This is a genomic window from Devosia sp., assembly GCF_017744655.1.
In the GTDB taxonomy this organism is placed as follows: Bacteria; Pseudomonadota; Alphaproteobacteria; order Rhizobiales; family Devosiaceae; genus Devosia.
In genome coordinates this window covers 284,725-340,690 of the sequence record NZ_JAGIAW010000002.1, presented here as the reverse complement: position 1 = coordinate 340,690, position 55,966 = coordinate 284,725, and the positions used below count along the sequence as shown (strand labels likewise).

Sequence of the window (55,966 nt, the reverse complement as noted above, 5' to 3'; positions counted from 1 at the left end):
TGTGCCGGAGCGAAGGTCGTCGGCGCGGCCGGACTGCTCGATGGAAAACGCGCTACGACGCACTGGTTCTATCTTAGAGACCTGCTCCGGCGCAGCCCGACCATCGACTATGTCGCTGACCGCCGCATGGTGATCGACGGCAACATCGCGACGACCACGGGCATTACAGCCTCCATGCCGATGATGCTGACGCTGATCGAGGCCATCGCCGGACGCGAAAAAGCCCAGGGGGTAGCCGCCGAGCTCGGGGTCGAGCACTGGGATGCGCGGCACGCGAGCGGGGCATTCACGCTTACGCGGCCCTTCGTCACGACCATCATGGCTAACACGCTCGCTTTCTGGAACCGCGAAGAGTTCGAGATGGCCCTTGAAGAAGGTATGGACGAGGCCTCGCTCGCCCTGGTGGCTGATGCGTGGTCGCGGACTTACCGCTCCAAGGTGGTCTCGTTCGCCCAGGCGCCTGTCATCGTATCGGCAAATGGCATCCGCATCCTGCCCGACCGCAACTCCCAAGAAGGGTCTACGGAAAGCATGGTTTCGAACTTTTCCGATCAGAAACCCGCGGCGGCACTGGACCAGGGTCTGCAGGCGATCAACGAACGATATGGCCTAGGCACGGCAGATGTCGTGGCGATGCAGCTCGAATATCCAACGTCAAACACGGCGCGATAGCGGAATTCCGCATCCTCGCTCCAGCCAGCTCATGGAGAGACTTCAATGATCAGCACAATCGCAATCCTGGCTGCACGACTGATTTTCGGTGGCGCGTTTCTCGTGGCCTTAGTCATGAAGTTCATGGGTATCGGAGACACCGCGGCCGCTATCGCATCGATCGGTTTTCCCTTTCCGCTGTTTTTTGCCTGGGCGGCGGCCTTTTTCGAACTTGGCCTGGTCCTGGCGTTTTTTACCGGGGCCCTCTTCACCGAGGCTGCGGCGCTGGCTGCGGTCTATGTGCTGTTCCTCGGCTTTGCCTTCTACGGTCCGGCCTCCTGGCCGGGCAATCCGATGCAGATGGGGCTCTTCATCAATCATCTCACCTTCGTCGCCGGGCTGTTATTCGCCGCCGTGCATGGCCCCGGCAGGACCCTGGTCCTGGCTCGGGCGGTTCCCTGGCTGGCCGTCCGCCGATCCTAGTTCGATACGACCAAATCCAGTGCGAGGAGATTATCGGCCATGTCACGCGTTTACGTTCAGAACTTCTCGATTTCGCTCGACGGTTTCGGAACCGGCGAGGGCACAAGCCGGGACACGCCATTCGGCCATGCCGGCGAACGGCTGCACGAATGGATGTTCGAAACCCGGTGGTGGCGGAAAGCCTCCGGCCAGTCGGACGGCAGCGGCGGCATCGACGACGCCTTTGTCCGCCAACATGACGCTGGCATTGGTATCGAGATCATGGGAGCCGGTAAATTCGGCTATCCCGGATGGCATGAGGACCCCGATTGGAAAGGCTGGTGGGGCGCCAACCCGCCCTTTCACACGCCGGTATTCGTGCTCACCCATCACCTTCGATCGCCGATTGAGATGGAGGGTGGCACGACCTACCACTTCATCGACGCCTCGCCCGCCCGAGCGCTTGAGATGGCTCGCGAGGCTGCAAATGGCCAGGGCATACGCATCGGAGGGGGCGCGATCGTGGTTCGAGACTTTCTCGCCGCCGGGCTTGTCGACCATGCGCACATCGTGGTGACGCCGATTTTGCTCGGCCGGGGCGTAAGGCTCTGGGATGGCCTGGAGTCTCTGGAGCAGCGCTATGAGATCGAAGCCGTCTCATCACCCAGCGGCGTCACACATTTGACCTTCAGCCGACGCGGTGCATGACGCGGGCATCCAACGCCGCCGTCCGTGGCCATGAACTATCGGGGGCAGAGCATGGTCGGCACACAAACGGTTTCATTTTCAGGAAGCAATATACGATGACCTTCGCCAGGCTGCTCAGCCTCGTCCTGCTGTTTTCGCCAAACGCCATCATTGGCTCTGCGACCGCACAGGACCTGCCAGACGCGCTGGAGCGCTTCGCTGGAGAAACCCGGATCGAAACGCAGCCACCCCTGCCTACCCATCTTGAGCTGCATCGGGATGGCGCCGCGATCAAGGGCACCATTTCCATGCCCATCGGCGCGTTCGAGATGACGGCGACGCAGCAGCAGATTGGCTCGATCACCGGCAGTTTCGAAGGCCCCGGTGGCACTGGAGACATGACCCTGGCCGTCGACGGGGACATGTTGACCGGTACCTTCTCCCTTGGCGAGGCTCGGGGCACGATCAGCGCCCAGCGTACCGTTCTCGACGCCCGGACGTTCTTCCTGCCCCCTCCGGAGATGGTGGACTTGACGACAGCCCAGTGGTTTGAGGATCTCGACCGGCTGACGGAGATCCTCACGCAGGAACATGCCGCGCCCTTTCATAGAATTGCGCGCGAAGAGTTCGAGCGGGAGGTGACGCGTGTTCGCGCCGCGATACCCGATCTCGACGGCATTGGCGTCGCGCTGGAATTGCGAAAACTCGGCGCGTTAATCGGCGACGGCCATACCCAAGTGGCACTTCCCCATAACCCACGCCTGCCTGTCGAGTTCTTCTGGTTCCAAGACGGACTACGCGTCGTCGGGATTTCCGTCGATCATCAGGCCGCGCTAGGGGCAAAACTGGTGGCGGTGAATGCCGTGCCGGTCGATGAGGTGGTGGCGCGCCTGCGCCCTTTTATTCCCGCTGGCGAAACCGAAGGGTTCTTTCGGGCTGGCGTGCCCGGCCTGCTGTCCAATCCAGACGTCCTCGCGGCAATCGGTGTTGTTGACGGCTCGCCGGTTCCCCTCACATTCGAAGCGCAAGATGGCGGGCTCGCACCGGTCGAATTGACCGCGTCATCCGACGCCGGCGAATGGGCCACCCTTAACGGCGGCGCGCCGTTGTGGCAGCAGGAAGGCAACCAGAGCTTCTGGAGCCAGACGCTTGCCGATGGCAGCTTGTATGTGAACTGGCGCTCCTATGACCACCTAGCCGACAAAGTAGCCGCCCTGTTGCGAGATCTCGACGCGCAGCGCCCTCCCCGCCTCATTATCGACCTGCGCGACAATACCGGCGGGGACTACAATGCCGGCCGGGCCTTCATCGAAGCGATTGGCAGCCGTCCCTGGCTTAATAGAGCTGGTGGCCTCTACGTCCTCATCGGTCGCACCACCTTCTCTGCCGCGATGACGAACGCTGTCGACTTCAAGACCATGACCAACGCCATCCTGGTCGGCGAACCGGCCGGCGCGGCACCCAACAACTGGCAGGAAGTGCGACGCTTCAACTTGCCAAATTCGGGGCTCCTCGTTGGTGTCTCGACCCTCCACTACGAGTTTCTGCCCGGCGAAGCCGAAGTTCGCCCCGATCTCCATGTCTGGTCCGAGCCGGGCGACTGGGGCGCCAGCCAGGACGCGAGCGTGCGCCTGATCCTGGCACAGCCCTAGATCCCGGGCGCGCAATAGGCGCCTCAGGAAGATGAGAAACGGATGCGAAAGGAGAACGTCATGCTGGTGAAAATACCCTACGTGGCGCTGTTGGTCAGCGATCAGGACAAAGCCCTCGATTTCTACACGACCATCATCGGTTTCGAGAGGCGGGTTGACGCTGCAACGCCGAACGGGCCGCGGTTCCTGACCATAGGCGTTCCGGGGCAAGACTTCGAATTGCTTCTCTGGCCAGGCACGCCAGCCAGGGCCGAACTCGGTTCCGCCGTCTACACCATCGAAGTGGACGATTGCCGGGCAACGTTCGAAACGTTTGCCTCTCGCGGCGTGACATTTGAGCCGCCAGAGTTACTGGAGTTTCCGTGGGGCTATGCCGCAAGGTTTAGAGATCCCGACGGGAATCTGCTTCAGTTGCGCGAAGGGCGCGGCACCGCCCGTGTTTAAGTGAACGCGTAACCCGAAGCGAATCTGGAGAGATAACCAAGGAAGGCGAAGCCATGCGCGCATCCGATCTTCAGGACGCGGCGGCGGAACTTCGGGCCGCCGCGCCTCCGCCGCACACCAGGGGCTGATGACCCGTGATAAGCACCAGGCCGTGGTCGGCGAGCCTTTGACGCTCGGAAGACCTACCACCACCGATTCACACTTCAGGCTGGCCAGTTTTGGTGGTCGTCCTGGCCCCGTTCGGATAGCCGAAATGTAGTCGCAACGGCTCATCTGCAACGCGCCACATTCCGGACGTCCAGACCTCTATCTCGAATTCCCGAAAGCTGCCGTTCGCGCTTCGCCTCAATCATGCCGGCGCGGGGGTGGAAAGACGACTGGCAGCTTTTCGGGCGTTGATGCACGAAAGTAGCCTTAGGTTCGCCCAAACACTGCATCGAACCAATAGCCACGCTAATCTGCGAACCAGCCTCCATTCGTTCGCAGGATCGCCAGCGTCATGTTCAACCTAAAGGAGAAGGCTGGTGGACGGGGCACAACCTAAAGCTGCGCATGGACACTCTTGGAAGCATAGGTCGGAGATCCAGAGTAGCGGCACCTGCGCCTGCTTCTTCTGTCTCAGTATTTTGCGCCAAGCGAAATTTCGGAGTGGATCGATGACGCACAGGCTGCGATGTGTCCGCGATGTGGCATTGACTCGGCAATCGGCGGTGCCTCTGGACTACCGATCTCAGAAGCCAGTTTCATGGACGAAGTGGCCAACCACTTCTTTGGCGGCCCGGTCAATTTTCCTGGGGCCTAGTCCTTCGCGGACAATTTCTGAACGTTTGGGTACTGGAATATGAAAAGCGGCTTTCGTGTCATATACTTTGTGAAGGCGCGCGACTGGATCCGGAACTAAAGGACTTCCCACTCTTGTCCTTCCAGGAAACCACCAGAGTTGTCGATGTCTGGGCAGATGGTCACACTGGGATAGGCCGAAGTAGCGATATGTTAGAGTTGGGAGGCACTCGCCTTCCAGACCAACTAGACCCGGAAGTCCCTACGCCAAGAACTGCCAATGTTGAGGTCGAAATTTCACGCGAGCAGTTTGAGACTAGTTGGCGAAACGCGGTCAAGCGAGTGCAGTGGGAGCTTACCGTGACGGTTTTCTCCAGGCTAAATTGGAAGAGCGAGAAGTCGTCTGGAACGCCCCCCAGTACGACGATCGAGACCAACGGGTGTGCGCTGGAAAAGGTCGCGCGCTTCAGTCGCGTTGCCCCTTCAGTTCAGCGATACGCATCTTGAGGTATTCTCCCTTCTAAGGAAGTCGTACCTATTGGCCACTCGCGTCGGCCACAGGGTCGCATTTTAGTCGGTCCTGGCCCGGGAAGGTTCCTGAGCACAACTGGCGCAGCAGCCCGGTGAGGACGGGATCGGCACCATCCAGTTCGATGGCATGGTTGAGTGCCTGCACCCCAGTTTTTGTTTCGCCGAACAGTTGCAGTCGAACCGCCCCCTCTATGGCAAACGGCACAGGATCGAATGGTGTAAATTGCTGCGCTCGAGCCAGGTGGGCAACGGCCTCCTCAAGGTTGTCGGCGGCCTCCGCCGCCTGGACTAAGCTGAGAGCGGCCATTTGGTGAGCGATGGACAGAGCGACATTGTCTTCGGGCTTCGCTTGATCGGTGAATGCACGAAAAGCGCGCACAGCGCCGCGGAAATTGCCCAGCCCGAAGCGGGTGAAGCCGTTGACGAGATGAATGGCCGGATGGGAATAATGCGGTATCCAGCCCTCGTCGGTGATCCAGCCGCTCCCGGTGGCCGATCGCAGTTCCAGCCACAACCGTCCGCCCAGGCGCTGCGCACCCACGACATCGAGTACCTCCCCCGCGCGCACGTCGGTCGAGCGTTCCGCCCCGCCATCGGGTGACACCCAGAGTTGGCCCGCGCGCGATGTGGTCACAGTCTGGGGGATCATCTCGGTGTGATAGAGGTTCAGATAAGACTGGCGCTCGGCGTGTGTCAGCAGGAACCATTGCTCGGTGATGTCTTCGACCGCAATGGCGGCGCCAACCGGCAGCTTGCCAACGATCTCGGCCTTATTCGAGGGCCCCGCGCGGACATCGACCCCATCCGGGCACTGGCTGGAGAGGCCGCATCGCGTCAGCAGTGGCCGGGCGAACAGTGCCGCACGCTCATGCAGATCGGGCTGGAAGTCGATGCGCCAAGCCGGAATGTCGAGGGTGAGTTCGGAGATTACACCATTCTCTCCAGAAAGTGACAGGTCCAGCCAGTCAGAGTCGCCAGGAAACACCGACAATGACGGCTGAAAGAGGATGTCCCCCTTGTCCTCGAGCACTGAGCCCCAGAGCGCGATATGAGCGCCTTGGGCCCCGGCAATCGCCACCGCCTCGCGGTGATAGCCATTGGCAATGAATTCCTCCATCACCGCTTGGTCGTCGGTCCCCAGCATGCCGGTCAGTTCGTCGTTTCGGTCCAGCGCGTAGATTACGCCCGCTCCGGCTTGATCATAGATCGCGCTAAAGGCTTCCCGCCAGTTGAGGCGGCTCAGCGAGTGCCCGGCTCCCGTGCCAGTAATGTCGACATATTCTATGATTGTCGTGCGGAATTTTACATTAGGCAGGATCTGCCGCGCGCAGAACTCGACGAGCAGGCATTCCGCGCCGATGGCTGGAGCGGCCACCAAGGCCATCGCACATCCCACCAGCCAGCTCTTGTTCAAGTTGCGGCCCGCCGCAGCTTAGCGATGTAGTTGAGAAGAGCGTTCACATCGACTAGGATATGGTCGTCTTCCGTCAGCTGTTTCCTGAGAGCCAGCAGCAATTGCTCGGATCGATCAATGGCGGCCTGGTCGCTGCCGCGATTGTAGATTTCCTCGACGGCTAACGACAGGACCGCCCGCCGTGACCACTCCGGGTTCAGGCGCGCGCTCATGCGTGCGGCGCTGACGTCATCGCGGATGGGCAGAGCATCCACGATGGTTGCGAGGTGAAAGGGCCGCCCGTTCTGCGGATTGGGCCTTATCGGGAAGAAATAGGAGGTCAGAATTAGTTCGCCTTCGACCAGATCGCCTTCTCCAGTGACGATTGCCAGGGCGCCCATGTCGCTGCCCGCGTCGAGTAGTTCGTCGGGCATGTTCGGGTCTATGTCGATCGTGTCGGCGATGACGCCAATCGCCACCTGCTCAAATTCCCCGTCAATGCTCCTATCCAGGGTCGATTGCAGGCCCCTTATCGATCGGACCAGCAGATTTACGATCTTCTCATTCAACGCGTCACTGTCATCCACCACCTGCGAGGGGAAAATCTGCATGGGCGTGACGACAATGCTGTTCCGATGAAAGCCGATCCTCGTGTCCGTCCGGCCTTGTTGGCAGTCTTCATAGGCCTTGCTTGCGGCATCGAGGCTCTCGTTCGCGTTCGGGTACAATTCGTCCTGGTGCCATCGGATCTTCCTCAGCAGTTCCTCCATCGCCTCCCATTCGCCATTGGCGCGGCCGAGGACGCAGGCGGCGAATTCATCGGCACTTCGCTCAATTTCGCGCACGAACGTACCATCGGCCTCGCGATAGGTATCTTCGTTGACAATATGGGCAAGCTCGTGGGCAAACAGGGCAAAGGCGAGGTGGGCGTCGTGCCCAATGACCAAGTTGACCCAATAGTCCTTATAGATGATGTAGTCACCTCTCGGCACGCCGGGCACGCTCCCGTCCGCCGTGTAGGCCCGGACATTGGTCACACGGTCGCAGGCGATGATCGTAACCTTGGTCTGCAGGTGATAGGTGCGCAGCACCTCGCCAAGAACCTGCTCGACCTCGTTCGGGTCCCAGTGACGAACTGGCGGCCCGAGGTCGTTTGGAGCGAAGTGATCCTTAACGCACTGCGTCGGGTTCGCCCAGGCGGTACCACACATCAACAGCACCGCACACAGCAGGGCGACACTGCCGCGCGACATCGCCGCCACCTATTCCTCTTCGCCCAATTCGATATCGATGAGTTCGCCGACATCGGACGCGGCCCCCTGGGAGACGCACTTCGAGCGGTCGAACCGACCGCTGGGCCCCAGGGCCAAGCCGCCATCGAACAGCGTCGCCTCGCATGAGCGGCGAATGACGAGCCCGGGCATGACCTCGCCGCCGGCCCGCACCCAGCGCGCGAACTGCAGGGAGGCATCGTCATATTCTCCCCTATTCAGCATTTTTAGCAGCGTGGACGAGGCAAAATTGGTCTTGCCGACATTGAAGACGAAAGACGACAGCGCCCCGTACTGGTCATCGTTCAGGTCGACCCGCACCAGTTCCTCGACCGCCACCTGGGCCCAACCCAAATCCTTGCGCAAGAGGTCTTCGCCCTGCGCCTCGGTCAGCGGCGTGGCGAATTGCCCCAAGTTAATGTCGGCGCACTTCTTCAACGCGATCAGGTGGCCGTAGCCGATCGTGCAATAGTCGGCGGGGTCGTCATAGGCAGCCGGTATCCAGCCCTCGAAGTGTTTCACAAGGGACATGGTCAGCGCGTTCAACTCACCCGACGGGCGGTCAGACGAGGCGCCGAAGCCATCTTCGAGCATCTCAATCTGCAATTGTGACGGAAATCGATCAACGGCACTCTCCTGTGCCCACACGCCACCGCAAAGAACAAAGACCCCGACCAAGCCAGCAATTCTCATCTGCCCCTCCTGCCATTCCCCAGAGGGCCATCTCTGCCGCGGACAGCTTGGAAATCAACTGAAATCAGAAAGTACGGGTCGAAATATTAATCTAAGCAAATCTGATTTTCCCTGAATGGACTCGGAATTTTACTTATCATTCAACTATATAGATTGCGCTTTGCTGATTGGCGCGTGTGTCTGGGCCAAGGCCAAATCGACGACCGCGACACGTCGCGCCATTCTTCGATTGTCTAATTTGTATTGATTGTCTAATTTTGGACTATGCCAACGATCAATTCTGATGACCGGTTGCGATGGCAGATTACACGCGCCAGCGGTCAATCCTGAAATACTACCGCCGCTTTCATCGACGCATCCTGACATGTATGAAGGCCGGAAAGAGAAAGGATGCGGCTTGGCAGCGACGCGCCCTTTTCATACCTCCAAAACCGCACTTTCGCTTCGAGAAAGCGGCCATCGCCGCTGTCCACCTCCGGGAACCACATTGGGGTGGGCCGCCGCCCTCAAGTCAGTGTGCGTGTGGAGTTTGCCCCTAAATGCGCCCACTCACTTGGTTCGATCGGATCGGGCAACTGCTGCGTCACGCCGGCCAAATCCCATTGGCGGTCTCGTCCCTTACGACAATCTGCACTTCGAATCGTGAGTGTCGAAAGGCCTCGTCTAGCAGCACGTCCAGCATCACCCTCGGAAACGCCGTCGGGCGCCTGCTTGGCCGGCATTCCTGAAATAGTCCTCCGCCAGAAAGCGCAGCTTATTAACGACTGGTGCCGATGTGATCGGGGATGGCCTTTCCGGGCCGGTTGCAGCGTTTGCGGCGTCGGTGCTGATGTTGTGTTGATAGCAGAGGTATAAGAGGAGGGCGCCGGACCTGACTGAGGACGCGTGGCCCCGAGCGCATCGAGAACGGCATCGAAGCGCGACAGATCGATCGTCGCGGCTTGGGCGGTGCGACGTGACCGTACCTCCGGCGGCATCCGGTCATGGATGTTCTCACCTTCGAGCGTAGCTCGGTGGAAATGCACCAGTTCCCCATAGATGGAATCGAGGTTGTCACCCAGTTGAAGCTCCTCGCGGGCACGACGGGTGATCTTGGCGCCGACATTGCTGAGTGCCCTTCGCCGGACCAGATCGGCGCCGGTCATGTCCTTGGGCTTGCGCAATTGCTCGTCAATAAGCTGCCCGTCAGATGCATGAGCGCGTCCTTGGGCTCCGTGCTCAGCAATTCCTCGAACACCGCAAGCGCCTCTAGACCCCATTTGAGCGCTGTCACCCGGTCCTTGGTCCTGAGCGACATCCGCACCGCGTCTCCTTCCGCCTGCCTCTTACAGGCATGTGGGATTCGTTTGCGAACATAATAGACCGCACCGATCTTTTCGACATAGGCGCACTTGGCGGCCATGCTCATCTCCGACTCCAGAACCAACTAGGCCGAAGAGCGAAACGACACATGCATGATGCGTGTGTATGAGGCCCAAAGATTTTCCGGGAGCCTAATTCACTGAAATCACTGACTTTTATGGGGTGGCGGAGAGGAAGGGATTCGAACCCTCGAGGCCCTTCCGGACCTGCACCCTTAGCAGGGGTGTGCCTTCGACCACTCGGCCACCTCTCCAACGCGGTCGGGTCTAGCGGGAGGGGCCTTTTATGGCAAGAGGTTTTTGGGTGGAGGCCGAGATTGTCGGGCAAATCAGGGTTCGCGCAGTTTCGGCTGGCTTCGTGGCGATTTGTTTGACCTTCGCGTGGAGGCAAAGATAGGTTTCTCGGCGGCGATTGGAAACGAATCGCGGCTCAAGGCGGCTGAGGCGGACATGACGATTTGTGGCAGAGCGATGAGCCTGGTGCAGTGGACCATCGCGTGCTGGTTGGGCGTTGCTAGCGGGGCGCTGGCACAGACGGAAGCACCGCAATATCCGTTTCCGCCCTCGCCGGTGGAAGGCGTCTGGCGGGCGCAGCTTTTGTCCGAGGTGACAATCCAGGTCTGCGAACTGGGCTATTGCGGTTTTCTGACGACGATCGTGGTGCCCTCCGAGGGTTTGAGCCCCGAGGAGGCCGCGGCGGCGGCTACCATGTCGCCCGACCAGTTTTTCGACTATCGCAATGAAGACCCGACACTGCGCAACCGGCCAATGCAGGATCTTCATATGCTGACGCTGCGCCCCGGGGACAAGCCGACGATCTTCGACGGCGAAATCTACAACCCGCAGGATGGCAAAACCTATTCGGGCTATGTGGAACTGACCGGGCCGGACACGATGCGGCTCAATGGCTGCGTGCTCTATAATGTCATCTGCCGCGGCGAAGACTGGGTTCGCGTGCCGCAGGCGGAGCTCGATGCGCGGCTGGCGGAAGAACAGGCGGCCCAATAGAGGCCTTTTCTCGCATTTCGGGATGGGCCCCGGCTTTCGCCGGGGTGACATCCGTTGATTTGCCTAGCGAGCGCGCTGGTTGAAAAGAACCTTCTGCGCTTCCTTGTCGTCGGCGAGGCTTTTGGCCGGGACGTCCTTGCCCCAATTGAGGCCGCGGGTGACGGCGGGACGGGCGGCCATGCGTTCGAGCCAGGCATGGACGTGGGGGAATTCTTCCTTGGTGATGCCATAGCGCTCCCAGGCCTGGGCCCAGCCGATAGAGGCGATGTCGGCAATGGTATATTCGCCGGTGATGTATTCCTTGCCGGCAAGCTGCTTGTTCAGCACGCCGAACAGCCGGTGCGTTTCGTCATTGTAGCGCTTGATGGCGTAGGGAATCTTTTCGGGCGCATAGACCGAGAAGTGATTGTTCTGGCCGAGCATGGGGCCAAAGCCACCGACCTGCCAGAAGAGCCATTCGTCGACCTTCACCTGGGCGCGCGGATCGGTCGGGTAGAGCTTGCCGAATTTCAGGCCGAGATATTTGAGGATCGCGCCGGATTCGAAGATCGAGATCGGCTCGCCGCCCGGACCTTCGGGGTCGACGATTGCGGGAATCTTGTTATTGGGCGAAATGGCCAGGAATTCGGGCGTGAACTGCTCGCCCTTGCCGATGTCGATGCGATGATAGTTCCACGGCACGCCCAGCTCTTCGAGCATGATGTGCACCTTCTGCCCGTTGGGCGTGGGGAGGGAATAGGCTTCGATCGGCTTGGTCTGGGTGGTCATGAGCACCGTCCTCGTTTGGATGAAACAGGTATATCGGTGTTTTACGATGAAGAGCAAGGTCGGGCGCGAGGAGCATCGGTCGTTTGGGGTTGGGGGGTAGGGAGGAGAGTGGTTGGGGGAGGTTTGGTCAAGGGGTAGCGGTCGGGAGGGCTTGTGCGAGGGTTTGGCCGGAACCAGCCTAGCCTGGCACCGGTCTGTGCACTCTCGGGCGCCATTGCCGAAAGAGCTGGAAGCTCTTGCCATGAAACAGAGGTTCCCGCTTTCGCGGGAATGACACCGCGGGTTGGGGAGGAACACGGGCAAGTTGGAACGGGACGTCACCATGGAGGCGTGTGCTGAGTTGAAAAAGCATTGTTGGTGACAAGACCTTCCTGAACCATTGGAGGCCTAGTTTAGTCGCTTTGGGAGCAACGGGGATAAGTTGCCTGGCCAACGGTACGGCCATAGAAGGTTCGAGACCGCCTCTAGGAGCGCCTTGGTCTCTAAATGCAGCGCCACCCACCGGCTGTCATCCCGGCCTGCGCCGGGGTGACATCGGAGCGTGTGGTTGCTTCAGTGCGCAGGCGGGAGGTCCTACTCCCGCATCAGCCGCATTTGCGGTTGGCCATTGCCGCGCAAAGCGGGTGAGAGGCCGTGGATGTCGACCGTGGCGGTGACGCGCTGGCGGTGCGCCGCGAACATGAAGGTTGGGGTGACGTTGACCGGTTCGTCGAACTGGATGGTCACCTTGTGGTGCTGCATGTCGGTGGACAATTGCAGGCCGATAAGCAGGCCGCGGAAAGGCTGTTCCAAATAGAAGCCTTTGACGCGCATGCCGACCTGGAAGGGCACGGCGACGCGATCGGGCAAGGCCGCGCGGGCCGTGTTCCAATCGCGATAACCGTGACTGCGGGCGACCTCTTCGAGGGCGGCGCTATGGGTGATCGGCTGGCCGGATCTGGCGCGGGTTTCGCGCAGGTTCTTGGCCTCGGATTTGAGGGTCTGGGCCGAAGGGGTATCGAGAGAGAAAGACATGAAAGGTCATCTCCTGAAAGGAGGCGACTGGTCCATGGGTGCCCGCTTTGCCATGATGCGCCTCGGAGAAAACCGAAGTGTCACGTTCTTTCGGCTGAGCTTCACCATGGACAGATGTCCGCGAGCGGCAGGCGCCAGCAACCGAAGGCGTAAATGCGCTTCATGGGCTGGGAAGTCAAGATCGGCCGATCAATCGGGGTGATGGCGGCGATCAGACAATTGTGTTGGGCTGACAGCGCAGGGCGGTCTAGGAACATGTGTCTGTCTCTGGTGTTTTCATGACCGAAATTCTGCTGCTCCTTGCCGGCCTTCTTGGCGGCGCCGTCAATTCGCTGGCCGGTGGCGGCTCGTTCATTGTTTTCCCGGCGCTGCTCTTTGCCGGCGTGCCGCCGGTGCTCGCCAATGCGTCGAATACCTATGCAGCCCTGCCCGGCTATGTGAGCGGCGCGGTGGGCTATTGGAAATCGGTGGCGCCCTACAAGGATCGGCTCGTCATCTATGGGCTGATCGCGGCTGTATTCGGCTATGTCGGGGCGGAACTGCTGCTGGTGGTTTCGGACGAGCAGTTCTCCAAGGTTGTGCCCTGGCTGATGGCCTTTGCGGTGCTGTCCTTCATCTTCGGCAATCGCATCAACGCGACGCTGCGGGCGCGCGGCGGTGGGCGGAGCGGGATGAAGCTGCTGGGGACGGTGTTAATCCTCTCATTGCTGGCGGCCGTGTCGGTCTATGGCGGGTTCTTCAATGCCGGGCTCGGCATTCTGCTGCTCGCTTTCCTCGCCATGGCGGGGATGAGTGACATGCATGCGATGAACGGGCTGAAGCTCTTCATCTCCTCGACCATCGCCGTCGTGGCTGTGGCGCGGTTCGTGCTCAATGGCACGATTGACTGGTATCATGGCTCGATTGCGCTGGTGGGGGTGACGGCCGGTGGCTATGTGGCGGCGCGGCTGGCGCGGTACATTCCGACGCAGTGGATCAGGATCGGCGTGATCGTCTATGGGATCGCGATGACGCTCTACTTCTTCTGGACGGCTTACGGCGCCCAGGGCTGAGCGCCGGATGGCGATCTTCGCCTCCGGTTTGGCTGGTGGACGGAACCTCGGAGCGGCAGGCGCTTCGTGGATAGTAAAAGTATGAAGCGTCGCCGCTCCGAGGTGCCAATTTTTCGGACAGCCCGGAATCGCGCCCTTTGATCGCTCGTCGCAGGGGACGCCGGACCCGAACGCGCGGATGGAGACGATCCACCACGGTTGGCCCTCCCCGCTACTGTCGTCTGCAGACCGTCCGTGCGGAGTTGTGAGGGAGATAATGGCAGAAATTTCGAGGGCGGGGATAAGTTGGATAGATTTGCTGCCTACACCTGCCACGGCGTCATCCCCGCGAAAGCGGGGATCTCTGTTTTCGGGTGGGAGATTCCCGCTTTCGCGGGAATGACGTGGTGATAGAGGGGGGCGAGATGGATTGCCGGGACAAGCCCGGCAATGACGACGGACGAGATAGTGGTGCTTGCCTAAGGCCCCCTCACCCGGCTTGCTTCGCAAGCCGACCTCTCCCCCATATGGAGAGGTGAAGAAGGTCCGGTGGTGGCTAGAGCGAGGCGATCACTTTAAAGCCCGCTGTCTTGAGCGCTTCTGCCAGCGCCCTGCCCTCTGCCTGCCAGTCTTCACCCGGCAAAACGCTGGCCAAAGGGTCGTCGCGGTTGAACGTGGCCTGAAACACGTCGTCCCATGCCACGAGGCGCGCCAAAAGGGCCGGTGGCAGCTTTAGGTCGCGGGGGTCGAGATTATCACCCGTCTCGTGATCCCAAAGGGGCCAGCATTCCCATTCGGGGGCGAGGCGGAGGCGCATTAGTTGGATTTTCGAATCCAAACGGCTGCGTCGTGGAAGGGGGCGCCGCCGAAGGGGGGCGCGGGCTGTGCTGATGTCAGCATATTGATGCCCTGGCCGCCGCGATGGGCCTTGTTGCGGTGTAGGCCCTCGGCGATGAGCGTGCCACTGGGCAGGCCATCGAATAGGCGCGCTGTAAGCTGCACCTCGCCGCGATGATTGCCGACGGTGACGGGTTCGCCATCGATGATGTGGTGGGCGGCAGCGTCAGTGGGGTGGATGAACACCGAGGGTTCGCCCTCGCGCTTCAGACTGCCGGGGGTCTGGTTGAACGAGGAGTTGAGGAAGGCGCGGGCGGGACTGGTGGCGAGCTTGAAGGGGTGCTCGGCATCGGTCTTTTCGGTGATGTCCCAATGGTCCGCGAAGCGCGGCATGATTGCGGGGTCACAGACCCAGCGATAGCCCTTCTTTTTCGCGACTGCGTCCCAATCGGGCTCGAAGCGGAAGCGGCCGTCGGGCCAGCCGAAGCCCTTGGCGAAGCGGGCGACATCGTCGGGGCGTTCCTTGTCGATGAAGCCGGTTTTCTGGACTTCTTCGATGGTGGGGAGGCCCGAGCGGGCGAAGGTTTCGGCGACGACTTCGCGGTCAGTGGTAGTGAAGGTCGGATCGTCACTGCCGAGGCGCAGGGCCAAGGCGTTGATGACTTCGTGATTGGAGCGGGCTTCGCCGGGCGCCTCGACGACGGCGGGGCCGAAGAGAATGCGGGTGTGGCCGCCGCGGGTGTAATAGTCGTTATGTTCGAGGAACATGGTGGCGGGCAGGACGATGTCGGCCAATTCGGCCGTTTCGGTCATGAACTGCTCGTGGACGACGAGGAAGAGGTCGTCGCGGAGGAAGCCCTGGCGCACCAGCGTTTGGTCAGGGGCGACGCAGGCCGGGTTGGTGTTTTGCACGATCATGGCGTGGACCGGGGCGCCATTCTGCAGCGCCGCGGCATTGCCGGTGAGGATAGGGCCGACCTCGGACATGTCGAGGAGGCGCGGCGTGCCCTTTTGCAGGTGCGTGCCTTCGAGGCGGGACTTGTCGAGGCCCCAGGTGCCGGAATTGGAATGGAAGGCGCCGCCGCCGCGGTGCTGCCAGGCGCCTGTCATGGCGGGGATGGAGAGCGCGGCGTGCATGGCTGTGGCGCCATTGGTCTGGCGGGAGAAGCCGTAGCCGAGGCGGAAGAAGGTTTTGGGCGTATTGCCGACGAGGTGGGCGAAGGCTTCAATTTCCGGGACCGAGAGACCCGTCACTTCCGAAGCCCATTCGGGGGTGCGCGTCTGCAAGTGCGCTTCGAAATCGGGCGAGACGTCCGTGTATTTTTCCATATAGACGCGGTCTGCGAGGCCATCGCGCAGGAGGACGTGCATGGTGGCGGCTGCGAGCGCGCCATCGGTGCCGGGGCGGACGACGAGGCCCATATCGGCCTGGTCCATGGTGGCGGTGCGGTAGATGTCGACCACCACGATTTTCGCGCCGCGGGTTTTCCGGGCCTTCATGGCGTGGGTCATGACATTGACCTGAGTGTGCACCGCATTGGTGCCCCAGATGACGACGCAATCGCTCTCGGCCATCTGTTCGGGGTTTACGCCGCCGAGGAGGCCGGTGCCCGCTACGTAACCGGGCCAGGCAAGGCCGGTGCAGATGGTGTCGTATTGGTGGGAATAGCCGCGGACGGCGCGCAGGCGCTCGATGCCGTCGCGATGCACATGGCCCATGGTGCCGGCGTAGAAATAGGGCCAGATGGATTCGGGGCCGTGCTGTTCCTCGATGGCGAGGAAGCGGGTGGCGATTTCGTCCAGCGCTTCATCCCAGGAAATGCGCTGCCACTGCCCTGCCCCCTTGGGGCCAACGCGGCGCATGGGATGGGTCAGGCGCTCGGGGTGATGAATGCGCTCGGCATAGCGGGCGACCTTTTCGCAGATGACGCCGGCCGTATAGGGATCGTCCTTGGCGCCGCGGACGCGACCAACCTTGCCATCGGGGAGAATGTCCACATCGAGCGCACAGACCGATGGGCAATCGTGCGGGCAGACGGAGCGGATGGTATGGTGGGGCGTGGGGGCGTTCATGGGCGGAAATTAAAGGAGCCCGCGGCGCGCGACAATCGCATTGTGCTTATGGGTGAAATAAGGGGCGCTGATGCGCCCCTTTTCGTCACAGGGTGGCGAAGGCCTTGGTGGCCGTTTCAGCGTTGCGCTGGGCGCGGGTGGCAGCGTGTTTGGCGAGCTGGGAGGCGCCGCCGTGGAACTGGGAGAAGGTGATGCGGCCCGAGGTGCCGGTGATGGTGATGCCGCGCCAATTGGGGCTGACGGAACGAACATCGGCCCAATCGATGGTCGTCTGGCTGCCCCGGGCAGTACGCTGGGTCACCTGGCGATTGTCCCAGCGGGTATTGGTGAAGAGCCCGGCCATGCCTATGCCGAGCGAACCGCCGGCAAGGAGGAGCACGGCAAGGTAGGTAGCGATGAGCTGGGTGGTGTCCACTGCGCTGCCCATGAAGATGACGGCGGAGAGGAGCACCGCTGCCAGGGCGGCCGAGCCGTAGCAGGCGAAATATTCGACGAGCGAGGGGCGCAGCTCGGACCAGCCGCCTTCGACCGTGATGCCTTCTTCGGGCTGGACGAGGCGCAGGGCCAGGAATGCGGCATAACCAAAGGCCACCACGCCAGCAGCGCGGGAGAGCGGCAGATGGGCCGTCATGGGCAAATATTTGAGGGCAATAAGAAGGGTAATCACGAAAAGGGGCAAAGCCACTTCCTGCCAACGCAAGGGCACGCTTGTATCTCCAACAGGTACGAAGCCGGTGACGCATATCGGCGAGTGAATATCGTGAAGAGTACAGAGCCAAAGTGATTTGACCATTCACATTTCCGCCATAAGGCAGAAGGCTGCACTCAAGGACTGCCGCATGTTGCGAATGCGCAACCTTGCGCTTTGATTCAATTGCCTCAAATTCAGATTCAACGGCTTGCCATTGCGATTCCGAGAAAGAGAACAACATATTGAAACGGCACGAATTTTTTGAGGTGACACGCGTGCTCGCCGCTGCGGCTTGACCCTGTGGGCGGCCCGGCCAATATTGGCGGCGTGCGTACGGCTTGGGGGAGGCTGGAATGGATCTGTTTGCGGCCGAAACGGCGCCCTTCGCGGTTGCTCTGGGGCTTACCCTTGCCATTGCGCTGATCGAACTGGCCGGTGTGCTGATTGGGCTGAGCCCGAGCGAGGCCATTGACAGTACCCTGCCTGATGCGGATGCCGATGCATCCGGGCTCGAACTGGGGCCGCTGAGCCAGTTTCTCAACTGGATGAGTTTTGGCCGGCTGCCGGCGCTGGTGGTGCTCATTCTTGTTACCACCAGTTTTGGGCTTGGCGGCTATGTGCTGCAGGAAGCCATGCGGCGGATTTTTGGGTTCGCGCTGGAGCCTGCCATTGCCAGCATGCCGGCTGCGATCTTCTCGTTGTTCGTCACCCATCATCTGGGCCACTGGCTAGGGAAGCTGATGCCGCGGGAGGAGACTGACGCCGTCAGCACGGCGGACTTCATCGGCCGGGTGGCCACGGTATTTCGCGGCACGGCCAGCTTCGGCAAACCGGCCGAGGCCAAACTCACCGATATTCATGGCAAGACGCACTATGTGCTGGTCGAGCCCGATGACGTGCAGCAGCTGCTCTCCGAAGGCTCGGAAGTAGTGCTGGTGCGTCGTGAGGGCCATGTGTTTCGCGCCATCGTCCGGCTCAAGCCGGTGCAGTGATGGCAAAGGTCAAGACGCCGGCCACGGGTGACCCATCCGATCCGCCGATAGTTCAGGCGCCAATAGAACAACCGACTACGCCGCTTACCCTTCAGACGACAGGCCCCGCCCCCACCAGCCAGGAGACTTTCGCCTTGTCCCAGACCCTTCTCGATATTCTCATCATCATCGCTGTCATTCTGGTGGCGTTGTTTGCCATTGGCCTCGTCGTCTCGCGGCTCTATCGCCGGTCGTCCAAGGAGGTCAGCTTTGTGCGCACCGGCTTTGGCGGGCAGAAGGTGATCATGAATGGCGGCGCTCTGGTGTTTCCGGTGCTGCATGAGCAGATCCCGGTGAACATGAACACGCTGCGCCTCGAAGTGCGGCGCGCCAACGAGCAGGCGCTGATCACCAAGGATCGCATGCGCGTCGACGTGCAGGCGGAATTTTATGTGCGGGTGCAGCCGGTGGTGGAATCCATCGCCAATGCGGCGCAGACGCTGGGTCGCCGCACCATGGAACCGGCGGCGCTGAAGGAGCTTGTGGAAGGCAAGTTCGTCGACGCCCTCCGCGCTGTGGCCGCCGAAATGGCGATGGAAGAATTGCACGAGCAGCGCGTCAATTTTGTGCAGAAGGTGCAGGCGGCGGTTTCCGAGGACATTCTGAAAAATGGTCTTGAGCTTGAATCGGTGTCGTTGACCGGGCTCGACCAGACCAATCGCGAATTCTTCAACCCTGACAATGCCTTCGACGCTGAGGGCCTGACCAAGCTGACGCAGGCGATCGAAGAGCGGCGCAAGACGCGCAACGATATCGAGCAGGAAACGCAGGTTCTGATCGAGCGCCGGAATCTCGATGCCGAGCAGCAGAAATACCAGATCGCGCGCGACAAGGAATTTGCTCGGCTGGAGCAGGAGCGCGAAATCCAGGTGCGCATGGCCGAGCAATCGGCGCTGATCAAGCAGCAGCAATCGGAGCGCGAACGTGAGGCCGAAGAGGCGCGCATTCTGGCGGCGCAGCAGGTGCGGCAGGCCGATATCGCTTCGGAACAAGTGGTGAAGGAGCGAGAGATCGCGACGGCGCTGGCGGTGGAAGCGGCGGCGGTGGAGAAGGCCAAGCAGATCGCGCTGGCCGAGCAGGCTCGCGATATTGCGGTGTCGATCAAGAGCAAGGAAAAGTCAGTTGCCGATGCGGCGGCTGACGAGGCTCGCGCGCTGGCGGCGAGGGCAGCGGAAGAGGTGACGACTTCGCGGCAGACGGCGGTTGCCGAGCGTGAGAAGGCCATTCAGCTGATCGAAGCGCGCAAGGCGGCTGAGCAGCAGGCGATCAGCATCACTGTGGCGGCTGAGGCGGAAAAGGCCGCGGCGGCCGACCGGGCCGAGGCCATCCGTATTGCGGCAGAGGCCGATGCCGAAAAGCAGCGTGTGGGGGCCAAGGGTTCGGCCGATGCCGAACTGCTGCGGGCCGAGGCCTTGGCTGCGACGTATAAGGTTGAGGCGGAGGGCAAGCGGACGATCAACGAGGCGAGCAATACACTTTCGGCAGAGCAGATCGCCATGCAGGTGCGGGTAAAGCTGATCGAGGCGCTGCCCCAGATCATCGCTGAAAGCGTCAAGCCGATGCAGAATATCGACGGGATCAAGATCCTGCATGTCGATGGGCTGAATGGGGCGGGTGGCGCTGTTGCGTCGGGCGAGGCGACCAATGGTGGCGGAGGGCTGGCAGACCAGGCCGTGGCGGCAGCACTGCGCTATCGGAGCCAGGCGCCGCTGATCGATGCGCTGATGAGTGAGCTGGGGATTGCCGGCGGGACGCTGGACGGGCTGGCGAGTTCGGTGACACAAGGATCGCCGGTGGAGCCGAAGGGGCGGAAGTAGGTTCTAAAGATCCACAATCACGCGGCAGCATCTTTGCTTGGTCAATTTTCCACCGCGTCATTCCCGCGAAAGCGGGAATCCCTCTCTGGTGTTTGAAACAGAGATTCCCGCTTTCGCGGGAATGACGCGGTGCATGTGGAGGGCGAGGGGGCCATTGCCCCCTGCCCTATGATGTCGCGGTTGCAGGGGCGCCAACCACCGATGCGGCGCCTTCTTCTTCGGCCTTGATTTCGGCTTCGGGCTCCTTGCGCAGCGTGCTGGAAAGAGGCCGTTCTTCGAGGAGGAAGGTCAGACCGAAGGCGAGGATAGCGGCGCCGGCGGCGGTGAAAAAGACCGGATGCAGGGCGCCGGCGAAGGCTTCGAGCACCATGTTGCGGGTCGCCTCTGGCAGGGCAGCGACAGCCTGGGCGCTGAAGCTGCTGGCGCCACCGCCCGCCGGCATGGCATCGCCGAGGCGCGCAGCGAGACCGCTCGAGAAGATGGCGCCGAAGACCGACACGCCGATGGAGCCGCCGATCTGGCGGAAGAGCGTGGTGCCGGCGGTGGCGGCACCGACGACGTCACGGGGCACTGCGTTTTGCGTGGCGGTGACGCTGACGCTGTTGACGGGGCCAATGCCTGTTCCAACCAGGAACATGTAGATGGCGACCAGCCAGGACGGGGTATCAAGCTGCATGGAACCGAGCAGCATCAGGCCCATGATCAGGACGAAGGTCGAGAGGCGCGGCAGGATGCGGTAGCGGCCGGTGCGGGTCATGAAGAAGCCCGAGAGGGTCGAGGCGCCGATCAGGCCGATCATCATGGGCACGAGCTGTAGCGCGGATTCGGTGGGCGAAATGCCCTTGGCGAGCTGCAGATACATGGGGAGGAACGTGATCGAGCCGAACATGGCCATGCCGACGAGGAAGCCGATGGCATTGGTCACTGCAAACGTATTGTTGCGGAAAAGCGAGAGCGGCAGGACCGGTTCGGCGGCGCGGGACTCGACCCAGAGGAAGGTGCCGAGCGCGGCGACCGCGAAGACAATGAGGCCGATGATTTCGACCGAGGCCCAGGCGAAAGTGTTGCCGCCAAGCGAGGTGGCGAGCACAAAGGCGGTGAGGCCGCCCGAGAGCAGGACGAAACCGGCATAGTCGATGCTGTGCGAGACGCGATCGGCGCGCGGCTTCAGGGCCACGGCGATGACGGCGAGCGCCAGAATGCCGAGCGGCAGGTTGATGAGGAAAATCCACTGCCAGGAAATGTGCTCGACGATGATGCCGCCGAGCAGCGGGCCGACAACGGTGGCAACACCGAAGACGGCGCCGAACAGGCCCTGCACCTTGCCGCGCTGGCGCGGGGGGATGATGTCGGCAACCACGGTCATGGCGACGACCATGAGGCCGCCACCGCCGAGACCCTGAATGGCGCGGGCGAAGATGAGGAATGTCATGGAGCTGGCCGTGGCCGAAAGCACGGCGCCGACCAGGAAGATGACGATGGCGGCCTGTAGCACGATCTTGCGGCCGTAGAGGTCGCCGAGCTTGCCATAGATTGGCGCCACGACGGTGGAACTCAGGAGATAGGCGATGACCACCCAGGTCAGGTGATCGAGCCCGCCGAGCTGGCCGACAATGGTGGGAAGAGCAGTGGAAACAATGGTTTGGCCAAGCGAGGCCAGAAGCAGGGTTACGGCAACGGCGCCGATAACCAGCTTGGTCGACTGGTCCTGCGGCGCTTCGGCCGGTTGAATGGGTTGAGACATTGGGGCAATCCTCAAAATAGAGAGGACCGGCGCCCGGCGTCGGCCCTTGCGAAATGAATTCTGACGGCATAAATGTGCTGCAAGCAATTACATGTCAATAGCATGCAATTGCAGATAGCATGCAAAACTGCGGGGGCTGCCATGCCGCTGAGTGTAGAAAACGAGATGAACAAGGTGTTGATGCAGGCCGGGCTCGATGCCGAAACCGCCGAGGCGGTGGTGGAAATCGACGGCCTGATGCAGAAGTGGCGGCGGCGCGCGCAAAAACGCGAGCTGGGTCAGCGGGCGCTGGTGCATCTCAAGATCGAGCTGGATCTGGCGCAACTGGATGTGTTGTTCGCCATTGCCGGGCCGATGGACTCGGCCGAAGCGCCGGGCGAAACCATGGTGGCGACGGTGGCCGAGCGGATCAATATCGACCCGTCACGCGCCAGCCGCCTCGTGAGCGACATGGTAGACCAAGGCTATGCGCGCCGGGCGGTGAGCCAGGCGGATGCGCGACGGACCATTATCGAATTGACCGAACGCGGACGGGCTGTGGTGGAAGCGGTGCGCGCCTACAAATTCCTAGTCATGGGCGATTTCCTGGGCGAATGGAGCAAGGAGGACCTTGCCGTGTTTGTGCCACTGCTCAAGCGCTTTGGGACCTGGATGGACGGCATCGATCCGGCGGCGGAAAAGCATGCGGACGAAGTCGCCGCGCTGGCCGAAGGGATTGCGCGGGCGGGCGTGCGGGAGCCGGCATAGACAGGACGACACAACACATTTGGTTGCCGTCATTGCCGGGCTTGTCCCGGCAATCCATCTCGGCAAGCCATGGACCACCGGGACAAGCCCGGTGGTGACGATCGAGAATAGACCTCTTGAAAACTACGGACTGCTAGTGCGTTCGCATGTCGTATTCGGCGGCGGCTTCGCCCGAGACCGGGTCGGTGACGCCGAGATCGCCGCCGAGGTCTTCCAGCATTGGCCGCAGGCCATCGAGCGACTTGATCATGGCCGGGCGGGCTTTGACGATGCTGTCAAAACCATCCCATTCGCCCAGAACGCAATAGGAGCGGTCGCCGGTCTTGACGAGGCTGAAGCGACGCATGCCTGCGGCCTTCAATTCCTCTCCGACCGTTTTCAGCAAAGCATCGTGATGGGCAATAAACGCGTTTTCCGAACCGGGTTTCACCCGCATACGCACGATATTGTAGGCCGTCATCAAGGGCCTCCCATGTTGGCCGCCCAGGCCCACGGGACCTGACGCGGAGTTTTCATTCTACTCCTCTGAAAGGGCCTATCACAGCGGATTTCGAGCTATCGAAATCGATTTCGATGGACGAAATGTGGGTCCGGCGCTAGGTCTTGCCGCTCTCTGGGAGGGGACAATGACTGCGAGACCACGCTTGCCGGTGACGGCATTGCTCGGAACGAACATGTTCTTTTCGGGCGTCACCTATGCCGCCACCATGCCCTATGCCTCGCTCGTGGGCGTCGACACGCTCGGCATGTCGCCAGGCTGGTTTGCCTCGGTCATGGCGGGCGGGTCGATATTGGGCACGCTGGTGTCGCTGACGCTGGGCTATATTTCCGACAAGCTGCCCGACCGGCGCTTGCTGGTGTTGGCGACTGCCCTGGCCGGGATCATTGCCCATGGCATGATCTATGTCTGGCCGACGCAGCTCAGCTTCATGATCGCCATGGCACTGGTCATGCCGGTTGCCGGCGCCTGCTATGGGCAGTGCTTTGCCTATGTGCGCGTCTACTATGTGACGCATGATCCCAAGCGCGCTGATTTCATGGTCACGGCGCTGCGCATGGTGTTTACGCTCGCCTGGATCGTCGTGCCGCCGCTGGCGGGCTGGATCGCGGCGGAGTTCGATATTTTCAATGTCTATCTGGCTTCGTCGCTGAGCTATGCGGCCGTGGCGGCGATCTTTGCGCTGCTGATGGCAGACAAGGCGACCGCGGTGCAGATGCCGCCGCCGGTGCGGGCGGAGGGGGCGTCGCTGCTGTCCACTTTCGCCCTGCCCTTCGGTACGCTTGCTGGTCTCGCGGGGCTGGTGGTGATGACCGCGGCCATGCGCATCCTGACCTTTACGGTACCGCTATTCATCGTTGGCGATCTCGGCGGGAGCGTTACCGATGTGGGCTTTTATGCTGGGCTCACCGCCGCGATCGAGGCGCCGTGCATGCTGCTGCTCGCCTATCTCACTACCAGGTGGACCAAGGAAACGCTGCTGGCTGCAGCAGGTCTGGTGATGGCGGCGTTTATCGGCATTTCCAGCATTCTCACAAGCATGACGGCGTTTTACTGGCTGCTGCTGCTCAATGGGCTGGGGACGGCGGCGCTGATGAGCGTCAACATCCCCTATGTGCAGGATGCGATCAAAGGCCGGGTGGGCCTTTCGACATCGCTGATGGATGTCGTGGCCATTGCCGCTAACCTGTTGGGGGCGACGGCCTTCGGACTGCTGACGACGGGCGGGAATTATCGCTTTGCGTTGATGGTGGGCGCCGGCGTTGCCGTTGTGGGCGCAGCGATCATGGCTTTTGGCAATGTTTCGCGGCTTGGCGAATTGCGGACGGCAGAGGCGACCTAGCGTTTTTGACCATAGAATAAATCCCCGCCCGAGGGCGGGGATAGATTTCATGCTTAGTCCTGAGCGCGGGGCTTCTTGTGGTCCTTGGACTTGGGCTTGCGCGGGGCATCGCCCTCGGCCGGCTTGGACCACTTTGGCTTGCCCTTGTTCTTGTCAAAGGGTTTTTGTTCCTTTGGCTTGAAGGACTTGGCGGGACGCGGCGCGTCGGCGGCGGGGGCCGAGAAATCGTCGGGACGGAGATTTCCGGAGCCATAGCGCTGCTTGCGGTCGGCCTTCTCGGGGCGCGGCGCAGTGGGGTCATAGGGGGCCGGCGGACCGGGGGGACGGCGCTTGGACTGCGGTTTTTGTTCGGTGGGACCGTCGATGGCGGAGATGTAGACGCCCTTTTCGCCGGTGCCGTTCTTGCCGACACTTTTGAGGAAACTATCCACTTTATCCGCCGCGACTTCGAAGATGGTCTCGGTGTCGAAAATGCGGATGGAGCCGATGGCGCCCTTGGTGACGCCGCCAGCCTTGCAGATCATGGGCAAAAGCCAGCGTGGCTCGGCTCTTTGCTTGCGGCCAACCGTGACCTTGAACCAGGTGCCGCCGGCAAAAGCTTCGCGGGTGCGGGGCTCGCGCTTGTCGAAATCGGTGACGAGCGTTGCCGAGATATCCTCGGGGATCGGGCGGGCGGTGAGCTGCAGGCGGAGGTATGCCGCAGCCAGGGCCTCCGGTGTCCATTTGGCTAGCAGACTGTCCACACTTGGACGCTCGTCATCGGTGATTACGTCACTCAAAAGCGAATTGGTGAGGATGGACTCGCGATAGCGCGCGTCGATGGCCTCGGCGGTCGGCGGCGCGATGTTCTCGGCTTCGATCTTTGCGGTGCGCAGGATCGACTGGGCGACGCGGCGGCGATGGGTCGGGGAGATGACGACGCAGGTGCCCTTGCGACCGGCTCGGCCGGTACGGCCGGAGCGGTGCAGCAGGGTTTCGGCGTTCATCGGCAGCTCGGCATGGATGACGAGGTCGAGATTGGGCAGGTCGATGCCGCGGGCAGCGACGTCGGTGGCGACGCAGATGCGGGCGCGACCATCGCGCATGGCCTGGAGGGCATTGGTGCGCTCGGCCTGGCTCAGTTCGCCCGAGAGGGTGACGACGTCGAAGCCGCGGTTCTGGAGGCGGGCGGAGAGGTGCTTTACCGCTTCGCGGGTGGAGGCGAAGACGATGGTATTGGTGCTTTCGTACCAGAGCAGCGTGTTGATGACGGCGTTTTCGCGCTCGTCGGCCGGCACGGTCATCAGCTTGTAGTCGATGTCGGCGTGCTGCTCGCCCGACGAAGTCGCGGTGATGCGCAAGGCATTGCGCTGGAAGGTTTCGGCGAGCTTGGCAATCGGCTTGGCGACCGTTGCCGAGAAGAGAAGCGTGCGGCGTTCTTCGGGGGCGGTTTCGAGGATGAATTCGAGATCTTCGCGGAAACCGAGGTCGAGCATTTCGTCGGCTTCATCGAGCACGACGGCGCGGAGCGAGGACATGTCGAGGGCGCCGCGGGTGATGTGATCGCGGAGGCGACCCGGCGTGCCGACGACGATGTGGGCGCCATGCTGGAGGGCGCGGCGCTCGGTGCGCGGGTCCATGCCGCCGACGCAGGAGACGATGCGGGCGCCCATCTTGGCATAGAGCCATTCAAGTTCGCGCTGGACCTGCATGGCCAGTTCGCGGGTCGGGGCGATGACGAGGGCCAATGGCACTTCGGCGCGGGGGAGAATTTCGGCGCCGTCGAGGATGGTGGGGGCAATCGCCATGCCGAAGGCGACGGTCTTGCCCGAACCGGTCTGGGCGGACACGAGGAGATCGCGGCCATCGGCCTCGTCCTCGATCACCGCGGACTGAACCGGGGTCAGGTTTTCGTAACCCTTGGCCGTGAGGGCGGCAGCGATAGGGGCGAAGATGTTTTCAGGCAGGGACATAAAGGGGCTTTCGTAAAGCGGAATAGCCCCGGTGAGCGCGATGCCGTTCCCAAGAGGCGGCATCTTCGCTGGCAGAAGGGCTTTTGTGGCGCCGGATTCCCCACCATTTCGGGGAGCGTCGTCGGTCCTGTTTGTACATTCTAGCACAAACAAGCAAAAAGGCCGCCCGGCTGGGCGGCCTGATTTTGGTGCTGTCTACCGTCCGAGCTTCTCCTGCGCAATGCGCGGGACTGCATGAGGGGCAAGGCCCCTCCGCATGGCTCGGCCAGCGAACTTATTCCTTCGGCTGCTTGCGCAGCTCGGAGACGGGCTTGCCCTTGAAACCCCAATTTTCAAGCGGGACTTCATCGATGACGACGAAGGTGCTTTCGGGGTTCTTGTTGAGCACGCGGACCATGATCTCCGTAATGCCCGCGATCACTTCGGCCTTTTGTTCGGCGGTAACGCCGTCGTCGAGAATGCGGACATTAACGTAGGGCATCGGCCCCTCCTAGGGTTGGTGGTGTTCAGCTCTCAAATCGCTCCACCGGAGCGATTTGCCGGTCGGCTAGCGCCGACCGTCGTGACTTACCCAACCAGTTCGTCGTCGGTGAAAAAGAACTTGATTTCCTGGGCAGCGGTTTCCGGAGCGTCCGAGCCGTGGACCGAGTTTTCGCCGACGGAGAGGGCGAATTCCTTGCGGATGGTGCCGTCAGCAGCGTTTGCCGGGTTGGTGGCGCCCATGATTTCGCGGTTCTTGAGGATTGCGCCTTCGCCTTCGAGGACCTGGACGACAACCGGGGAAGCGATCATCTGCTCGACGAGTTCGCCGAAGAAGGGACGTTCCTTGTGAACAGCGTAGAAGCCTTCGGCCTGAGCGCGGGTCATGTGGATCTTCTTGAGCGCGATCGGACGCAGACCGGCGTCTTCGAACTTGGTCAGGATCTTGCCGATGAGGTTACGACGGACGGCATCGGGCTTGATGATGGAGAAGGTGCGTTCAATCGCCATGGCGGAAGAAATCCTGCTTGTGCTTGGAAAGGTGGGGCCTTTTAGCGGGAGAGTTTGACGGAGGCAAGACGGGGTGCGCGCGGCAATTGCAGTGAGATTGCGCAGGAACGGATTTTGTCCTAAGCCGATTGCCGTTGGCACCGTCCTTCTCGTTTCAAATCCGAAACCGCCCTACCCTTTCCGGCACCGTCTGACACGTTGCGGCAGGTTTCCAAAGAAGGAGGTTGTGCGATGAATGATATCGCCGACCACGGCGTCCGCTTTGGACGAATTGCTGCAATGCTTCCCGTCTCCGACATGGCCAAGGCGGAGGCGTTTTATGCCGACATTCTCGGCTTTACCAAGGTGTTCGAGAACGGCACTCCTGTCGGCTTCATGATCCTGAAGCGCGACGCGGCAGAATTACATCTCACCTTGCAGCGGCAGCATAAGGCGGCTGACTTCAATGTCGCGCATTTGCTGGTCGATGATGCGGAGGCGCTGTTCGCGCTGTGCCAGGGGGCCGGGCTCAGGATCATCAAGGGTCTTAAGGACAAGGACTATGGCCTGCGTGCCTTTGTCTTCGAGGACCCGGATGGCAACAGGATCGATGTGGGCCAGATCATCGAACGCGTCGCCACAGAAGGATAGCTAGGCGGTTCCCCGAGTGAATGTGGGCCTCTGCGTCAAACAGAGGTTCCCGCTTTCGGGGAATGACATCGTGGGTTGGGTGAGCAGGAAGGCCTGCTGACACTATTCGACGCCAGGGGCGTTGATGCTCATTCCATCAACAGGAGACCTGCCATGACCCAGACCATCACGCGCATGAATCCGGAGAGCCTGCCCGATGCCGGACAGGCGGGATATTCGCAGATTTCGATTGTCGAACCCGGGCGGCTGGCCTTCGTTTCCGGGCAAGTCGCCTGGAAGCGGGATGGCGGATCGGCGCCGGGGACGCTGGCCGAGCAAATGGTGATCGTGACGGAGAACCTGTCGGCCGCGCTCGCGGCGCTGAAGGCGACGACGCATGACATTGCGCAGATGCGGATCTATGCGGTGGACCTCAATCCCGAAAGCATGGGGATCGGGATGGCGGCAATCGGAAAATTTCTCAATGGCGCGCAGCCGAGTTTGACCGGGATTGGCGTCAGCGCGCTGGCAGCGCCGGGGCTGCTGATCGAGGTGGAGATGGTGGTGCGGGTGCCGGACGGCGCCTAAACCCAACAACAGATGTCACCCCGGCGAAGGCCGGGGCCCATCTCCAAATCTCAAGATGGGTCCCGGTCTTCGCCGGGATGACAGCCGGTGATTGAGATGACGGCCTGCCGAATTTAGTCGTGCTCGACGTCGGTCGAGCCGGTGCCGATGACCTGGCCGTCCTTGCCCGTTACGGTGACCTCGATGCGCGAGATGATGTGCTCGGCTTCGATGGCGTATTTTACCTCGTGCTCCTTGATCTGCATGGTGCAGACCTCGGCGGTGGAGCTGACGGGGAAGTTAACGGCGAGCGTGCCGTCGGTGAGTTCGCCGAGTTCGGCGCGACCGATATCGTCGCAGGCGCCGCCGTCGAATTCGAAATCGATTAGAATCTGGAAGGGATTGATGCGGTCGGCATCGACATCCCTGAGCGGTTGGCCATTGTCCTGAGCCAGAGCGGGAGCGGCAAGGCCGAGGGCGGCGACAAGGGCGAAAGCGAGGCGGGCGTCAAACATCTGGGCGTCCTTTTGGCTCGATGACTGATGCAGAAATGTCTGCCGCGGCTATTGGATGCGCAAATTCGGGCGACAGATTGGCGCGGCTCGAGCCAACCTAGTTGCCATAACCAAGCCTTAACTCTATCCAGCAGCGAACACTTTGTCGCAGGCCCCCTGCCCCAGTCAGGACGTTTCTGCCTGCGAGCCTTCTTGCTCGAAACGATATTCCCGCCATGTTGACCATTTCCAATCTTACCTACCGCATTCAGGGCCGCGAGCTCTTCGAAGATGCCTCGCTGGTGCTGCCAACGGGGTCGAAGACCGGGTTTGTCGGCAAGAACGGCACGGGCAAGACGACGCTGTTTCATATCATCCAAGGTCACATCGGCGCAGACTCCGGCACGGTGGAACTGGTGCGCAAAGCGCGGATCGGGGCTGTGGCGCAGGAAGCGCCGGCCGGTGAAGAGACCGTGCTCGATGTGGTATTGGCGGCCGACAAGGAGCGCACGGCGCTGATGGCGGAAGCCGAGACGGCGACCGATCCGCACCGTATCGGTGAAATCTATACGCGGCTTGCCGATATCGATGCGCATACGGCCGAGGCGCGGGCGTCGTCGATTCTGAAGGGCCTGGGGTTCGAGCAGGACCGGCAGATGGCGCCGACGCGCGAACTATCGGGCGGCTGGCGCATGCGCGTGGCGCTGGCGGCGGTGCTGTTTTCGCAGCCCGATCTGTTGCTGCTCGACGAACCGACCAACTATCTCGATCTCGAAGGCACGCTGTGGCTGGAAAAGTACCTCGCCAATTATCCCTATACTGTCTTCATGATCAGCCACGACCGTGACCTCCTGAACAAAGCCGTGTCGTCGATCGTGCATCTCGAGCATCGGAAACTGACCTTTTACAAGGGCAATTACGACACGTTCGAAACCACGCGCCGCATGCAGATGGAGCTCAACAACAAGAGCCGCGAGAAGACGCTGGACCAGATCGCGCATCTGCAGAAATTCGTGGATCGCTTCAAGGCCAAGGCGACCAAGGCCAAGCAGGCGCAGGCGCGCGTGAAGATGATCGAAAAGCTGAAGCCACCCGAGGCGATGTTCGACGAATATGCGGCGCCGTTCCATTTCCAGCAGCCCAAGGTGGACCTGCCGACGCCGATGGTGAACCTCGAAAAGGTGTCCACCGGCTATGGCGACAAGGTCATCTTGCGCAACATCACCATGCGGATCGATCCTGAGGATCGGATTGCGCTGGTGGGCGTCAATGGCAATGGCAAGTCGACTTTTGCCAAGCTCCTCGCAGGGGATATTCCGGCGATCGACGGACATCTGCGCATGGGCAAGAAGCTCGAGATCGCGCATTTCGCCCAGCACCAGATGGACAAGCTGAAGCCCGAATGGACGCCGCTCGAGCATGTCGCCGAGATGATGCCGCTCGACAACGAGACCAAGCGGCGGAGCCGGCTCAACCAGATGGGGCTGACGACGAGCCGCATGGATACCAAGGCGAAGAACCTTTCGGGTGGCGAGCGCGCGCGCCTCTTGATGGGTCTCATCACCTTTGGCGGGCCCGGGATGATGATCCTCGACGAGCCGACCAACCATCTCGATATCGATAGCCGCGATGCACTGGTGCATGCGCTCAATGAATATGAGGGCGCGGTGCTGATCATCAGCCACGACCGTTATCTGATCGAGGCGACGTGCGACCGGCTGTGGATTGCCGAGGGCGGCACGATCCATGAGCTGGATGAGGATCTTGAGAGCTACCAGCGCAGCATCACCTCGGCCAAGGACACCAGCAAGGGGGGCGGCGCGGGCAAGGTGGGCGAGCGTAAGCTTTCCAAGCAAGAAGCTGCGGCGAGGCGCGCGGAACTGGCCCCGCTCAAGGGGCGCATTAAGGATGCGGAAACCAAGATTTCCCGATTGCAGGTGGAAATCGAAAAGATCGACGCGCAATTGGCCGATCCCAAGGTCTACAACGGTGCTCCCGATCGGTTGATTGCGCTCGGGAAAGACAAGGCGCGTTTTGCCGCCGACCTGGAAACTACCGAAGAAACGTGGCTGGCGCTGAGCGCCGAGCTGGAGGAAGCGGAGCGCGCATGAACAGGCTCGCCGCCAAGGATGTCATCTATACGCTCGGCATGGAACGCCACCCCGAAGGGGGATGGTATGCCGAGACCTTTGTCGATGTCGAAGGCGAGAATGGGCGCGCGCATTCCACCGCGATCTACTATCTGCTCGAAGCTGGCGACCAGTCGCACTGGCACCGCGTCGATGCGGTCGAGGTGTGGCACTATTACGCCGGTGCGCCGATAGAATTGAACCTGTCCGACGGGATCACAATCGATCGGAAGGTGCTGGGGTCGGACCTCAGCGGTGGGCAGAGGCCGCAGGTGGTGGTGCCGCGCCATGTCTGGCAAGCGGCCAAATCCCTGGGAGACTGGACGCTTGTGGGCTGCACGGTGGCGCCGGGATTCCGATTTTCGGGCTTCGAGATGGCCGCCAGGGACTGGGCGCCAGGGCGGTAACCACTGCGTTGGGGCCGCGTTGACAGTGACACGGCATTGGCATCTTGTGGCGATATCAGTAGCCGAAAGGCAGTTCATGCGTCGCTTGTTCGTACCGATCCTGCTCGCCCTCACCGCCCTGATTGCCGGTGGGGTCCAGGCTCAGGACATGGCCGGCTTTTCCAAGCAACAGCGCGCCGACATCATCCGCTTCGCCGCCAATAACAGTCTCTTCGTGCTCTACCACGAGATGGCGCACCTGCTCGTCGACCAGCTCCGCCTGCCGGTTTTGGGACGCGAGGAGGATGCGGCCGACAATGTCGCGACCTGGACGCTGCTCAACAAGCGCACGCCTGAGGCCGACAAGGCGCTGGCCGATGCGGCCGAGGGCTGGCTGCTGACTGGCGTTGCCTATGGCAGCGGCAAATATGAAGAAGATTTTGCAGCGGCGCATAGCCTCGACAAGCAGCGGGCCTATCAGATTGTCTGCCTGATGGTGGGCAGCGACGACAGCGCCTTCCGACCCATTGCCAACCAATATGCGATCGGACGGGACCGGCAGGATTCGTGCTATTGGGAATATGAGCTGGTCGACCGCAGCCTCAAGGGCGTACTGGAGGACCATACGGTCGATGCCGGGAGCACCAAGGTCAATGTCACCTATCACGATGCCGGCGGACGGTTGAAATTTGCCGCCGATGCCTTCCGTTCGAGCGGGGTTTTCGACGAGGTCGCCGCAGAGGTGCGCGAGAAATATCACCTGCGCCGGCCGGTGAAATTCAATGCGCGGCGCTGTGGCGAGGCGAATGCCTATTATGATCCCGACACGATCGAAATCATCTTCTGCTACGAGCTGATGAAGGATTTCATGGAGCTTTATGCGGCTGAGCTGCCGGACCCCGTGGGCCCTGCCCCGAGGCCTTCGGGTGCGGGCAAGGACAAGGGCGGCTCGAACTAGCATTTTGTCGCGTTTTTAACCGGCGCAATGCTAGGTGGAACGCGGATTGAAGCGTCAGAAACCCCCTTCGGAGTTCTCTATCATGATTTCGCTGCGCAAGACGGCGGCCGTTTCCGTGTGCCTTGCTCTTCTCGCCGCGCCGGCACTGGCGCAGGACGATCAGGTGCTCGCCGATTCCATGGATTTTGCCATGCATGACGCGCTCTACACCATGTATCACGAGGTCGGGCACATGCTGGTGGGCGAGCTTGGGTTGCCGGTGCTGGGCAAGGAAGAGGACGCGGCGGATTCTCTTGCAACCATCTGGCTGCTGACCGACGAGACAGATGACGATAGCTGGAATGCGCTGATCGATGCCGCCGATGGCTGGTATTTCAATGCGGTGCAATCGACCGGCTCGGGCGTCGAGGATTTTTCCTATTATGACGATCATAGCCTCGATATTCAGCGGGCCTATGCCATGGTCTGTATGATGGTGGGCGCGGAGCCGGATGTGTTCGGCGAGACGGCCGACAATTACGACATCGACGCGGATCAGCAGGAGGCCTGCGCCTTTACCTATGAGCAGGCGGTCACCTCGTGGGACGCGCTGCTGGAGCCGCATCTGGTCGATGGCGAACAGGGTGCGGAGATCGAGGTCGTCTATGACGAGGCGGGCGAATATGAGCAGTTTGCCGAGGAGCTGAAGTCGCGCGGCATTCTGGAGCACGCGGCCAAGCTGGTGATGGACTGGTATGTGTTGCCGGAGAACGTGACGTTTAGGGCGGCTCAGTGTGGCGAGGCCAATGCCTATTTCTCGCCGAGCGATCGGGAGATCACCTATTGCTACGAGTTGGCCGAGCACATGTTCTATCTCTACCTCTATGACATCGCCGGGTGGAGCGACACGGCGGAGTAGCTTAGCTGAAGCCGACGTAGCGGCCGGGCTTGTGGTTCAGGGCGACGATGAAGTTGAGGACCAGTGCGCCGAGGATGGAATAGAGCACCCGGTCGAGCGGCAGAATGAAGAAGGCGGCAAAGAGAATGGCGGCGTCGACGGCAAGCTGGAAATAGCCGGCGCGGAGACCGAAATTTTCCTGCAGGTAAAGCGCCAGGATATTGATGCCGCCGACGCTCGCCTTGTGGCGGAAGAGCGAGAGAATGCCGAGGCCGATAAGGCCACCGCCGACCAGCGAGGCAAAGAGCGGGTGGATGTCGCTGATGCCGATCCAGCCCGGAATCTGGCTCGAAAAATAGGACACGAGCCCGACGCAGATCATCGTCTTCACGGCAAAAGGCCAGCCCATGCGCAGGAACGCCAGGGCGTAGAACGGCAGGTTGATCGAGAAGAACAGCCAGCCGAAGGGAATGCCGGTGGCATATTGGAGGAGCAGCGCCAGACCCGCGGTGCTTCCCGTTGCCAATTGGACTTCGGAATAAAAGGCGATGCCGAGCGAGACCAGCATGGTGCCGATGAGCATGGCGAAGAGGTCTTCGGGCAGGGTGTGACGGCTGGGCGTCGCAAGGTCCGGCGTCATGCCTTTTTCACCCAGCGGCCGTCACCTTCCTGCTGCCAATAGGTGACCTCATTGCCATCGCGCAAGGCGCGCCAGGCTTGCCGGGCCTCGGTGACGGCATCGGGATCGTGCCCGGAGAACATATAGACGATGCGCCGGTAGCACTCGGCCGATTGGGGCACGGCGCGATCCACGAAGAAGCGGACCACGGCCCCATTGGGATTGTCGGTTTCGGTCGTGAGAAGGATCGGCTGGTGCGGATCGGCGGGTTCGCCGGCCATGCCATGGGGCAGGAAGGAATCATCGCGATAGGTCCAGAGGAGCGAATCGAGGGCTTCGGCGCGCTCGCGCGAGCCGGATTCGATGACCGCACGCCAGCCCCGCTCCAGCGTCTTTTCGAGAAGCTGCGGCAGGACCGATTCCAGGGGGCGGACTTCGAGATGATAGAAGAGGACTTCGGCCATGACGGCACATTATCCGGGTGGGGAGAGGAGCGCCAGCGCGGCAAGCGGGCAACAGGCTTGCACCAATCGCGGTGTGCACAATCCGCGCAATTGTATCGAAGCGGGGTTTGCATCATTGTCCGAAAAACGCGGCCAAATGGGTGCCGCAAAAGGATTCTAGCGTAACGGCATGAGACGCCTGACTACCTATCTGGCCCGGCTTTTTGCCACGGATGCGTTGATCCTCACCGCTATCCTGTGCGTGTTGTTGTGGCTGGTGAATTGCCTCAGGCAGTTCGAACTCATCTCGGTGAAGGGCCAGGGATTCGGCACGCTGGCAGTGCAGGCGCTCTATACGATGCCGCCGCTGGCCATGGCCTTTTTCTATATCTGTGTCGGGATCGGCATGATCCGGGCGCTGAGCGCGCTGCAATTGAGCCGCGAGCTGCACATCATCCACGCCACTGGTTCGACGAGCGGCATCTGGCGCGGCGCGGCGACGGTGATCATGGGTGGCATCGTCGTCGTCATGCTGCTCTCGCACTGGCTGGAGCCATGGGCCAACCGCAAATATGTAGAGCTGGCTTCCGAGGTGGCGGCCGATCTCGTCAGCTCGACGCTGCGGCCGGGGCGGTTCACGCAGGTGACGCCGGGGGTAATCCTGCTTATTGGCGGGCGCGAGGCGGGCGGGGAAATCACCGATTTCTTCGCCGATGACCGGCGCATGCCCGATTCCCGGCGCACCTATATCGCCGAGACGGCGCGGGTTTCGAGCGACGGGGAAAACTATGTGCTCGAGCTGCGCAATGGCATGCTGCAATATGTGCAGGATGACGGGCGCTATTCGGAAGTGCGCTTCAGTCGCTATGACCTCAGCGTCGCGAGCCTTTCGCAGGCCGTTGCCGGTGGCGACTCTATGGCCGAGCGCAATAGTCTTGACCTGATCAGTGAAGCCATAAGCACCGGATTCCTGTCGCAGGAGGCGACCAACAGATTGCTCGACCGCTCGGCCGAGGCTTTGCGGGTGATCGGCATCGGGCTTTTCACCCTCGCCATCGGGGCCTTTCCAAGCGGAGCGCGAGCGCGAACGCCCATGCCGATCGAGGCCATGGTGCTGCTGGTGGCCTTTGCCGAGCGAGGGGTGGGCACCTATAGCCCACTCGGCATCGGCACAGGATCGATCCTGCTTATTCTGATTTCGGGCGCGGTATTGGTCTGGCGGCGTTGGCCGCGGCGACCCGTGGCGCTGGTGAACGCATGACCAGAATCGACTGGCTGGTCTTGAAGCGCCTCGCGAGCCGTATCGGGATGACGGTCTTCATCTTCTATGGGCTGATCGCGCTGGTCGAGTCGCTCGATACCTGGCGCTTCAACGTCGTCTCCGAGCGGGATGGCCTGGTTATGGCCCTGGTGATGGTGGCGATGAGCGCGGTGCGCTGGACCATCAAGACGCTGCCGGTGACCGTGCTGATGGGGGCAATTCTGGGCCTTGCCGATCTCAAGTCGCGACATGAGCTGACGGTAATCAAGGCGAGCGGCATTTCCATCTGGCGGGCGGTGCGCGCGCCAACCGTCGTGCTGCTGCTGGTCAGCTTCGTCATTTCCATCGGCGCGGAAACGGTCAGCACGCAGATCAATCGCGGGCTCTATCCTACCCCGCCGGGTCTTGCGGCGCTGCTGACACCGCCGGGCGAAATCTGGCTTGAACAGGAGGGCGATGGGACGAAATACGTCATCATGGCGCGCTCCATGGCGCCGGGGGGCGCCGAACTCAACGATGTGACGCTGTTCCACCTGGGCAGAACCGACATTCCGCGGATCGAGGCGCCGCAGGCGCTGCTCGAAAACGGCATGTGGCGCATGCCGACTGCAACGGCGCGGACGCCGGAAAAGCCGCCCTATGCGATCTATGACTATGAGGTGCCGACCGCCTCCACACCCGCCGAAATCAGCCTGAAACTGGCCTCGGTCGAGGACATGACCTTTTTCGACATTGTCGATCTTCTGGGCAAGGGCGTGGCAGATCCGCTGGTCAAATCGGCGGCGACAATGCGGCTCTACAAACTTCTCTCGCTTCCACTTGTGCTTAGCGGCTCGCTGTTCATTGCCTTTGCGTTTACCGCAGGTTATCGAAGGGGCACTAGTCTAGGTCCCGCGGTCCTTTATGGCATCGTGCTCGGATTTGTCGTGTTCGTGATTACCGAGATGGCCGACCGCGCGGGGTCGACTGGCGTTCTCGATCCAACTTTCGCGGCAGTCGGACCGGCATTGGTAGCCATTGTGATTGGTGTAACAGTGCTACTGCACAAGGAAGACGGACGGACGTGACGCGAGGCCAGGAACATCGAAAAGGCTTTTTGCGCGCATTGCTCGTTGGTGCGTCTCTGTGCCTTTTCGCGCTGCCTGTTGCGGCGCAGGGCCTTGTTCCCGCTGACTTCTTCAATGCACCGATCGATCCGGCCTCCCCCACCGGGGTCGAGGCCAATGTGCTCACCTTCAACGCCAAGACCAATACGATCGAGGCCTCGGGCGGCGTGGTGCTGAAATCGAGCGGCTATGTCGTGACCGGCGAGAGGCTAGTTTATGACCGCAACGCCAATTCGGTGAAGATGGCGGGCGCGGTGACGGTGACCGACCCTTCGGGCAATGTGATGGAGACGACCGACCTCGACATCACCGGGGGCCTCAAGCAGGCCTTCTTCAATGCCCTGACAATCACGGCCTATGACGGCTCGCGGATTACCGCTGACAGCGCGGACTACGATTCCGTGCTGCAGAGCATCTATAACAATGCGAGCTACGCACCTTGCGGCGAGTGCGTTGACGACAAGGGCCGCCGTATCGGCTGGTCGGTCAATGCCAGCCGGATTGTGCATAATTCGGAAGACAGTTCCGTCACGCTCGAAAATTCGACTCTTTACCTGCTCGGCGTTCCCGTTGCCTGGGTGCCCTATCTCTGGCTGCCGGACCTGAGCGAATCCGCTTTGTCGCGCGCGCCGCGGCCGACATTCAGCTATGGCGAAAAGACCGGCGTAGGCGTCGGGGTATCGGTCAATGTCTATGGCAATAAGTGGACCGATGTCTGGCTGAGCCCGAAATTTTTCTCGCGGCAGGGTTTCCTGCTGGGAGCCGAGTGGGAGCAGCGGTTCGAGAATGGTTCGTTCCGGGTGAAGGCCTCGGGTATCAACCAGTGGGACCCCAGCGCCTTTGGCACGGAAGTCGGGAATCGTGAGTGGCGCGGGGCCATTCAGACTTCGGGTTCGTTTACGCCGATCGAAACGTGGGAAGTCGGCTGGTCCTACACCGCTTTCTCGGACGCGAATTATCTCAGCGACTATGAGCTGACGACGGCAAAGTCCTCGACCAACGAGGTCTATGCGACGCATGTGAGCGAGCAGACCTATTTCGACATTCGCCTGCAGCAGTTCAATCAGCTCGGCAATGTGACCCAAGCGAGCCAGGACGCGCAGGGCGCGAACCTGCCGGTGACGCGCTTCGAGCATATCATCGATCTCGAAGACGATATGGGGCGGCTGGCCTTTGAGGGGCATTTGCGCAATGTGGTGCGCAATGCGGATAGCTCGACGACCGTCAATGGCGTGCCTTATGTCTATGGCTATCAGGGCACCAAGACCCATGCGACCGTGCAGGCGAGCTGGCAGAAGCAGATCATTGCCGATGGCGGGTTTGTGTTCACGCCCTATCTCGGCGCACGCGCGGACTTTTCATATTACGATGGCAAGAGCGTGCTGCTGCCGGGCGAAGCGAGCCTTTTGAGCGCAACGCCGATCGCCGCGATCGATGTGCGCTATCCGTTGATGGCCAGCAATGGCGCGGATGTTCATATCATCGAGCCGATTGCGCAGCTGGTCTATCGCGGGTCGGACAGGACCATGCTCGGGATCACCAATGACGATGCGCAGAGCTTCGTCTTCGATGATACCAACCTTTTCAGCTACAACCGCTTCTCCGGCTATGATCGGCAGGAAACGGGGCTGCGCGCCAATATCGGCGGGCGCTATCAGGCCAATTTCGACAATGGCAGCTATCTCGAACTGATCGGCGGACAGTCTTTTCAACTGGCTGGTGCCAATGCCTTCTCGACCGTCGATCATGCCAATACCGGCGCGGGTGGCGGAATTGGCAATGACGCATCCTATGCGGTTTTGGGCGCCTATGGCTCGTTCACGCCAGGGCTGACTTTTGGCGCCAAGACCCAGATCGACACGTCGGCCTGGAAGCTCGCGCGGTTTGGGGCCGGCGCGAGTTATGGCGCCGAAGGCTATGGGGCGACGCTCGACTATCGCTTTATCGGCGCCAATCCGAGCCTGGGGCAATTGCTCGACCAGCATGAGGTGGTTGGCGGGCTGACCATTCCGGTGGCCGATTATTGGAGCCTCAAGGGCAACGCGGCCTGGGACCTCAGCGCCAATAGCTGGCTGCAGGTGGGTGGCGGCGTGGTCTATGACGACGGCTACCTGACCATTGGCGCCAATGCGCAGCGCAATGGCCCGACCCATACTTCGCCCAATTCGACCAGCGTGCTCGCGACTTTTGCCATCAAGGCGCCAGCCGGGCTCAATCTGGGCTATAGCGGCGCTGTGCCAACGCCCAGCTTCTGATCGGCCGCATTCGGATTTTGGCCGTATTGTTTGGGCAATTGACAGCACATGTTTCGAGCCGCATTGATGCGGCAAACTTTACAATGCGGACCTGATGATGACCTTTGCATTTGTGCGGCGCACCACCGGCGCCATGATCCTCGGCCTCGTGCTGGCGACGGCATCGGCCCTGCCCAGCTTCGCGGCAACGATCGTAACGGTGAACGGCACCCCCGTGACCGACGTGCAGGTCGATCAGCGGCTGCGCCTGTTCAACATGGAAGGCAACAAGACCGGCCGCAAGGGCGCGACCGATCAGCTGATCACCGAAGCCATCCAGATGAATGAGGCCAAGCGCCTTGGCATCAGTGTTTCGAATGCGCAGGTTGACGAAGCGCTGCTGCAGATTGCCCGCAATCTCAAGGTTAGCCAGGACAAGCTGCTCGAAATGCTCGGCCAGGGCGGCGTTGGCGCCGACACGCTCAAGGATCGTCTCCGCGCAGCCATCGCCTGGAATGCCATCGCTCAGCAGGCCGTAGTTCCCAATGTCCAGATTTCGGACCTCGAACTCGACCAACAGGCCGCCGCGCGCCTCGCGGACTACCAGAATTTCGACTATATCCTCAAAGAGATTATCTTTGTGGGCGCAGGTGCCAGCGGGCGCACGGCGCAAGCCAACAAGTTTCGTTCGAGCTTTGCCGGCTGCGACAGCGCCGTGCAGCTCTCTCTCGGCTACACCGACGCTGCCGTGGTCGATATCGGCCGCCGCCACGCGACGCAGCTTCCCGAGGCGATGGCCAAGGAACTGGCCGGCATGAATGTGGGCGGCATAACCAAGCCGCGCGTTGTCGAAGCCGGCGTTTCCATGCTCGCCATCTGCGAAAAGACGCAGGCGCAGGACCTCACCTTCATGAAGGATGAAGTGCGCGCCGAAGTCGGCAACGGCAATATGGAAAAGGAAGCTGCTGCTTACCTCGAGAACCTGCGCAAGAACGCCAAGATCATCTACAACTAAGCTTTTGAGCCGGGGAGCATCGCTTCTTCCCGGCGTCATTCCCGCCAAAGCGGGAATCCCTGTTGCAGCACCCAAACAGAGGTCCCCGCTTTGGTAGGGATGACATCGAGGGTGGCACCACCTCTCGGTTGGACTGGGCGCGAAGATGAAGCCGCTGGCGATCAGCATGGGCGAACCCGCAGGGATCGGCCCGGATATTTTTCTCTCCCTTTTTGCACGAAGGCTGGAGCTTGCGCTTCCGGCCTTTGTCGTGTTCGGGCATGCCGGGTTTCTGGCTCAGCGGGCAAAGCGGCTGGGGCTCGATATCGCAGTTGAGGCGGTGCAGCCGGCCGACGCCGGCGCGGTTTTTGCGCGCGCTCTACCGGTGGCCGATATTGCCGGAGTGGTGCCAGACCAACCGGGTCAACCGGAGCCGGCTTCGGCAAGGGTGGTGATTGCGGCCATTGAAGAGGCGGTGGCGAGTGTGCAGGCGGGAGAGAGCCGGGCTCTGGTGACCGCGCCGATCCATAAGGGCGCGCTCTATCACGCTGGCTTTGCGCATCCGGGGCATACGGAATTTCTGGCAGCACTATGCCCAGAGGGCGGTGTCGAGCCGCTCCCGGTGATGATGCTGGCGCATGAGGAATTGCGCACGGTGCCGCTGACCATTCATGTGCCGATCAAGGATGTGCCGGGGCTTATCTCGGAAGAACTGATCGTCGAGACGCTGGGGGTGATGGACCGGGACTTGAAGAGCCGGTTCGGGATTGCAACGCCGCGGATTGCCGTTGCGGGGCTCAATCCGCATGCGGGCGAAGGCGGGGCCATCGGGCGGGAAGAGATCGAGGTGATCATCCCGGCGTTGGAGAAGGCGCGGGCGGAGGGGATTGTGGCTATCGGCCCCCTACCCGGCGATACGCTGTTCTTTCCGCGGCATTGGCGGCAATATGATGCGGTATTGGCCATGTATCACGATCAGGCGCTGATCCCGATCAAGACGGTGGCGTTCGATGCTGGGGTGAACGTGACGCTGGGATTGCCGATTGTGCGGACATCGCCCGATCATGGGACGGCGTTTGACTTGGCGGGGACAGGAAAAGCCTCGACATCGAGCTTTTTGGCGGCCATAGCCATGGCAGACAAGATGACTGCCGGAACTCAATGAGCCAGATCGACAACCTTCCTCCGCTGCGCGAGGTCATTGCCACGCATGGCCTCAGAGCCAAGAAGGAACTGGGACAGAATTTTCTCTTCGACCTGAATCTGACAGCGCGCATTGCGCGGGTTGGCGGATCGCTGGAAGGCGTAAGGGTGATCGAGGTGGGGCCCGGACCAGGTGGCCTGACGCGGGCGCTGCTGGCCGAGGGCGCGCGCGAGGTGATTGCAATCGAGCGCGACGCGCGGGCGCTGCCGGCGCTGGCGGAAATTGCCGATGCTTATCCCGGCAGGCTGACTGTGATCGCCGGCGATGCGATGGAAATGGATTATCGCACGCTTGCGGAGGGACCTACGCGGATCATCGCCAACCTGCCCTACAATATCGGCACGCAGCTGCTTACGGGCTGGCTGACCATGGAGCCGTGGCCGCCGTTTTTCGAGAGCCTGACGCTGATGTTTCAGCGGGAAGTGGCGGAGCGGATTTGTGCGCGGCCGAGCGAGGATGCCTATGGGCGGCTCGGGGTGCTGGCGGGCTGGCGCACCGAGGCGCGGATTGCGTTCAATGTGGGCAAGCAGGCCTTTGTGCCGCCGCCCAATGTGACGTCGGCCGTGGTGCATCTCGTGCCTAAGCCGGTGGAAGAGGGTCTGCCGGTCAAGCACGTCGAGCAGGTGACCAAGGCGGCGTTTGGACAGCGGCGCAAGATGGTACGGCAATCGCTGAAGTCGCTGGGTGTGCCGGTGGAGGGGCTCTTGGCTGCTGCGGAACTCAAGGGGGATGAGCGGGCCGAGGATCTTCCCATCGAGGCCTTTTTGGCCATGGCGCGGGCGCTGCCGGGGCTGCGGTAATATCTCCTGCTCGGGAAGGGGAGCTGTGATCCCTCAATTGCTCCTCTGCGGAGGAGAGAATACCCCTCACCCTGATTTTCTGCTGAACGCAGAAAATCTGTCCCTCTCCCTCAAGGGGCGAGGGAGGATCGGTGGGTGGGGAAGCTATTGCGCCGTTGGCGGTTGGGTGGGTTGTTCCGGCGCGGCGAGTGGCGGGATGAAGGCTAGTCTTATGGCGACGAGTAGCGCCAGGAAAATGGCACCGCCGCAGACGAGGAGGACGCCGGGCCAGGCCCAGGCGGTCCAGGCGTAGCCGCCGAGGGTGCCGAGGGCTGAGGCGCCGAGATAGTAAGCGACGAGATAGAGCGCCGAGGCCTGAGCCTTGCCGACGCGGGCTCGGCGGGTGACCCAGGCGCTGGCGACGCCGTGGGCGGCAAAGAAGCCCATGGTTGATATGGCCAGACCCAGGATGATGACCCAGGTGTTGGGGATGGCGGTGAGGACCATCCCTAAGCCCATGAGCGCAACAAGCACCCAAAAGACCTTGCGGCGGCCGAGGCGCTGGGAGAGGCCGCCGGCCCAGGTGGAGCTGATGCTGCCGAGCAGATAGACGAGGAAGATCGCCGCTATGGCCGAGTGGCTGAGGAGGAAAGGCGGCAGGGCGAGGCGGAAGCCGGCATAATTGTAGAGCGTGACGAAGCTGCCCATGATGAGGAAGGAACTGGCGAAGAGCCAGGGCAGAGCCGCGTCGTCGAAACTGGCGCGGCAGCGGCGCCAGAGGTCGGGGAGCGAGATGGGGTCGCGGGTGGATTGGCGCGGCTGGGGGAGGAGCGCGGCTACGGCAAGGGCAGCGAGGAGGATCAGGGCGGCCAGAATGCCCGTGCCGAGGCGCCAGCCCAGAAAATCGGAGAGGACGCCGGAGATGACGCGGCCGGCCATGCCACCAATGGCAGTACCGCCGATATAGAGGCCCATGGAATGACCGAGGGCGTCCGGCGCCATTTCTTCGGAGAGATAGACCATGGCGACGGCGGGAATACCGGCGAGGGTGATGCCCATCAGCATGCGGAGCACGATGAGCTGCCACCAGACCTGGGCGAAAGGTAAAGCGGCGCCCAGCACGGCTGTGGTCAGCAGCGCACCGACGATGAGACGGCGGCGGCCGAGGCGATCGGCGAGCATGCTGGCAGGGATGAGGGCGACGGCCATGGTGGCCGTGGTGACGGAGAGGGCCAGCGACGCCTCGCCTGCGTCGCGCACCCAATATTGGGCGAACATGGGCAGCAGGGGCTGCACCGAATAAAGCGAGGCGAAGACCGAAAAGGCCGCGAGGAAAAAGGCGGCATTGGCGCGCCGGAATTCACGAGTGCCGCGACGAATGCCCGGCAGATCGGTCATGGTCAGGCGGGGCCGATCTGGTTTTGCAGGTCGCGGACGAAATTGTCGAGATTGATCTGGCGCTTACGGTCGAGGCGGGCCGAGGCGAGGATGGCGCGGACGCGGGCGACGGAGAGTTCGAGGTCTTCGTTGACGAGGACGTAGTCATATTCGCTGTAGTGGTCCATCTCGATGCGCGCGTTCTTGAGGCGCTTTTCGATGGTGCCGACGCTATCCTGGGCGCGGCGTTCGAGGCGGGCGCGCAGTTCCTTGATCGAGGGCGGCAGGATGAAGACCGTGACCATGTCGGCACGGCACTTTTCGTAGAGCTGCAACGTACCCTGATAATCGATATCGAAAAGGATGTCGTTGCCGTTGGAGAGCTGCTCTTCGACGAGGGCGCGCGGGGTGCCGTAGAAATTGCCGTGGACTTCGGCGGATTCGAGGAGGCCCCCATCGCGGCGCATCTGCTCGAAGGTCGGCACGTCGATGAAGTGGTAGTGCTTGCCGTCGATCTCGTCGGTGCGGCGGCCGCGGGTGGTCACCGAGACCGACAGCTTGATATTGGGATCGGCACCGAAGAGCGCGCGCGAAATGGAGGACTTTCCGGCGCCCGAGGGGGACGCGAGGACGAGCATAACGCCGCGGCGCTGAAAATCCATCTTCTAGGGCACTCTATTCGATGTTCTGGACCTGCTCGCGTAGTTGATCGATCACCGCCTTGAGGTCAAGGCCGATGGCGGTCAGTTCCACGGCGTTCGATTTGGAGCAGAGCGTATTGGCCTCGCGGTTGAATTCCTGGGCAAGGAAATCAAGGCGGCGGCCGACGGCGCCTGAACCGGAGAGCAGCGCGCGGGCGCCGGCAATGTGGGCGCGGAGGCGGTCGATCTCTTCCTGGATATCGGCCTTTGTCGCGAGAACCAGGGCTTCCTGGGCTAGACGATCGGGGGAGATGTCGGCTTCCTGGCGGAGGGACTGGACCTGAAGGGCAAGGCGCGCGGAAATAGCTTCGCGCGAGCGGCCGGGATGGGCGTCGGCGCGTTCGACGAGCTCGGCGATGGTGTCGAGCTGGCGGGAGAGGATTTCGGCGATGCGAGTTCCCTCCTCCAAGCGCGACTGCTGTAGCGAACCGATGGCTTCGCGGACTGCGGCCATGAGCACGGGTTCGAGGCCCTCCTCGTCGATGTCTCGACCTTCCTCGACGACGAGGACGCCGGGCAGAGCCAGAATGCCATCGAGGCTCGGGCGGCGGGCGTCGACGCGCTCGGACAGTGCCGAGATGGCGGCAAGGATGGTTTCCAGCGCGGCGGGATTGACCGAAACGGCGCCGGAGGCACTCTGGCGGTCGAGCGACACGGCAGCATTGACCGAGCCGCGGGAGAGCGCCTGGCCAAGCGCCTGACGGATCGGAATGTCGAAAGCGTCGAGGCCGGGGGCGAGCCGCGTGCGGATATCAAGCCCGCGGCCATTGACCGATTTCAGCTCCACCCGGAGACGCGCCGGGCCGAACATGGCGTCGGCCCGGGCATAGCCGGTCATGCTGGCGAGACGGGAGCTCACTGGCTGGAGCCTTCCGTGCCGTTTGCTTCTTCGGCTTCGAGGGCCTGACGGGCGGCCTCAGCGTCCGTCGCAGCCTGTTCGGCGGCCTCGCGCTCGATCTCGCGATAGCGGGCGACGTTCTGCTGATGCTCGGCATAGGTCTCGGCGAATACGTGACCATCGCGCGGCGTGGCGCCCTTGGCGACGAAGTAGAGATAGTTGTGGCTATCGGGATTGGCGACTGCGCGCAGGGACTCGATGCCGGGATTGGCGATGGGCGTCGGGGGCAGACCGTCGATCTGATAGGTATTGTAGGCGGTCTTTTCCTCGATCTCGGAGCGGCGGAGGCCGCGTTCGAGCGTCGATTGGCCCAGGGTGATGCCGTAGATGATCGTCGGGTCGGACTGGAGGCGCATGCCTTCCTTGAGGCGATTGACGAAGACGGCGGCGACCTGCGGACGCTCTTCGGCGACACCGGTTTCGCGCTCGACGATGGAGGCAAGGATCAGGAGGTCCGCCGGGGAAGCCAGCGGCAGATCGGCCTGACGGCCTTCCCAGGTTTCGGCCAGAGCCGTGGTCATGGCGGCCTGCATACGGTCGATGACCGACTGGCGGGTATCGCCCGGCAGGTAATCGTAGCTACCCGGCAGGATGGAGCCTTCGGGTGGCAGGGTATCGATGGTGCCGCTGAGGCGATCGTCGGCATTTACGCGCTGCACGACCTGCCAGGAGGTCCAGCCTTCCGGAATGGTAACGGCATAGCGGATCGGCGTGCCTGTGGTCAGCTCGCGCAGAATTTCGGACATGCTGGCATTGGCGGGAATGGTGAAATCGCCCGCCTTGACCGTGGTGTTCTCTTCGACACGCCCGCCGAACTGGCGGAAGATCAGCGCATTGCTGATAAAGCCCTGCTCTTCGAGACGGCTCGCCGTCGTACTCAGCGTATTGCCGCTTTCAACGCGGAAGACGCGGTCCTCGGGCAAGGGGCCATCGCCGTAATATTGCTGGGCGACATAAAGGAAACCGCCGCCAACGACGACGAGGCCGATGACCAGCAGGGTAAGAAGGGCGTTGAGCACATCGACAAGGCCATTGGACGAGCGGCGGCGGCGTTTACGGCGGTCGTTCATCTTAAGGAATCACCTCTTGGCCAGTCAGCGGATGTGCCGATCTTGTTGTTCTTTGCAGCCACAGCGTGGCGGGGCGCCGGCATTGTTTGCAATGGATTTGAATAAAAACAAGGGGCACGTCGCCTAGTCGAGCGACGTGCCCCTCTTGCAAAGCGAAAAAGTCAGGCGACCTTGCGCATGACCAGCGTGGCATTGGTACCGCCAAAGCCGAAGCTATTGGACAGGGCCACGTTGATTTCCTTCTTCAGTGCCACCTTGGGCACCAGATTGATCGGAGTCTCGACGGAGGGATTGTCGAGATTGAGCGTCGGCGGAGCGATGCCATCGCGCATGGCGAGAAGGCAGAAAATCGCTTCGACCGAACCAGCGGCACCCAGAAGGTGACCGATGGCCGACTTGGTCGAGCTCATCACGCGGCCTTCGGCAGCAGCGCCGAGAACGCGGGAAACCGCACCCAGTTCGATTTCGTCGCCAAGCGGCGTCGACGTGCCATGGGCGTTGATATAGTCGATATCGGAAGGCGAAATGCCCGCACGCTTGACGGCCGCGCTCATGGCACGGAAGCCACCATCGCCATCGGGCGCGGGTGCGGTGATGTGATAGGCATCGCCCGACAGGCCATAGCCGATCACTTCGCCATAAATCTTGGCGCCGCGAGCCTTGGCACGCTCATAGTCTTCGAGCACGACAATGCCGGCGCCCTCGCCCATGACGAAACCATCACGGTCCCGATCATAGGGACGGGAAGCGGCGGTCGGGTTGTCGTTGAAGCCCGTCGAAAGCGCACGCGCTGCTGCAAAGCCTGCCAGCGAGATGCGGTTGACGCAGCTTTCAGCACCACCCGCAACCATCACATCGGCATCGCCCAGAGCGATCAAGCGGGCCGCATCGCCAATGGCGTGCGCACCGGTCGAGCAGGCGGTGACGACGGAGTGGTTCGGCCCCTTGAGACCGAAACGGATGGAGACGTGGCCGGAAGCCAGGTTGATCAGACGACCCGGGATAAAGAAGGGGCTGATGCGGCGCGGGCCCTTTTCGTGCAGGGTAATGGAGGCATCGTAGATGCCGCCAATCCCGCCGATACCCGAGCCGATCAGCACGCCGGTGCGTTCCTGCTCTTCCTGCGTCTTGGGTTCGACCCCGGCATCCTGGATGGCCTGGGTGGCAGCGGCCATGGCGTAGACGATGAAATCGTCGACCTTGCGCTGTTCCTTGGATTCCATCCAGTCGTCGGGATTGTACTTCCCATCGGCATAATCACCCAGCGGAATGCGATGGGCGATCTGGCAGGCAATATCGTCGACCTGGAATTCGTCGATACGCTTGGCTCCACTCTTGCCTGCGAGAATATTGGCCCAAGTGGCCTCAACTCCGCAACCAAGGGGCGTGACAAGCCCCATTCCGGTGACGACGACTCGGCGAAGTTCCATGTCTAAACCTGCCCGTCCAGCTTAGCTGGTGGCCTTGGTCAGGAAGGAGACAGCGTCTCCAAAGGTCTGGATCGACTCGGCGGCGTCGTCCGGGATTTCGACCGAAAATTCTTCCTCGAAAGCCATGACCAGCTCGACCTGATCGAGCGAGTCAGCGCCCAGATCGTCGATGAAGCTGGCCTTTTCAACGACCTTCTCGGCGTCCACATTGAGGTGTTCCACAACGATCTTGCGGACCCGATCAGCGACATCGCTCATATTTGACTTCCCTTTTTAGAAATCGACGTTTCGTTTCGCTTCTTATTGGCGCGAAGCCAATTCATCAAGCTCGGTTTTGACTTGCACAGAGGCAATGTAAGCGGCCTTTTCGGCGCTCGCAAGGCAGACTGGCAAGCGTTAACGCGGCGCGAGTAGCATGTTTCCTTGGGGTTTGCCAGCAGCGAGAGGCGTGGTTTCCAAGGGTTTAAGGCTTTATTAACGGGCAGATAGGCCAGCGCCGGTGGCTCCACCCCCTCCCAGCCTCCACAGGTCGGCTTAAGCCCATCCCATCCTCCGCGTCATTTCCGCGAAAGCGGAAATCCCCTACCCGGCCGCAGAGATTCCCGCTTTCGCGGGAATGACGCCGGGCAAGAGGGGCGACCCCGGTAGAGGGGACGCCAGCCCCAATCATATCATCGCCATGCCGCCGTTGACGTTCAGCGTGTGGCCCGTGATGTAGGCGGCGGCGTCGCTCGAGAGGAAGACCGCGCAGCCGGCGACTTCCTGGGGCGTACCGAGGCGGTTGGCAGGAATGGTCGAGAGGATCGACTCGCGCTGCTTGTCGTTGAGTTCATCGGTCATGGCCGAGGCGATAAAGCCAGGGGCGATGGAATTGACCGTGATGTTGCGGCTCGCAACTTCATAGGCCAGCGCCTTGTTCATGCCAATGAGGCCTGCCTTGGAGGCGGCATAGTTGCCCTGGCCGGGGTTACCCATGACGCCAACGACAGAGGAGATGCCGATGATGCGGCCCCAGCGCTGCTTCATCATGCCACGCAGCACGGCGCGGTTGAGATGGAAGGCGGCGGTGAGATTGACCGCGATGACTTCGTCCCACTCTTCATTCTTCATGCGCATGAAGAGGTTGTCGCGGGTCATGCCGGCATTGTTGACGAGGATGTCCACGCCACCCATGACGGCCTCGGCGTCGGGCACGAGGGTGTCGACATCGTCCATCTTGGAGAGGTTGCACGGCAGGATCGGGCATTCCTTGCCGATCTGCTGAGCGGTTTCTTCCAGAGCGCCGACGCGGGTGCCCGAGAGGGCGACGGTGGCGCCTGCAGCGGCCAGGGCCTTGGCGATCTCGCGGCCAATGCCGCCGCTGGCGCCAGTGACCAAGGCGCGCTTACCGGTCAAATCGAACATTTCTTCTCTCTCCCTTTGGAGATGACTTTATTGTTTTGTTTCAGGCCGTGACAGAGGCGACGAAGGCGTCGATATCTGCCGGACCACCGACGGCCTGAGTGGCCAGATCGGGCGCAATGCGCTTGGCGAGGCCGGTGAGAACGCGGCCGGTGCCGAGTTCGACGAGTTCGGTGACACCGCCCTGCCCTGCAAGCCAGGTGACGCTTTCGGTCCAGCGGACGACGCCGGTAACCTGCTCGACGAGACGCTGGCGGATTTCGGCGGGATCGGTGATCGGGGCGGCCAGCACGTTGGAAACGACGGGCACGACGGGGGCATTCATCTGCACTTCGGCGAGAGCCGATGCCATGGCATCGGCCGCAGGCTGCATCAGCGAGCAGTGGAAGGGCGCGCTGACGGGCAGCAGCAGGGCGCGCTTGGAGCCCTTGGCCTTGGCGATTTCGACGGCGCGTTCGATGGCAGCGAGTGCGCCGGAGATGACGACCTGGCCGGGCGCATTGTCATTGGCGACCTGGCAGACTTCGCCCTGTGCGGCCTCTTCAGCGACAGCGCGGGCGGTGTCGAGATCGAGGCCGAGCAGCGCAGCCATGGCGCCGTGACCGACCGGGACGGCCTTCTGCATAGCCTGGCCGCGGGTGCGGAGAAGACGGGCCGTATCAGAAAGAGAGAAAGTGCCGGCGGCGCAAAGGGCGGAATATTCGCCGAGCGAGTGGCCGGCGACGAATTTTGCGTGCTTGGCGAGGCTGACGCCGCGGCTTTCGACGACGCGGAGCACGGCAATGCTGGAGGCCATCAGGGCCGGCTGGGCATTCTCGGTCAGACGCAGGACGTCTTCCGGACCCTCGAACATGGTCTGGGAAAGCTTTTCGCCCAGCGCATCATCGACCTCGTCGAAGACGGCGCGGGCTTCGGGGAAGGCATCGGCCAGTTCCTTGCCCATGCCGACAGCCTGGCTGCCCTGGCCGGGGAAGGTGAAAGCTCTGGTGGTCATGACGACGTCTCCGAGGTTGCGGACATTGCGAGGCGTTTGCCGAGTGTATTTGGCTGAGTCAAGCAATCTCTCTTAAGGAAATTTGCGCAAGAATTACGGGCCAGTGCGATTTTTTGGAGGCACCATGGACAGTTCAGCCCCTGCGGCTTCCAAAAAGCCGGGTCTCGCCAAGACGCTTGTGGCTGCGACCCTGACGGCAGTTATCGTCTTTCTTCTGGCCCTTCTTGGTATCTATACGCGCGCCGCCTTCGACCTTGCCAGCCTTTGGCCTGCAAATGCAGTGCTGCTCGGCATTCTCGCGACTTATCCAAAGGCGAATTCGCCTTTGACCTGGGTCCTGGCCGCCTGTGCCTATATGGCCGCGGACCTGATGACCGGCACGCCGCTGGATCAGGCTGCGCTCCTCAACGGTACGAACCTTCTTGGTGCGGCAATCGGGCTTGCCGTTCTCCAGCTTTGGTCCCGCCAGTTCTTTCCGATGACGAAACCGTCGGACGTCGTCCGGCTTTTCCTCGTCATTTCGGCAGCTTCGGTTTCAACCGGTATTGCCGGTGGCCTTGTGGCAGGACCGCTGTTCGGCATTGACCGGCTCGATGGTTTCTTCCTGTGGATGGCCACCGAATTCGTCAATTACGGCATCTTCCTGCCGCTGGTCATGGCCGGCCGCATGGTCAAGCCGCGCCAGACGGCGCCGGGTGCCGAGGATGGCAGTGGCGCGGCCGAGAAATGCGCGGCGCTGGCGGCTCTCGCCGGGTCCTGCGCGCTCATGCCGCTCGTGGGGGGCGCGGGATCGCTGGTGCTGCATGTGCCGGCTTTCATCTGGTGCTCGACCCAGTTCAAGCCACGGACCAGCATTCTGCTCGCGGGGCTTGCGGCCATGTGGATACTCTTTGCGGTGCCGGCCGGGATCATTCCGCTCTATGTCGACCATGCGGACCTGGCCTCGCATTGGGATGTCGCCTCGTTCCGGCTTGGCATCGGCTTTCTGGCCCTTGGGGCCATCGCCATGGTGATGATCAACGCCTTCTGGCTCGACGCGCATGATGAACTCGAGCATCGCGCCAACCACGATTTTCTCACGGGCCTGCTCAATCGCCGGCAATTCAACAAGACGGCGGAATCCGCTCTGATGCGGCAGAAGGCCGGCACCCCCAATGTGGCCCTGGCGATCGACATCGACCGGTTCAAGTCGATCAACGATGCACATGGCCATCCGCTCGGCGACCAGGTTCTGCAAAGTGTCGCCGAACTGTTGACCGCCGGACTGCGCCGGGGCGATGTACTTGGGCGGCTTGGCGGCGAAGAATTTGCCATTGTCTTGCCGGGCGCAGGAATCGAGGAAGGCACGCGGGTGGCAGAGCGGCTGCGCGAGGCGATTGCGGCGGCTACCCTGCAGCATGGCAATGTGACCATTGCCACAAGCGTCAGCATCGGCATTGTCGAGTTCCATTCGCCGGCCAACCTGTCACGCATGCTCAGCCTCGCCGACGAAGCGCTCTATGAGGCGAAAAATGCCGGCCGCAACCGCGTCGTGGCCCACAAAAGTGCCGTTTTGCTGCAGGCTGCCGGCGCCTGAGGCTTGCATCGGCGCCCCTTCTATTCTATAGCGCGCCCAGCAATTCGTTTGGCCGGGGGCTGAACGGAGGGTTTTTCGTTTGAAAAAGCGAGAAATAGGGCATTGCCCGGCCTCCCGTGTTCCCGCTCTTTGCAAGACTGCTTTGACGCCTTTCCGGCTTCGAAGGGGCTCCGCGCCAAGCATTGCGTATCGAAACTGAAAGGAAGGCGCATTCAATGGCCCTTTACGAACACATCTTCCTGGCTCGCCAGGACGTTTCGCAGCAGCAGGTCGAAGAACTGACCGCTGCGCTGACCGAAATCCTGTCCCAGGGTGGCGGCAAGGTTACCAAGAACGAATACTGGGGCCTCAAGGGTCTCTCCTACCGCATCCGCAAGAACCGCAAGGCTCACTACACCCTGCTGAACATCGACGCATCGGCCCCGGCCGTTGCCGAAATGGAACGCCAGATGCGCATCAATGAAGACATCCTGCGCTTCATGACCGTGCGTGTCGACGAGCTGGAAGAAGGCCCGTCCGCGATGATGCAGAAGCGCGATCGCGATGACCGCGATGGTGGTGGCCGTGGCGAACGTGGTGCCCCCTCGGGCGACCGTCGTCCCCGCCGCTTCTAAGATAAGGAACGCATAGCCATGGCTATTAAAGACCTCACCACTTCCCAGGCCCGTCGTCCGTTCCAGCGCCGTCGCAAGACCTGCCCGTTCTCGGGCGAAGGCGCACCGAAGATCGACTACAAGGACGTCCGTCTGCTGTCGCGCTACGTTTCCGAGCGCGGCAAGATCGTCCCGAGCCGCATCACCGCCGTTTCTGCCAAGAAGCAGCGTGAACTGGCCCGCGCCATCAAGCGTGCTCGCTTCATCGGCATCATGCCGTATGCCGTCAAGTAAGCTCGCTGGGCTGGCGATCTAGCGGCGGTCCGCTGCGCTTCCGGTGCTCACGTACTTAGGTACGCTCCGCTCCGGTTCTCGCGAACCACCACTATCTCATCCAGCCCAACGGCTTCCTTTTGGCATACCCGTGCCAAGCCAAATACCCGCTGGAGTTGCGGATGGTCTGCAACTCCTAACCGCCCTTAAGGCGGGACAGCCAAAGGAATAAAAGAATGAAAGTCATTCTGCTCGAGCGTATCGGTCGCACCGGCACCATCGGCGACGAAGTCAATGTGAAGGACGGCTTTGCCCGTAACTTCCTGCTGCCCCAGGGCAAGGCTCTTCGCGCCACCGAAGCCAACCGCAAGCGTTTCGAAAACGAACGCGCCCACATCGAACAGCGCAACGAAGAGCGCCGCAACGCCGCTGCCGGCATTGCTGAAGGCCTCAATGGCCGCACCGTTGTCATCATCCGTCAGGCTGGTGAAACCGGTCAGCTCTACGGTTCGGTTGCTGCTCGCGACGTCGTGGAAGCCCTGGCCAACGATGGTTTCATCGTCCAGCGCAACCAGGTCGACCTCGCAGACCCGATCAAGTCGGTCGGTGTCCACACCGTGCCGCTGATCCTGCACGCCGAAGTCGCCGTTTCGATCACCGTCAACGTCGCCCGCTCGGCCGACGAAGCGACCCGTCAGGCTGCTGGTGAAGACGTCACCGTCCACACCTTCGAAGCCGACGAAGACGGCGATTTCGCCGCCGGCCAGAAGGATGCGGCTGCGGAAGACCGTTTCGAAGAGTAGTCTCTTCGGACTGCCAAGATATGAGGAAGGCCGGACAGATTGTCCGGCCTTTCTTTTTGGGCCATGCTCTGCGGCACAATATGTCGGGGGATGGCTTTTATGCGTATGTTCCTTGCATTGACGGTGGCGCTGACCGCGCTCACCCTGCCCGCGGCGGCGCAGGAGGCGGGCAAGACCAAGACGCCGCAACTGACGCGCACCTATATCGAGAGCATCGACAGGAGTAGCAGCGAGGCGGTGATGCGTGGCTTCGTCGAGGCCTATGCTGCCCAAGACTACTACCGGGCCTGGATATTGCTGAGCCCGGAGGCGAAAACAGCCTTTTCGAACAAGCTCTTCGAGTTCAACGAGGCTCAGCTTTTCCCCGGCATGGAAGCCGGCACCGGCGCCTTGGGGCGACAGACTACCGACGAAATTGGTCTCGACGTGCTCAAGGAGGTCAACCTCGAAGGCGCGCTCCTCTTCGATCGGACCATGGTGCACGCCAAAGCCGAAGGGTTGCTGCCGTTCGATCTTGAGCCCGGCGCCTTTTCGAGCGCGACGTTCGAGCGTGACGACCAGGGCAGATATATGGTCGAGGCCAAGGGTGAGCCGGCCGTGGTGCTTATCTCGACGATAAAACTCAGCGACGGAAGCTGGCGCGTGGAGCGCATCGTGTGGGCGACTTCGGACCCGGAAGCGCGTCCCTGGGGATTTAAATAGACCCTTCATGACGACTCATGCCGCCATGCTGATGCCTTGGTGCTGTGCAACTCACGATGGTCAGTTTCCCCGTTGTCCACAGAGTTCACAGGGCAGGAAGAATCTTAACCCCTTGAGGGATAGGCCGGTGGGACTCCGACCACTCCTACGTGGTTAGAAAGGTTAACACCCCCGAGGATCACGATGGCTGAGATCGCACGGCTTCACCCGGCCGAAGACAAGTCGTTTCGCGTCGCGCCCCACAATGTGGAGGCCGAGCAAGCCCTTCTGGGCGCCATCCTGATCAACAATGAAGCCTTTTACCGGGTCTCGGATTTCCTTGAGCCGGAGCACTTTTATGAGCCCGTGCACCGGGACATCTACGAGATCACCAGCAAGGTGATCCGCGCCGGCAAGTCGGCCGATCCGACGACGATCAAGACCCACCTGCCCGACCAGTTCCTGCCCGAATTGACCATGGCGCAATATCTGGCGCGCCTGGCCGCGGAAGCGACCACAGTTATCAACGCGGCCGACTATGGGCAGGCCATCTATGATCTCTCCATTCGCCGCAGCCTGATCATGGTAGGCGAAGAAATGGTTTCGGTCGCCTATGAGTCGGAGGTCGAAATGACCCCGAACCGGCAGATCGAAAAGGTGGAAGGCGAGCTTTTTCAACTTGCCGAAAAGGGCCGCTACGATGGCGGCTTCCTCAGCTTCGGTACTGCGCTCAGTGCCTCCATCCGTATGGCGGGCGAAGCCTTTCAGCGCGACGGCGGCCTTTCCGGCGTTGCTACCGATCTCCATGATCTCGACCGGCAGATGGGCGGCTTGCAGCGCTCAGACTTGATCGTGCTCGCCGGTCGTCCCGCCATGGGCAAGACCTCGCTCGTGACCAATATCGCCTATAATGTCGCCAAGAACTGGCGCGGCGAGGTGACACCGGACGGGCACAACAAGACGGTCAATGGCGGCGTCGTCGGCTTCTTCAGCCTCGAAATGAGTTCGGAACAGCTGGCGACGCGTATTCTCGCGGAGCAGGCTGAGGTGTCGTCTTCCGACATTCGTCGCGGCCGTATTCACGACAGCCAGTTTTCCAAGCTTGTCGACGTGTCGAACATGATGAGCAAGGTGCCGCTCTATATCGACGATACGGGTGGTCTCAGCGTCGCTCAGCTTGCAGCGCGTGCGCGGCGCCTGAAGCGGCAGAAGGGGCTCGACCTTCTCATCGTCGACTACCTGCAACTGCTCTCGGGTTCGTCGAAGGCGTCAAGCCAGAATCGCGTGCAGGAACTGACCGAAATCACCACGACGCTGAAGGCGCTGGCCAAGGAACTGGAAGTTCCGGTGATTGCGCTCTCCCAGCTTTCCCGTCAGGTGGAAGCGCGCGACGACAAGCATCCCCAGCTAGCGGATTTGCGCGAATCGGGTTCTATCGAGCAGGACGCTGACGTGGTGCTTTTCGTTTATCGCGAAGAGTACTATCTCAAGAACAAGGAACCCAAAGAGGGCACGCCAGAGCACATCACCTGGCAAGGGGAAATGGAACAGGTGCACGGCAAGGCGGAAGTCATCATTGCCAAGCAACGCCATGGCCCGACCGGAACCGTGCAGTTGAGTTTTGAGGCTCAGTTCACACGCTTCGGTAACCTCGCTAGGGCAGATTATCTGCCCGAACGCATGGAATAGGTATGAAGCTGACCTCGGGCCTCGGGAGCCAACTGACTGTCGATCTCGGGGCACTTGCCCGAAACTGGAACGCCCTCGACAAGGTGAGCCAGGGCGCGCTGACGGCTGCGGTCGTCAAGGCGGACGCCTATGGCACCGGCATCGAAATGGCGGCCACGGCGCTTTATGCGGCCGGGGCGCGCTTCTTCTTCGTGGCGACGCCTGACGAAGGCATTGCCGTGCGCACGGCCCTGCCCAGCGCCCATATTTTTGTGCTCAACGGGCTCTATCCCGGCGCGGCCAATCTCTATATCCGGCAGAACCTGATGCCGGTCATTTCCTCGATGGACATGCTCGAGGAGTGGCTCAACA

Annotated in this window: 56 protein-coding genes and 1 tRNA gene (2 of these 57 running past the window's edge); 30 read left to right on the top strand and 27 right to left on the bottom strand. The window is 61.7% G+C overall.

The window, feature by feature from the left end; genetic code table 11:
• The 5 genes from J7557_RS07570 to J7557_RS07550 all read left to right on the top strand — a co-directional run.
• Positions 1 to 672: the 3' portion of a DJ-1/PfpI family protein gene (locus J7557_RS07570; RefSeq protein ID WP_291418912.1), read on the top strand. Its footprint begins 471 nt before the window's first position; only the last 672 of its 1,143 coding nucleotides appear in the window; its start codon lies off the left edge, out of view; the stop codon is at positions 670 to 672.
• Positions 673 to 717: 45 nt separating this feature from the next.
• Positions 718 to 1,134, top strand: a complete 417-nt coding sequence (locus J7557_RS07565; protein ID WP_291418911.1) for a DoxX family protein — start codon at positions 718 to 720, stop codon at positions 1,132 to 1,134.
• Between the two features lie 39 nt (positions 1,135 to 1,173).
• Positions 1,174 to 1,821: a dihydrofolate reductase family protein gene (locus J7557_RS07560; protein WP_291418909.1), complete on the top strand. Its 648-nt coding sequence runs from the start codon at positions 1,174 to 1,176 to the stop codon at positions 1,819 to 1,821.
• Between the two features lie 95 nt (positions 1,822 to 1,916).
• Positions 1,917 to 3,452: a S41 family peptidase gene (locus J7557_RS07555; protein ID WP_291418907.1), complete on the top strand. Its 1,536-nt coding sequence runs from the start codon at positions 1,917 to 1,919 to the stop codon at positions 3,450 to 3,452.
• Between the two features lie 60 nt (positions 3,453 to 3,512).
• Complete coding sequence (locus J7557_RS07550) at positions 3,513 to 3,896, top strand: VOC family protein (RefSeq protein WP_291418905.1); 384 nt, start codon at positions 3,513 to 3,515, stop codon at positions 3,894 to 3,896.
• Positions 3,897 to 5,211: 1,315 nt separating this feature from the next.
• Here J7557_RS07550 and J7557_RS07545 read toward each other — a convergent pair.
• The 6 genes from J7557_RS07545 to J7557_RS07520 form a co-directional block, all read right to left on the bottom strand.
• On the bottom strand, positions 5,212 to 6,591 hold the full coding sequence (locus tag J7557_RS07545; protein WP_291418903.1) for a hypothetical protein: 1,380 nt from the start codon (positions 6,589 to 6,591) through the stop codon (positions 5,212 to 5,214).
• 26 nt (positions 6,592 to 6,617) lie between these two features.
• On the bottom strand, positions 6,618 to 7,862 hold the full coding sequence (locus tag J7557_RS07540) for a hypothetical protein (protein ID WP_291418901.1): 1,245 nt from the start codon (positions 7,860 to 7,862) through the stop codon (positions 6,618 to 6,620).
• On the bottom strand, positions 7,863 to 8,549 hold the full coding sequence (locus J7557_RS07535) for a lysozyme (protein ID WP_291418899.1): 687 nt from the start codon (positions 8,547 to 8,549) through the stop codon (positions 7,863 to 7,865).
• A 521-nt stretch (positions 8,550 to 9,070) separates the two neighbouring features.
• Positions 9,071 to 9,727 (bottom strand): hypothetical protein, encoded by a 657-nt coding sequence (locus J7557_RS07530; RefSeq protein ID WP_291418898.1) that lies wholly within the window; start codon positions 9,725 to 9,727, stop codon positions 9,071 to 9,073.
• Positions 9,706 to 9,972, bottom strand: coding sequence for a DUF6538 domain-containing protein (locus tag J7557_RS07525; protein ID WP_291418896.1), 267 nt, complete (start codon positions 9,970 to 9,972; stop codon positions 9,706 to 9,708). The genes J7557_RS07530 and J7557_RS07525 overlap by 22 nt, the downstream gene beginning before the upstream one ends.
• Before the next feature lie 117 nt (positions 9,973 to 10,089).
• A tRNA-Ser gene (locus J7557_RS07520) sits at positions 10,090 to 10,179 on the bottom strand.
• Positions 10,180 to 10,396: 217 nt separating this feature from the next.
• Here J7557_RS07520 and J7557_RS07515 point away from each other — a divergent pair.
• On the top strand, positions 10,397 to 10,933 hold the full coding sequence (locus J7557_RS07515; protein WP_291418894.1) for a DUF2147 domain-containing protein: 537 nt from the start codon (positions 10,397 to 10,399) through the stop codon (positions 10,931 to 10,933).
• A gap of 63 nt (positions 10,934 to 10,996) precedes the next feature.
• Here the strand turns inward: J7557_RS07515 and J7557_RS07510 are convergent, their stop codons facing one another.
• On the bottom strand, positions 10,997 to 11,701 hold the full coding sequence (locus J7557_RS07510; RefSeq protein ID WP_291418892.1) for a glutathione S-transferase N-terminal domain-containing protein: 705 nt from the start codon (positions 11,699 to 11,701) through the stop codon (positions 10,997 to 10,999).
• A gap of 573 nt (positions 11,702 to 12,274) precedes the next feature.
• Positions 12,275 to 12,715, bottom strand: a complete 441-nt coding sequence (locus J7557_RS07505) for a glyoxalase superfamily protein (RefSeq protein ID WP_291418890.1) — start codon at positions 12,713 to 12,715, stop codon at positions 12,275 to 12,277.
• Positions 12,716 to 12,993: 278 nt separating this feature from the next.
• On the opposite strand from J7557_RS07505, the gene J7557_RS07500 reads away from it, so the two are divergent.
• Complete coding sequence (locus tag J7557_RS07500) at positions 12,994 to 13,767, top strand: sulfite exporter TauE/SafE family protein (RefSeq protein ID WP_291418889.1); 774 nt, start codon at positions 12,994 to 12,996, stop codon at positions 13,765 to 13,767.
• A gap of 535 nt (positions 13,768 to 14,302) precedes the next feature.
• On the opposite strand, the gene J7557_RS07495 is transcribed toward J7557_RS07500, so the two are convergent.
• The 3 genes from J7557_RS07495 to J7557_RS07485 all read right to left on the bottom strand — a co-directional run bounded on the left by J7557_RS07495 (position 14,303) and on the right by J7557_RS07485 (position 17,362).
• Complete coding sequence (locus tag J7557_RS07495; RefSeq protein WP_291418887.1) at positions 14,303 to 14,563, bottom strand: hypothetical protein; 261 nt, start codon at positions 14,561 to 14,563, stop codon at positions 14,303 to 14,305.
• Positions 14,563 to 16,656: a molybdopterin-dependent oxidoreductase gene (locus tag J7557_RS07490; protein WP_291418885.1), complete on the bottom strand. Its 2,094-nt coding sequence runs from the start codon at positions 16,654 to 16,656 to the stop codon at positions 14,563 to 14,565. The genes J7557_RS07495 and J7557_RS07490 overlap by 1 nt, the downstream gene beginning before the upstream one ends.
• A gap of 85 nt (positions 16,657 to 16,741) precedes the next feature.
• Entirely contained in the window at positions 16,742 to 17,362 is a 621-nt protein-coding gene (locus J7557_RS07485; RefSeq protein WP_291418883.1) for a hypothetical protein, read from the bottom strand.
• 338 nt (positions 17,363 to 17,700) lie between these two features.
• On the opposite strand from J7557_RS07485, the gene J7557_RS07480 reads away from it, so the two are divergent.
• Together J7557_RS07480 and J7557_RS07475 are read left to right on the top strand one after the other, a co-directional pair.
• The gene (locus tag J7557_RS07480) at positions 17,701 to 18,339 is read left to right on the top strand and encodes a YqiJ family protein (protein ID WP_291418881.1); all 639 of its coding nucleotides are present in this window, start codon (positions 17,701 to 17,703) and stop codon (positions 18,337 to 18,339) included.
• Positions 18,340 to 18,473: 134 nt separating this feature from the next.
• Positions 18,474 to 20,195 carry a flotillin domain-containing protein gene (locus J7557_RS07475; protein ID WP_291418879.1) on the top strand — a complete coding sequence of 574 codons (1,722 nt, stop codon included), beginning with the start codon at positions 18,474 to 18,476 and terminating at the stop codon, positions 20,193 to 20,195.
• Between the two features lie 166 nt (positions 20,196 to 20,361).
• Here J7557_RS07475 and J7557_RS07470 read toward each other — a convergent pair whose 3' ends face one another.
• Entirely contained in the window at positions 20,362 to 21,939 is a 1,578-nt protein-coding gene (locus J7557_RS07470) for an MDR family MFS transporter (protein WP_291418877.1), read from the bottom strand.
• 141 nt (positions 21,940 to 22,080) lie between these two features.
• Between J7557_RS07470 and J7557_RS07465 the strand changes: the two genes are divergently transcribed.
• Positions 22,081 to 22,686, top strand: coding sequence for a MarR family transcriptional regulator (locus J7557_RS07465; protein WP_291418875.1), 606 nt, complete (start codon positions 22,081 to 22,083; stop codon positions 22,684 to 22,686).
• A gap of 133 nt (positions 22,687 to 22,819) precedes the next feature.
• On the opposite strand, the gene J7557_RS07460 is transcribed toward J7557_RS07465, so the two are convergent.
• A complete protein-coding gene (locus tag J7557_RS07460; protein WP_291418874.1) occupies positions 22,820 to 23,146 on the bottom strand; it encodes a DUF718 domain-containing protein in 327 nt (108 codons plus the stop codon).
• 166 nt (positions 23,147 to 23,312) lie between these two features.
• Between J7557_RS07460 and J7557_RS07455 the strand changes: the two genes are divergently transcribed.
• Positions 23,313 to 24,527: an MFS transporter gene (locus tag J7557_RS07455; protein WP_291418872.1), complete on the top strand. Its 1,215-nt coding sequence runs from the start codon at positions 23,313 to 23,315 to the stop codon at positions 24,525 to 24,527.
• Positions 24,528 to 24,580: 53 nt separating this feature from the next.
• Here J7557_RS07455 and J7557_RS07450 read toward each other — a convergent pair whose 3' ends face one another.
• The 3 genes from J7557_RS07450 to ndk form a co-directional block, all read right to left on the bottom strand.
• A complete protein-coding gene (locus J7557_RS07450; protein WP_291418870.1) occupies positions 24,581 to 26,479 on the bottom strand; it encodes a DEAD/DEAH box helicase in 1,899 nt (632 codons plus the stop codon).
• Positions 26,480 to 26,753: 274 nt separating this feature from the next.
• Positions 26,754 to 26,960: a 4-oxalocrotonate tautomerase family protein gene (locus J7557_RS07445; RefSeq protein ID WP_291418868.1), complete on the bottom strand. Its 207-nt coding sequence runs from the start codon at positions 26,958 to 26,960 to the stop codon at positions 26,754 to 26,756.
• 86 nt (positions 26,961 to 27,046) lie between these two features.
• A complete protein-coding gene (ndk, locus tag J7557_RS07440; protein ID WP_035083733.1) occupies positions 27,047 to 27,469 on the bottom strand; it encodes a nucleoside-diphosphate kinase in 423 nt (140 codons plus the stop codon).
• Between the two features lie 231 nt (positions 27,470 to 27,700).
• Here ndk and J7557_RS07435 point away from each other — a divergent pair, with 231 nt between their 5' ends.
• Both J7557_RS07435 and J7557_RS07430 read left to right on the top strand, forming a co-directional pair.
• Positions 27,701 to 28,099 carry a glyoxalase superfamily protein gene (locus tag J7557_RS07435; RefSeq protein ID WP_291418866.1) on the top strand — a complete coding sequence of 133 codons (399 nt, stop codon included), beginning with the start codon at positions 27,701 to 27,703 and terminating at the stop codon, positions 28,097 to 28,099.
• A 153-nt stretch (positions 28,100 to 28,252) separates the two neighbouring features.
• Positions 28,253 to 28,666, top strand: coding sequence for a RidA family protein (locus J7557_RS07430; RefSeq protein ID WP_291418864.1), 414 nt, complete (start codon positions 28,253 to 28,255; stop codon positions 28,664 to 28,666).
• Between the two features lie 113 nt (positions 28,667 to 28,779).
• Here the strand turns inward: J7557_RS07430 and J7557_RS07425 are convergent, their stop codons facing one another.
• Complete coding sequence (locus tag J7557_RS07425) at positions 28,780 to 29,160, bottom strand: hypothetical protein (protein ID WP_291418862.1); 381 nt, start codon at positions 29,158 to 29,160, stop codon at positions 28,780 to 28,782.
• A gap of 215 nt (positions 29,161 to 29,375) precedes the next feature.
• Here J7557_RS07425 and J7557_RS07420 point away from each other — a divergent pair, with 215 nt between their 5' ends.
• From J7557_RS07420 to J7557_RS07405, 4 genes are all read left to right on the top strand, one after another.
• Positions 29,376 to 31,250 carry an ABC-F family ATP-binding cassette domain-containing protein gene (locus J7557_RS07420; RefSeq protein ID WP_291418860.1) on the top strand — a complete coding sequence of 625 codons (1,875 nt, stop codon included), beginning with the start codon at positions 29,376 to 29,378 and terminating at the stop codon, positions 31,248 to 31,250.
• Positions 31,247 to 31,675, top strand: a complete 429-nt coding sequence (locus J7557_RS07415) for a cupin domain-containing protein (RefSeq protein WP_291418859.1) — start codon at positions 31,247 to 31,249, stop codon at positions 31,673 to 31,675. The genes J7557_RS07420 and J7557_RS07415 overlap by 4 nt, the downstream gene beginning before the upstream one ends.
• A 76-nt stretch (positions 31,676 to 31,751) precedes the next feature.
• Positions 31,752 to 32,612 (top strand): DUF4344 domain-containing metallopeptidase, encoded by an 861-nt coding sequence (locus J7557_RS07410; protein ID WP_291418857.1) that lies wholly within the window; start codon positions 31,752 to 31,754, stop codon positions 32,610 to 32,612.
• 82 nt (positions 32,613 to 32,694) lie between these two features.
• A complete protein-coding gene (locus tag J7557_RS07405) occupies positions 32,695 to 33,510 on the top strand; it encodes a DUF4344 domain-containing metallopeptidase (RefSeq protein WP_291418855.1) in 816 nt (271 codons plus the stop codon).
• Position 33,511: 1 nt separating this feature from the next.
• On the opposite strand, the gene J7557_RS07400 is transcribed toward J7557_RS07405, so the two are convergent.
• Together J7557_RS07400 and J7557_RS07395 are read right to left on the bottom strand one after the other, a co-directional pair.
• Complete coding sequence (locus J7557_RS07400; protein ID WP_291418854.1) at positions 33,512 to 34,129, bottom strand: YitT family protein; 618 nt, start codon at positions 34,127 to 34,129, stop codon at positions 33,512 to 33,514.
• On the bottom strand, positions 34,126 to 34,572 hold the full coding sequence (locus J7557_RS07395) for a DNA polymerase III subunit chi (protein ID WP_291418852.1): 447 nt from the start codon (positions 34,570 to 34,572) through the stop codon (positions 34,126 to 34,128). The genes J7557_RS07400 and J7557_RS07395 overlap by 4 nt, the downstream gene beginning before the upstream one ends.
• Positions 34,573 to 34,741: 169 nt before the next feature.
• Here J7557_RS07395 and J7557_RS07390 point away from each other — a divergent pair, with 169 nt between their 5' ends.
• From J7557_RS07390 to rsmA, 6 genes are all read left to right on the top strand, one after another.
• Positions 34,742 to 35,812 carry an LptF/LptG family permease gene (locus tag J7557_RS07390; protein ID WP_291418850.1) on the top strand — a complete coding sequence of 357 codons (1,071 nt, stop codon included), beginning with the start codon at positions 34,742 to 34,744 and terminating at the stop codon, positions 35,810 to 35,812.
• Complete coding sequence (locus J7557_RS07385) at positions 35,809 to 36,879, top strand: LptF/LptG family permease (protein ID WP_291418848.1); 1,071 nt, start codon at positions 35,809 to 35,811, stop codon at positions 36,877 to 36,879. The genes J7557_RS07390 and J7557_RS07385 overlap by 4 nt, the downstream gene beginning before the upstream one ends.
• Positions 36,880 to 36,908: 29 nt before the next feature.
• Entirely contained in the window at positions 36,909 to 39,173 is a 2,265-nt protein-coding gene (locus J7557_RS07380) for an LPS assembly protein LptD (protein ID WP_291418846.1), read from the top strand.
• Between the two features lie 97 nt (positions 39,174 to 39,270).
• On the top strand, positions 39,271 to 40,167 hold the full coding sequence (locus J7557_RS07375) for a SurA N-terminal domain-containing protein (protein WP_291418844.1): 897 nt from the start codon (positions 39,271 to 39,273) through the stop codon (positions 40,165 to 40,167).
• A gap of 145 nt (positions 40,168 to 40,312) precedes the next feature.
• Positions 40,313 to 41,311, top strand: a complete 999-nt coding sequence (pdxA, locus tag J7557_RS07370) for a 4-hydroxythreonine-4-phosphate dehydrogenase PdxA (RefSeq protein WP_291418843.1) — start codon at positions 40,313 to 40,315, stop codon at positions 41,309 to 41,311.
• Positions 41,308 to 42,150, top strand: a complete 843-nt coding sequence (gene rsmA / locus J7557_RS07365) for a 16S rRNA (adenine(1518)-N(6)/adenine(1519)-N(6))-dimethyltransferase RsmA (RefSeq protein WP_291418841.1) — start codon at positions 41,308 to 41,310, stop codon at positions 42,148 to 42,150. The genes pdxA and rsmA overlap by 4 nt, the downstream gene beginning before the upstream one ends.
• Before the next feature lie 144 nt (positions 42,151 to 42,294).
• Here rsmA and J7557_RS07360 read toward each other — a convergent pair whose 3' ends face one another.
• From J7557_RS07360 to fabD, 8 genes are all read right to left on the bottom strand, one after another.
• Complete coding sequence (locus J7557_RS07360; RefSeq protein ID WP_291418839.1) at positions 42,295 to 43,527, bottom strand: MFS transporter; 1,233 nt, start codon at positions 43,525 to 43,527, stop codon at positions 42,295 to 42,297.
• A gap of 2 nt (positions 43,528 to 43,529) precedes the next feature.
• Positions 43,530 to 44,168, bottom strand: a complete 639-nt coding sequence (gene gmk / locus J7557_RS07355; RefSeq protein WP_291418837.1) for a guanylate kinase — start codon at positions 44,166 to 44,168, stop codon at positions 43,530 to 43,532.
• A gap of 13 nt (positions 44,169 to 44,181) precedes the next feature.
• Positions 44,182 to 45,066, bottom strand: coding sequence for a YicC/YloC family endoribonuclease (locus tag J7557_RS07350; protein WP_291418835.1), 885 nt, complete (start codon positions 45,064 to 45,066; stop codon positions 44,182 to 44,184).
• Positions 45,063 to 46,175 carry an endolytic transglycosylase MltG gene (mltG, locus tag J7557_RS07345; protein WP_291418833.1) on the bottom strand — a complete coding sequence of 371 codons (1,113 nt, stop codon included), beginning with the start codon at positions 46,173 to 46,175 and terminating at the stop codon, positions 45,063 to 45,065. Before mltG ends, J7557_RS07350 begins: the two co-directional genes overlap by 4 nt.
• A 161-nt stretch (positions 46,176 to 46,336) precedes the next feature.
• The gene (gene fabF / locus J7557_RS07340; protein ID WP_291418831.1) at positions 46,337 to 47,605 is read right to left on the bottom strand and encodes a beta-ketoacyl-ACP synthase II; all 1,269 of its coding nucleotides are present in this window, start codon (positions 47,603 to 47,605) and stop codon (positions 46,337 to 46,339) included.
• Positions 47,606 to 47,626: 21 nt separating this feature from the next.
• A complete protein-coding gene (locus J7557_RS07335) occupies positions 47,627 to 47,863 on the bottom strand; it encodes an acyl carrier protein (protein ID WP_035083768.1) in 237 nt (78 codons plus the stop codon).
• A gap of 408 nt (positions 47,864 to 48,271) precedes the next feature.
• Positions 48,272 to 49,009: a 3-oxoacyl-[acyl-carrier-protein] reductase gene (gene fabG, locus J7557_RS07330; protein ID WP_291418827.1), complete on the bottom strand. Its 738-nt coding sequence runs from the start codon at positions 49,007 to 49,009 to the stop codon at positions 48,272 to 48,274.
• 40 nt (positions 49,010 to 49,049) lie between these two features.
• Positions 49,050 to 50,000 carry an ACP S-malonyltransferase gene (gene fabD, locus J7557_RS07325; protein ID WP_291418825.1) on the bottom strand — a complete coding sequence of 317 codons (951 nt, stop codon included), beginning with the start codon at positions 49,998 to 50,000 and terminating at the stop codon, positions 49,050 to 49,052.
• A 124-nt stretch (positions 50,001 to 50,124) separates the two neighbouring features.
• Here fabD and J7557_RS07320 point away from each other — a divergent pair, with 124 nt between their 5' ends.
• From J7557_RS07320 to alr, 7 genes are all read left to right on the top strand, one after another.
• A complete protein-coding gene (locus J7557_RS07320) occupies positions 50,125 to 51,576 on the top strand; it encodes a sensor domain-containing diguanylate cyclase (RefSeq protein WP_291418823.1) in 1,452 nt (483 codons plus the stop codon).
• 215 nt (positions 51,577 to 51,791) lie between these two features.
• Positions 51,792 to 52,190 carry a 30S ribosomal protein S6 gene (gene rpsF / locus J7557_RS07315; RefSeq protein WP_291418821.1) on the top strand — a complete coding sequence of 133 codons (399 nt, stop codon included), beginning with the start codon at positions 51,792 to 51,794 and terminating at the stop codon, positions 52,188 to 52,190.
• Positions 52,191 to 52,214: 24 nt separating this feature from the next.
• Positions 52,215 to 52,463, top strand: a complete 249-nt coding sequence (rpsR, locus tag J7557_RS07310) for a 30S ribosomal protein S18 (RefSeq protein ID WP_152565849.1) — start codon at positions 52,215 to 52,217, stop codon at positions 52,461 to 52,463.
• Between the two features lie 215 nt (positions 52,464 to 52,678).
• A complete protein-coding gene (gene rplI / locus J7557_RS07305) occupies positions 52,679 to 53,245 on the top strand; it encodes a 50S ribosomal protein L9 (protein WP_035083778.1) in 567 nt (188 codons plus the stop codon).
• Positions 53,246 to 53,344: 99 nt separating this feature from the next.
• On the top strand, positions 53,345 to 53,947 hold the full coding sequence (locus tag J7557_RS07300) for a hypothetical protein (protein ID WP_291418819.1): 603 nt from the start codon (positions 53,345 to 53,347) through the stop codon (positions 53,945 to 53,947).
• A 183-nt stretch (positions 53,948 to 54,130) separates the two neighbouring features.
• Entirely contained in the window at positions 54,131 to 55,615 is a 1,485-nt protein-coding gene (locus J7557_RS07295; RefSeq protein ID WP_291418818.1) for a replicative DNA helicase, read from the top strand.
• Positions 55,616 to 55,617: 2 nt separating this feature from the next.
• Positions 55,618 to 55,966: the beginning of an alanine racemase gene (gene alr / locus J7557_RS07290; protein WP_291418816.1), read on the top strand. It continues 779 nt past the right edge of the window; only the first 349 of its 1,128 coding nucleotides appear in the window; its start codon is at positions 55,618 to 55,620; its stop codon lies beyond the right edge, outside the window.

Excerpts from the sequence above, each read along its gene's own strand:
- J7557_RS07295 (WP_291418818.1), top strand. The coding sequence starts at position 54,131 with ATGGCTGAGATCGCACGGCTTCACCCGGCCGAAGACAAGTCGTTTCGC.
- J7557_RS07545 (WP_291418903.1), bottom strand. The coding sequence starts at position 6,591 with ATGGCCTTGGTGGCCGCTCCAGCCATCGGCGCGGAATGCCTGCTCGTC.
- rplI (WP_035083778.1), top strand. The coding sequence starts at position 52,679 with ATGAAAGTCATTCTGCTCGAGCGTATCGGTCGCACCGGCACCATCGGC.
- J7557_RS07415 (WP_291418859.1), top strand. The coding sequence starts at position 31,247 with ATGAACAGGCTCGCCGCCAAGGATGTCATCTATACGCTCGGCATGGAA.
- J7557_RS07405 (WP_291418855.1), top strand. The coding sequence starts at position 32,695 with ATGATTTCGCTGCGCAAGACGGCGGCCGTTTCCGTGTGCCTTGCTCTT.
- ndk (WP_035083733.1), bottom strand. The coding sequence starts at position 27,469 with ATGGCGATTGAACGCACCTTCTCCATCATCAAGCCCGATGCCGTCCGT.
- J7557_RS07450 (WP_291418870.1), bottom strand. The coding sequence starts at position 26,479 with ATGTCCCTGCCTGAAAACATCTTCGCCCCTATCGCTGCCGCCCTCACG.
- J7557_RS07420 (WP_291418860.1), top strand. The coding sequence starts at position 29,376 with ATGTTGACCATTTCCAATCTTACCTACCGCATTCAGGGCCGCGAGCTC.
- J7557_RS07395 (WP_291418852.1), bottom strand. The coding sequence starts at position 34,572 with ATGGCCGAAGTCCTCTTCTATCATCTCGAAGTCCGCCCCCTGGAATCG.
- J7557_RS07445 (WP_291418868.1), bottom strand. The coding sequence starts at position 26,960 with ATGCCCTACGTTAATGTCCGCATTCTCGACGACGGCGTTACCGCCGAA.
- J7557_RS07555 (WP_291418907.1), top strand. The coding sequence starts at position 1,917 with ATGACCTTCGCCAGGCTGCTCAGCCTCGTCCTGCTGTTTTCGCCAAAC.
- pdxA (WP_291418843.1), top strand. The coding sequence starts at position 40,313 with ATGAAGCCGCTGGCGATCAGCATGGGCGAACCCGCAGGGATCGGCCCG.
- J7557_RS07300 (WP_291418819.1), top strand. The coding sequence starts at position 53,345 with ATGCGTATGTTCCTTGCATTGACGGTGGCGCTGACCGCGCTCACCCTG.
- J7557_RS07515 (WP_291418894.1), top strand. The coding sequence starts at position 10,397 with ATGAGCCTGGTGCAGTGGACCATCGCGTGCTGGTTGGGCGTTGCTAGC.
- J7557_RS07335 (WP_035083768.1), bottom strand. The coding sequence starts at position 47,863 with ATGAGCGATGTCGCTGATCGGGTCCGCAAGATCGTTGTGGAACACCTC.
- J7557_RS07490 (WP_291418885.1), bottom strand. The coding sequence starts at position 16,656 with ATGAACGCCCCCACGCCCCACCATACCATCCGCTCCGTCTGCCCGCAC.
- gmk (WP_291418837.1), bottom strand. The coding sequence starts at position 44,168 with ATGGATTTTCAGCGCCGCGGCGTTATGCTCGTCCTCGCGTCCCCCTCG.
- J7557_RS07430 (WP_291418864.1), top strand. The coding sequence starts at position 28,253 with ATGACCCAGACCATCACGCGCATGAATCCGGAGAGCCTGCCCGATGCC.
- fabF (WP_291418831.1), bottom strand. The coding sequence starts at position 47,605 with ATGGAACTTCGCCGAGTCGTCGTCACCGGAATGGGGCTTGTCACGCCC.
- J7557_RS07550 (WP_291418905.1), top strand. The coding sequence starts at position 3,513 with ATGCTGGTGAAAATACCCTACGTGGCGCTGTTGGTCAGCGATCAGGAC.
- J7557_RS07495 (WP_291418887.1), bottom strand. The coding sequence starts at position 14,563 with ATGCGCCTCCGCCTCGCCCCCGAATGGGAATGCTGGCCCCTTTGGGAT.
- J7557_RS07410 (WP_291418857.1), top strand. The coding sequence starts at position 31,752 with ATGCGTCGCTTGTTCGTACCGATCCTGCTCGCCCTCACCGCCCTGATT.
- J7557_RS07375 (WP_291418844.1), top strand. The coding sequence starts at position 39,271 with ATGACCTTTGCATTTGTGCGGCGCACCACCGGCGCCATGATCCTCGGC.
- fabD (WP_291418825.1), bottom strand. The coding sequence starts at position 50,000 with ATGACCACCAGAGCTTTCACCTTCCCCGGCCAGGGCAGCCAGGCTGTC.
- J7557_RS07455 (WP_291418872.1), top strand. The coding sequence starts at position 23,313 with ATGACTGCGAGACCACGCTTGCCGGTGACGGCATTGCTCGGAACGAAC.
- rsmA (WP_291418841.1), top strand. The coding sequence starts at position 41,308 with ATGAGCCAGATCGACAACCTTCCTCCGCTGCGCGAGGTCATTGCCACG.
- J7557_RS07460 (WP_291418874.1), bottom strand. The coding sequence starts at position 23,146 with ATGACGGCCTACAATATCGTGCGTATGCGGGTGAAACCCGGTTCGGAA.
- J7557_RS07425 (WP_291418862.1), bottom strand. The coding sequence starts at position 29,160 with ATGTTTGACGCCCGCCTCGCTTTCGCCCTTGTCGCCGCCCTCGGCCTT.
- J7557_RS07320 (WP_291418823.1), top strand. The coding sequence starts at position 50,125 with ATGGACAGTTCAGCCCCTGCGGCTTCCAAAAAGCCGGGTCTCGCCAAG.
- J7557_RS07435 (WP_291418866.1), top strand. The coding sequence starts at position 27,701 with ATGAATGATATCGCCGACCACGGCGTCCGCTTTGGACGAATTGCTGCA.
- J7557_RS07500 (WP_291418889.1), top strand. The coding sequence starts at position 12,994 with ATGACCGAAATTCTGCTGCTCCTTGCCGGCCTTCTTGGCGGCGCCGTC.
- J7557_RS07390 (WP_291418850.1), top strand. The coding sequence starts at position 34,742 with ATGAGACGCCTGACTACCTATCTGGCCCGGCTTTTTGCCACGGATGCG.
- rpsF (WP_291418821.1), top strand. The coding sequence starts at position 51,792 with ATGGCCCTTTACGAACACATCTTCCTGGCTCGCCAGGACGTTTCGCAG.
- J7557_RS07360 (WP_291418839.1), bottom strand. The coding sequence starts at position 43,527 with ATGACCGATCTGCCGGGCATTCGTCGCGGCACTCGTGAATTCCGGCGC.
- J7557_RS07565 (WP_291418911.1), top strand. The coding sequence starts at position 718 with ATGATCAGCACAATCGCAATCCTGGCTGCACGACTGATTTTCGGTGGC.
- J7557_RS07510 (WP_291418892.1), bottom strand. The coding sequence starts at position 11,701 with ATGACCACCCAGACCAAGCCGATCGAAGCCTATTCCCTCCCCACGCCC.
- J7557_RS07505 (WP_291418890.1), bottom strand. The coding sequence starts at position 12,715 with ATGTCTTTCTCTCTCGATACCCCTTCGGCCCAGACCCTCAAATCCGAG.
- fabG (WP_291418827.1), bottom strand. The coding sequence starts at position 49,009 with ATGTTCGATTTGACCGGTAAGCGCGCCTTGGTCACTGGCGCCAGCGGC.
- J7557_RS07480 (WP_291418881.1), top strand. The coding sequence starts at position 17,701 with ATGGATCTGTTTGCGGCCGAAACGGCGCCCTTCGCGGTTGCTCTGGGG.
- J7557_RS07385 (WP_291418848.1), top strand. The coding sequence starts at position 35,809 with ATGACCAGAATCGACTGGCTGGTCTTGAAGCGCCTCGCGAGCCGTATC.
- J7557_RS07560 (WP_291418909.1), top strand. The coding sequence starts at position 1,174 with ATGTCACGCGTTTACGTTCAGAACTTCTCGATTTCGCTCGACGGTTTC.
- J7557_RS07470 (WP_291418877.1), bottom strand. The coding sequence starts at position 21,939 with ATGTCTCAACCCATTCAACCGGCCGAAGCGCCGCAGGACCAGTCGACC.
- J7557_RS07525 (WP_291418896.1), bottom strand. The coding sequence starts at position 9,972 with ATGAGCATGGCCGCCAAGTGCGCCTATGTCGAAAAGATCGGTGCGGTC.
- J7557_RS07465 (WP_291418875.1), top strand. The coding sequence starts at position 22,081 with ATGCCGCTGAGTGTAGAAAACGAGATGAACAAGGTGTTGATGCAGGCC.
- J7557_RS07400 (WP_291418854.1), bottom strand. The coding sequence starts at position 34,129 with ATGACGCCGGACCTTGCGACGCCCAGCCGTCACACCCTGCCCGAAGAC.
- mltG (WP_291418833.1), bottom strand. The coding sequence starts at position 46,175 with ATGAACGACCGCCGTAAACGCCGCCGCCGCTCGTCCAATGGCCTTGTC.